At 69.9% G+C, this 54,369-nt stretch carries 58 protein-coding genes (2 of these 58 cut by a window edge); 35 read left to right on the forward strand and 23 right to left on the reverse strand.

What is annotated here, in order from left to right:
- Nucleotides 1-1,375: the 5' portion of an alpha/beta hydrolase gene (locus J5226_RS21620; RefSeq protein WP_255322882.1), read on the reverse strand. Its footprint begins 8 nt before the window's first position; the window shows 1,375 of its 1,383 coding nt (coding positions 1-1,375); its start codon is at nucleotides 1,373-1,375; its stop codon lies beyond the left edge, outside the window.
- Between the two features lie 236 nt (nucleotides 1,376-1,611).
- Between J5226_RS21620 and J5226_RS21625 the strand changes: the two genes are divergently transcribed.
- The 5 genes from J5226_RS21625 to aqpZ all read left to right on the forward strand — a co-directional run bounded on the left by J5226_RS21625 (nucleotide 1,612) and on the right by aqpZ (nucleotide 5,515).
- A complete protein-coding gene (locus J5226_RS21625) occupies nucleotides 1,612-2,136 on the forward strand; it encodes a phosphoglycerate mutase family protein (RefSeq protein WP_215836936.1) in 525 nt (174 codons plus the stop codon).
- A gap of 223 nt (nucleotides 2,137-2,359) precedes the next feature.
- Nucleotides 2,360-2,743, forward strand: a complete 384-nt coding sequence (locus J5226_RS21630) for a hypothetical protein (RefSeq protein WP_215836937.1) — start codon at nucleotides 2,360-2,362, stop codon at nucleotides 2,741-2,743.
- A gap of 355 nt (nucleotides 2,744-3,098) precedes the next feature.
- A complete protein-coding gene (locus J5226_RS21635) occupies nucleotides 3,099-3,959 on the forward strand; it encodes a pirin family protein (protein ID WP_215836938.1) in 861 nt (286 codons plus the stop codon).
- Between the two features lie 127 nt (nucleotides 3,960-4,086).
- Nucleotides 4,087-4,557: a hypothetical protein gene (locus J5226_RS21640; protein WP_215836939.1), complete on the forward strand. Its 471-nt coding sequence runs from the start codon at nucleotides 4,087-4,089 to the stop codon at nucleotides 4,555-4,557.
- A 244-nt stretch (nucleotides 4,558-4,801) separates the two neighbouring features.
- The gene (gene aqpZ / locus J5226_RS21645) at nucleotides 4,802-5,515 is read left to right on the forward strand and encodes an aquaporin Z (RefSeq protein ID WP_215836940.1); all 714 of its coding nucleotides are present in this window, start codon (nucleotides 4,802-4,804) and stop codon (nucleotides 5,513-5,515) included.
- A 236-nt stretch (nucleotides 5,516-5,751) separates the two neighbouring features.
- Here the strand turns inward: aqpZ and J5226_RS21650 are convergent, their stop codons facing one another.
- Entirely contained in the window at nucleotides 5,752-6,012 is a 261-nt protein-coding gene (locus J5226_RS21650) for a hypothetical protein (protein ID WP_215836941.1), read from the reverse strand.
- On the opposite strand from J5226_RS21650, the gene J5226_RS21655 reads away from it, so the two are divergent.
- The gene (locus J5226_RS21655) at nucleotides 6,011-6,346 is read left to right on the forward strand and encodes a hypothetical protein (RefSeq protein ID WP_215836942.1); all 336 of its coding nucleotides are present in this window, start codon (nucleotides 6,011-6,013) and stop codon (nucleotides 6,344-6,346) included. The two genes, J5226_RS21650 and J5226_RS21655, sit on opposite strands and share 2 nt — an antisense overlap.
- Here J5226_RS21655 and J5226_RS21660 read toward each other — a convergent pair.
- The 6 genes from J5226_RS21660 to J5226_RS21685 all read right to left on the reverse strand — a co-directional run bounded on the left by J5226_RS21660 (nucleotide 6,271) and on the right by J5226_RS21685 (nucleotide 12,188).
- The gene (locus J5226_RS21660; protein WP_215836943.1) at nucleotides 6,271-7,128 is read right to left on the reverse strand and encodes a pirin family protein; all 858 of its coding nucleotides are present in this window, start codon (nucleotides 7,126-7,128) and stop codon (nucleotides 6,271-6,273) included. The two genes, J5226_RS21655 and J5226_RS21660, sit on opposite strands and share 76 nt — an antisense overlap.
- A gap of 321 nt (nucleotides 7,129-7,449) precedes the next feature.
- On the reverse strand, nucleotides 7,450-7,851 hold the full coding sequence (locus J5226_RS21665) for an NTF2 fold immunity protein (RefSeq protein WP_215836944.1): 402 nt from the start codon (nucleotides 7,849-7,851) through the stop codon (nucleotides 7,450-7,452).
- Nucleotides 7,852-7,933: 82 nt separating this feature from the next.
- Complete coding sequence (locus J5226_RS21670; protein WP_215836945.1) at nucleotides 7,934-8,527, reverse strand: methyltransferase domain-containing protein; 594 nt, start codon at nucleotides 8,525-8,527, stop codon at nucleotides 7,934-7,936.
- 49 nt (nucleotides 8,528-8,576) lie between these two features.
- Nucleotides 8,577-10,922: a bifunctional 23S rRNA (guanine(2069)-N(7))-methyltransferase RlmK/23S rRNA (guanine(2445)-N(2))-methyltransferase RlmL gene (gene rlmKL / locus J5226_RS21675; RefSeq protein ID WP_215836946.1), complete on the reverse strand. Its 2,346-nt coding sequence runs from the start codon at nucleotides 10,920-10,922 to the stop codon at nucleotides 8,577-8,579.
- A 6-nt stretch (nucleotides 10,923-10,928) separates the two neighbouring features.
- A complete protein-coding gene (locus tag J5226_RS21680) occupies nucleotides 10,929-11,456 on the reverse strand; it encodes a hypothetical protein (protein WP_215840530.1) in 528 nt (175 codons plus the stop codon).
- Between the two features lie 219 nt (nucleotides 11,457-11,675).
- Nucleotides 11,676-12,188, reverse strand: coding sequence for an MOSC domain-containing protein (locus tag J5226_RS21685; protein ID WP_215836947.1), 513 nt, complete (start codon nucleotides 12,186-12,188; stop codon nucleotides 11,676-11,678).
- Nucleotides 12,189-12,229: 41 nt separating this feature from the next.
- Between J5226_RS21685 and J5226_RS21690 the strand changes: the two genes are divergently transcribed.
- From J5226_RS21690 to J5226_RS21705, 4 genes are all read left to right on the forward strand, one after another.
- Nucleotides 12,230-12,793: an N-acetylmuramoyl-L-alanine amidase gene (locus J5226_RS21690; protein ID WP_215836948.1), complete on the forward strand. Its 564-nt coding sequence runs from the start codon at nucleotides 12,230-12,232 to the stop codon at nucleotides 12,791-12,793.
- Between the two features lie 123 nt (nucleotides 12,794-12,916).
- Nucleotides 12,917-13,816 (forward strand): acyl-CoA thioesterase II, encoded by a 900-nt coding sequence (gene tesB, locus J5226_RS21695; protein WP_215836949.1) that lies wholly within the window; start codon nucleotides 12,917-12,919, stop codon nucleotides 13,814-13,816.
- 1 nt (nucleotide 13,817) lies between these two features.
- A complete protein-coding gene (locus tag J5226_RS21700; protein WP_215836950.1) occupies nucleotides 13,818-14,672 on the forward strand; it encodes a hypothetical protein in 855 nt (284 codons plus the stop codon).
- Nucleotides 14,673-14,959: 287 nt separating this feature from the next.
- Nucleotides 14,960-16,213, forward strand: coding sequence for an RNA polymerase sigma factor (locus tag J5226_RS21705; RefSeq protein ID WP_215836951.1), 1,254 nt, complete (start codon nucleotides 14,960-14,962; stop codon nucleotides 16,211-16,213).
- A 145-nt stretch (nucleotides 16,214-16,358) separates the two neighbouring features.
- On the opposite strand, the gene J5226_RS21710 is transcribed toward J5226_RS21705, so the two are convergent.
- Nucleotides 16,359-17,012, reverse strand: coding sequence for a hypothetical protein (locus J5226_RS21710; protein WP_215836952.1), 654 nt, complete (start codon nucleotides 17,010-17,012; stop codon nucleotides 16,359-16,361).
- Between the two features lie 206 nt (nucleotides 17,013-17,218).
- Between J5226_RS21710 and J5226_RS21715 the strand changes: the two genes are divergently transcribed.
- The 6 genes from J5226_RS21715 (at nucleotide 17,219) to J5226_RS21740 (ending at nucleotide 21,914) form a co-directional block, all read left to right on the forward strand.
- The gene (locus J5226_RS21715; RefSeq protein ID WP_215836953.1) at nucleotides 17,219-17,953 is read left to right on the forward strand and encodes an arginyltransferase; all 735 of its coding nucleotides are present in this window, start codon (nucleotides 17,219-17,221) and stop codon (nucleotides 17,951-17,953) included.
- A gap of 125 nt (nucleotides 17,954-18,078) precedes the next feature.
- Nucleotides 18,079-18,531 (forward strand): hypothetical protein, encoded by a 453-nt coding sequence (locus J5226_RS21720; RefSeq protein WP_215836954.1) that lies wholly within the window; start codon nucleotides 18,079-18,081, stop codon nucleotides 18,529-18,531.
- Nucleotides 18,532-18,849: 318 nt separating this feature from the next.
- A complete protein-coding gene (locus J5226_RS21725; RefSeq protein WP_215836955.1) occupies nucleotides 18,850-20,085 on the forward strand; it encodes an endonuclease/exonuclease/phosphatase family protein in 1,236 nt (411 codons plus the stop codon).
- Nucleotides 20,086-20,099: 14 nt separating this feature from the next.
- Nucleotides 20,100-20,651 (forward strand): hypothetical protein, encoded by a 552-nt coding sequence (locus J5226_RS21730; RefSeq protein ID WP_215836956.1) that lies wholly within the window; start codon nucleotides 20,100-20,102, stop codon nucleotides 20,649-20,651.
- Nucleotides 20,652-20,769: 118 nt separating this feature from the next.
- Nucleotides 20,770-21,570, forward strand: coding sequence for an ATP-grasp domain-containing protein (locus J5226_RS21735; RefSeq protein WP_215836957.1), 801 nt, complete (start codon nucleotides 20,770-20,772; stop codon nucleotides 21,568-21,570).
- Nucleotides 21,567-21,914: a hypothetical protein gene (locus J5226_RS21740; RefSeq protein WP_215836958.1), complete on the forward strand. Its 348-nt coding sequence runs from the start codon at nucleotides 21,567-21,569 to the stop codon at nucleotides 21,912-21,914. Before J5226_RS21735 ends, J5226_RS21740 begins: the two co-directional genes overlap by 4 nt.
- A gap of 37 nt (nucleotides 21,915-21,951) precedes the next feature.
- Here J5226_RS21740 and J5226_RS21745 read toward each other — a convergent pair whose 3' ends face one another.
- From J5226_RS21745 to purT, 3 genes are all read right to left on the reverse strand, one after another.
- Nucleotides 21,952-22,305: a hypothetical protein gene (locus J5226_RS21745; RefSeq protein ID WP_215836959.1), complete on the reverse strand. Its 354-nt coding sequence runs from the start codon at nucleotides 22,303-22,305 to the stop codon at nucleotides 21,952-21,954.
- Nucleotides 22,306-22,470: 165 nt separating this feature from the next.
- The gene (locus J5226_RS21750) at nucleotides 22,471-22,902 is read right to left on the reverse strand and encodes a hypothetical protein (RefSeq protein ID WP_215836960.1); all 432 of its coding nucleotides are present in this window, start codon (nucleotides 22,900-22,902) and stop codon (nucleotides 22,471-22,473) included.
- A gap of 85 nt (nucleotides 22,903-22,987) precedes the next feature.
- Complete coding sequence (gene purT, locus J5226_RS21755; protein WP_215836961.1) at nucleotides 22,988-24,187, reverse strand: formate-dependent phosphoribosylglycinamide formyltransferase; 1,200 nt, start codon at nucleotides 24,185-24,187, stop codon at nucleotides 22,988-22,990.
- A gap of 111 nt (nucleotides 24,188-24,298) precedes the next feature.
- Here purT and J5226_RS21760 point away from each other — a divergent pair, with 111 nt between their 5' ends.
- From J5226_RS21760 to J5226_RS21785, 6 genes are all read left to right on the forward strand, one after another.
- Nucleotides 24,299-25,303, forward strand: coding sequence for a hypothetical protein (locus tag J5226_RS21760; RefSeq protein ID WP_215836962.1), 1,005 nt, complete (start codon nucleotides 24,299-24,301; stop codon nucleotides 25,301-25,303).
- Nucleotides 25,304-25,601: 298 nt separating this feature from the next.
- Nucleotides 25,602-26,465: an SPFH domain-containing protein gene (locus J5226_RS21765; RefSeq protein WP_215836963.1), complete on the forward strand. Its 864-nt coding sequence runs from the start codon at nucleotides 25,602-25,604 to the stop codon at nucleotides 26,463-26,465.
- A gap of 10 nt (nucleotides 26,466-26,475) precedes the next feature.
- Nucleotides 26,476-26,847: a hypothetical protein gene (locus J5226_RS21770; protein ID WP_215836964.1), complete on the forward strand. Its 372-nt coding sequence runs from the start codon at nucleotides 26,476-26,478 to the stop codon at nucleotides 26,845-26,847.
- Nucleotides 26,844-27,044, forward strand: a complete 201-nt coding sequence (locus J5226_RS21775) for an Arc family DNA binding domain-containing protein (protein WP_215836965.1) — start codon at nucleotides 26,844-26,846, stop codon at nucleotides 27,042-27,044. The genes J5226_RS21770 and J5226_RS21775 overlap by 4 nt, the downstream gene beginning before the upstream one ends.
- Nucleotides 27,041-27,220 carry a DUF4177 domain-containing protein gene (locus tag J5226_RS21780; protein WP_215836966.1) on the forward strand — a complete coding sequence of 60 codons (180 nt, stop codon included), beginning with the start codon at nucleotides 27,041-27,043 and terminating at the stop codon, nucleotides 27,218-27,220. The genes J5226_RS21775 and J5226_RS21780 overlap by 4 nt, the downstream gene beginning before the upstream one ends.
- A 53-nt stretch (nucleotides 27,221-27,273) precedes the next feature.
- The gene (locus J5226_RS21785; RefSeq protein ID WP_215836967.1) at nucleotides 27,274-28,077 is read left to right on the forward strand and encodes a M15 family metallopeptidase; all 804 of its coding nucleotides are present in this window, start codon (nucleotides 27,274-27,276) and stop codon (nucleotides 28,075-28,077) included.
- Nucleotides 28,078-28,615: 538 nt separating this feature from the next.
- Here the strand turns inward: J5226_RS21785 and J5226_RS21790 are convergent.
- From J5226_RS21790 to J5226_RS21810, 5 genes are all read right to left on the reverse strand, one after another.
- Nucleotides 28,616-29,305: a DNA-3-methyladenine glycosylase 2 family protein gene (locus J5226_RS21790; RefSeq protein WP_215836968.1), complete on the reverse strand. Its 690-nt coding sequence runs from the start codon at nucleotides 29,303-29,305 to the stop codon at nucleotides 28,616-28,618.
- A gap of 1 nt (nucleotide 29,306) precedes the next feature.
- Nucleotides 29,307-29,690, reverse strand: coding sequence for a DUF423 domain-containing protein (locus J5226_RS21795; RefSeq protein WP_215836969.1), 384 nt, complete (start codon nucleotides 29,688-29,690; stop codon nucleotides 29,307-29,309).
- Nucleotides 29,691-30,206: 516 nt separating this feature from the next.
- Nucleotides 30,207-31,292 (reverse strand): SRPBCC family protein, encoded by a 1,086-nt coding sequence (locus J5226_RS21800; protein ID WP_215836970.1) that lies wholly within the window; start codon nucleotides 31,290-31,292, stop codon nucleotides 30,207-30,209.
- 523 nt (nucleotides 31,293-31,815) lie between these two features.
- Nucleotides 31,816-32,469, reverse strand: a complete 654-nt coding sequence (locus J5226_RS21805) for a response regulator transcription factor (protein WP_215836971.1) — start codon at nucleotides 32,467-32,469, stop codon at nucleotides 31,816-31,818.
- Nucleotides 32,466-33,668, reverse strand: coding sequence for a sensor histidine kinase (locus J5226_RS21810; protein ID WP_215836972.1), 1,203 nt, complete (start codon nucleotides 33,666-33,668; stop codon nucleotides 32,466-32,468). The genes J5226_RS21805 and J5226_RS21810 overlap by 4 nt, the downstream gene beginning before the upstream one ends.
- Nucleotides 33,669-33,812: 144 nt before the next feature.
- Between J5226_RS21810 and J5226_RS21815 the strand changes: the two genes are divergently transcribed.
- From J5226_RS21815 to J5226_RS21835, 5 genes are all read left to right on the forward strand, one after another.
- Nucleotides 33,813-34,427: a GNAT family N-acetyltransferase gene (locus J5226_RS21815; protein ID WP_215836973.1), complete on the forward strand. Its 615-nt coding sequence runs from the start codon at nucleotides 33,813-33,815 to the stop codon at nucleotides 34,425-34,427.
- Nucleotides 34,424-35,230, forward strand: a complete 807-nt coding sequence (minC, locus tag J5226_RS21820) for a septum site-determining protein MinC (RefSeq protein WP_255322884.1) — start codon at nucleotides 34,424-34,426, stop codon at nucleotides 35,228-35,230. The genes J5226_RS21815 and minC overlap by 4 nt, the downstream gene beginning before the upstream one ends.
- 25 nt (nucleotides 35,231-35,255) lie before the next feature.
- Entirely contained in the window at nucleotides 35,256-36,065 is an 810-nt protein-coding gene (minD, locus tag J5226_RS21825; protein ID WP_215836975.1) for a septum site-determining protein MinD, read from the forward strand.
- Nucleotides 36,066-36,069: 4 nt separating this feature from the next.
- Nucleotides 36,070-36,336 (forward strand): cell division topological specificity factor MinE, encoded by a 267-nt coding sequence (gene minE, locus J5226_RS21830; protein ID WP_057946887.1) that lies wholly within the window; start codon nucleotides 36,070-36,072, stop codon nucleotides 36,334-36,336.
- 281 nt (nucleotides 36,337-36,617) lie between these two features.
- Entirely contained in the window at nucleotides 36,618-37,085 is a 468-nt protein-coding gene (locus tag J5226_RS21835; protein ID WP_215836976.1) for a hypothetical protein, read from the forward strand.
- A 316-nt stretch (nucleotides 37,086-37,401) separates the two neighbouring features.
- Here J5226_RS21835 and J5226_RS21840 read toward each other — a convergent pair whose 3' ends face one another.
- Nucleotides 37,402-37,782, reverse strand: coding sequence for a hypothetical protein (locus tag J5226_RS21840; RefSeq protein ID WP_215836977.1), 381 nt, complete (start codon nucleotides 37,780-37,782; stop codon nucleotides 37,402-37,404).
- A 517-nt stretch (nucleotides 37,783-38,299) separates the two neighbouring features.
- Between J5226_RS21840 and J5226_RS21845 the strand changes: the two genes are divergently transcribed.
- The gene (locus J5226_RS21845) at nucleotides 38,300-40,333 is read left to right on the forward strand and encodes a M2 family metallopeptidase (protein WP_215836978.1); all 2,034 of its coding nucleotides are present in this window, start codon (nucleotides 38,300-38,302) and stop codon (nucleotides 40,331-40,333) included.
- 312 nt (nucleotides 40,334-40,645) lie between these two features.
- Nucleotides 40,646-42,154 carry an amidohydrolase family protein gene (locus J5226_RS21850; protein ID WP_215836979.1) on the forward strand — a complete coding sequence of 503 codons (1,509 nt, stop codon included), beginning with the start codon at nucleotides 40,646-40,648 and terminating at the stop codon, nucleotides 42,152-42,154.
- A 208-nt stretch (nucleotides 42,155-42,362) separates the two neighbouring features.
- Here the strand turns inward: J5226_RS21850 and J5226_RS21855 are convergent, their stop codons facing one another.
- Nucleotides 42,363-43,145, reverse strand: coding sequence for a helix-turn-helix transcriptional regulator (locus J5226_RS21855; protein WP_215836980.1), 783 nt, complete (start codon nucleotides 43,143-43,145; stop codon nucleotides 42,363-42,365).
- A 108-nt stretch (nucleotides 43,146-43,253) separates the two neighbouring features.
- Here J5226_RS21855 and J5226_RS21860 point away from each other — a divergent pair, with 108 nt between their 5' ends.
- The 5 genes from J5226_RS21860 (at nucleotide 43,254) to J5226_RS21880 (ending at nucleotide 49,978) form a co-directional block, all read left to right on the forward strand.
- Nucleotides 43,254-44,153 (forward strand): DMT family transporter, encoded by a 900-nt coding sequence (locus J5226_RS21860; RefSeq protein WP_215836981.1) that lies wholly within the window; start codon nucleotides 43,254-43,256, stop codon nucleotides 44,151-44,153.
- Between the two features lie 501 nt (nucleotides 44,154-44,654).
- Nucleotides 44,655-45,293 carry a TlpA disulfide reductase family protein gene (locus J5226_RS21865; RefSeq protein WP_215836982.1) on the forward strand — a complete coding sequence of 213 codons (639 nt, stop codon included), beginning with the start codon at nucleotides 44,655-44,657 and terminating at the stop codon, nucleotides 45,291-45,293.
- Nucleotides 45,294-45,467: 174 nt separating this feature from the next.
- Entirely contained in the window at nucleotides 45,468-45,689 is a 222-nt protein-coding gene (locus J5226_RS21870; RefSeq protein ID WP_215836983.1) for a hypothetical protein, read from the forward strand.
- Between the two features lie 439 nt (nucleotides 45,690-46,128).
- On the forward strand, nucleotides 46,129-49,449 hold the full coding sequence (locus tag J5226_RS21875) for a winged helix-turn-helix domain-containing protein (protein ID WP_215836984.1): 3,321 nt from the start codon (nucleotides 46,129-46,131) through the stop codon (nucleotides 49,447-49,449).
- A gap of 16 nt (nucleotides 49,450-49,465) precedes the next feature.
- Nucleotides 49,466-49,978 (forward strand): hypothetical protein, encoded by a 513-nt coding sequence (locus tag J5226_RS21880; protein ID WP_255322885.1) that lies wholly within the window; start codon nucleotides 49,466-49,468, stop codon nucleotides 49,976-49,978.
- A 175-nt stretch (nucleotides 49,979-50,153) separates the two neighbouring features.
- Here J5226_RS21880 and J5226_RS21885 read toward each other — a convergent pair whose 3' ends face one another.
- On the reverse strand, nucleotides 50,154-50,537 hold the full coding sequence (locus J5226_RS21885; RefSeq protein WP_215836985.1) for a ribonuclease domain-containing protein: 384 nt from the start codon (nucleotides 50,535-50,537) through the stop codon (nucleotides 50,154-50,156).
- Nucleotides 50,538-50,620: 83 nt separating this feature from the next.
- Nucleotides 50,621-51,004 carry a hypothetical protein gene (locus tag J5226_RS21890; RefSeq protein ID WP_215836986.1) on the reverse strand — a complete coding sequence of 128 codons (384 nt, stop codon included), beginning with the start codon at nucleotides 51,002-51,004 and terminating at the stop codon, nucleotides 50,621-50,623.
- 455 nt (nucleotides 51,005-51,459) lie between these two features.
- On the opposite strand from J5226_RS21890, the gene J5226_RS21895 reads away from it, so the two are divergent.
- Nucleotides 51,460-52,890, forward strand: a complete 1,431-nt coding sequence (locus J5226_RS21895; protein ID WP_215836987.1) for a hypothetical protein — start codon at nucleotides 51,460-51,462, stop codon at nucleotides 52,888-52,890.
- 429 nt (nucleotides 52,891-53,319) lie between these two features.
- Here the strand turns inward: J5226_RS21895 and J5226_RS21900 are convergent, their stop codons facing one another.
- Together J5226_RS21900 and J5226_RS21905 are read right to left on the reverse strand one after the other, a co-directional pair.
- Nucleotides 53,320-53,667, reverse strand: coding sequence for a hypothetical protein (locus J5226_RS21900; RefSeq protein ID WP_215836988.1), 348 nt, complete (start codon nucleotides 53,665-53,667; stop codon nucleotides 53,320-53,322).
- Nucleotides 53,664-54,369, reverse strand: partial view of a hypothetical protein gene (locus J5226_RS21905; RefSeq protein ID WP_215836989.1) — the 3' portion only. 797 nt of this gene lie beyond the right edge of the window; the window shows 706 of its 1,503 coding nt (coding positions 798-1,503); its start codon lies beyond the right edge, outside the window — the gene reads right to left on this strand; it ends in the stop codon at nucleotides 53,664-53,666. The genes J5226_RS21900 and J5226_RS21905 overlap by 4 nt, the downstream gene beginning before the upstream one ends.

A 54,369-nucleotide genomic window follows, 5' to 3' on the forward strand; every position in this document is an offset into this window, starting at 1 on the left:
CGGGCGGCAACGAGCGCTCGCTGCACGCCGCCGTCGCGCACGGCGCGGCCTGGCCGTAGCGCGGCAGCAGCTCGTTGCCGCGGATGAAATCCGCCATCAAGCGGAAGTAACCCTCCGGCTGGCGCGTCGACGCGCGTTCGCCGTCGGCGCCGGTCTCGAACTCGTACAGGCCGTGATCGGCGCGCGCGAACACCGCGCTGACGATGGGCCGCCCGGCGGTTTGCAGCGCGCCGAGCCGGCGCAGGGTTTCGCCCGGCGGCGCGTCGCGGTCCTCGCCGCCGAGCAGCCACAGCTGCGGCGTATCCAGCGCTTGCAACAGCGGCATCGGGTCGTACTGCGCGGGAATGCCGCGCACCAGGGCGCGCGCGTCGCGGCGGATGACGTCGGGTTCGCTGGCGAGCAGATACCAAGTGAAATTGCCGCGCACCGAGCGATACCACGGCGCATCGGCGTATTGGGCCTTGACCGCAGCCAGCCGTTCGTAGCCTTCGCTGAAATCGCTGTCGATCAGCTCGGCGGTGGCGTCGGCGATCTCCATCGCGCCGGCCAGCGCGTCGGCGCCGAAACCGGCGCGGGCGATGTCGGCGGCGATGGCTTCGCGGTCTTCCTCCAGCGGCGACACCGCCAAGCCGAAGCTCACCACGACGAAATCCACCGGCGCCAACCGCGCCGCCAACGGCGCGACCCAACCGCCCTGGCTGCCGCCTTGGTAGCCGACGCGTCCGACGCGGTCGCCGGCCAGCCGCCGCGCTTCGCGCATCGCGCGCACCGCGTCGACGGCGAGGGTCAGATAGTCCTGGGTGTAGCGCCCGCCCGAGGCGCCGGTGCCGCGCTTGTCGTAGACGAAGGTGCCGATGCCGGCGGCGGCGAATTCGCGCTGCAGCGAATAGTCCTGCACGGCCGAATCGTGTTCGGCGCCGTGGATCAGGACCACCAACGGCACGCGGCCTTCGCCCGGCGGCAAGGTCAGGCGCCCGGCGAGTTCGACGCCGCTGCCTTGAAAGCGCGTTTCCACGATGCGCAGCGGCACGCGCCGGCCCGCCACGCCGTCGAAGACGAGGCCGGCGCGGCCGCAGTCGCGCAGCGCGACGCGGTGTCCGTCGGCGCGGTCGGTCCAACCCAAAGTGCTGATCCAGGCCGCACCGTCTCCGCGCTTCAACGCGCCGGTGCGGCCGTCGCTCAGGCGCCAGCGCAAGCGGCCTTCGCCGGCCGGGCCGATATCGAGCGCGCGGCCGTCGTCGAGGCGGTAGCTGCCGGTTTCGCAAGCGGGCGTGGACTCGGCCGCGGCCATCGCCGGCATCGGGCCCATCGCCAGCAACGCCGCGAACGTCAGCGCGGCTCGCCGCGCGCTCCACTGGTGCGATGCGCTATTCATCGGGACCGTTCTCCGCTTCGGATTCGACCGCACGCTACGCCGTCGCGCGGCCGCGCCGCCAGCGCGGTGCGACGAAGCCGCCGGAGCCGCGACGAAATCGCCGGGGCGCGGAACGAAACGCGCCAGCGCAGCGGCTCGCCGCGCGCTCGTGCGCACGGTGCGAACGCGCCGCGCGACACTCGCGCGCTCGGCGAGCGCCGCAGTAAGCTGCCGGCATCCTCGCGCCGCCGACCGCCATGAAGACTTTCGCCGCACCGCTCCTGCTCGCCGCCGCGCTGGCCACGCTCGCCGCCTGCGCCAGCGCGCCCTCCGCGCCGCCGCCGGGCGGCGCGCGCTACATCGTCGTGCGCCACGCCGAAAAAGCCAGCGACGACCCGCGCGATCCCAACCTCGCGCCCGCCGGCCGCGAGCGCGCGCAACGCTTGGCCGCGCGCCTGCGCGAGGAGCCGCTGCGCGCGGCCTACGCCACCGCGTATCGCCGCACCCAGCAGACCGCCGAGCCCGCCGCGCGCGAACACGGCCTGCAGACCATCGTTTACGACGCCAAGCTGCCCGCCGCCGAATTCGCCGCGCGCGTGCGCAACGAACAGCCCTCCGGCGCGACGCTGATCGTCGGCCACAGCAACACCGCGCCCGACATCGCCGCCGCGCTGTGCGCCTGCGCGGTCGAGCCGATGCCGGAGACCGAATACGACCGGCGCATGATCGTGGAGATCGACCCGCAAGGCCGGGCGACGCTGCGGATCGAACGCGACCGCTGATCGCGATGCGTGCCGACGCGCGAGCGCAGCCCGCCGTCGCGCGAACCGTTCGCGCCACCGGCTCGCACCGCCGCGCCACATCGACGGCACCGCCGCCGCATCGCATTCGGTGACGCCGCCCGCAGCCCCGGCCCGCGCGGCTGGACGCCGCCGCGCCGATCGCCGAGCATCGCCGCGATACCGCCCGTCCGATCCCACCGCGCACCGCGCTCAGGAGCCTTCGATGAAACCCGTCCCCTTCGCCGCCTCGCTCGCCTGCGCGCTCGCGCTGGCCGCCTGCGCCCACGCCGGCGGCGAAGGCCGCAGCCTCGCCGCCGGACAATCCGCGCAACTGCATCCCGGCGACAGCGTCGCCCTGCCCGACCGCTCGCGCCTGCGCTTCGTCCAGGTCGTCAACGATTCGCGCTGCCGCCCGAACGTGCAGTGCATCCGCGCCGGCGAAGCGGTGCTGGCGTTCGAGCTGACCGGCGGCGACGGCGCCAAGTCGGCGCTGTCGTTCGACACCTCCGCCGAGCCGCGCCAACGCGCCGGCGCGTGGGTGGTGGAATTGCAGTCGCTGGATTTCGCCGAGCCGCCGCAGGCGACGGTGAAGGTCGAGGCGAACTGAGCCGCGCCGGCCGCCGGCCGGAACCTCCGCGCCCGAAGAGGACGTTCCCGCGGATTCCGCGGGTGCTTGTTCGGGGCCGAGCTGCGAATGCGGAGAAGCGGAGAAGCGGGGAACGAGGAACGAGGAACGAGGAACGAGTAATAGCTTGACCGCTGCCGCTCGCTTCTCGCTCTTCCGCCCTCGTTGCCTAAAGTCCCCGCCCACGCAACAAACGGCCGCGAAAACGCCGGTCGCGCGGGGCCGCCCCGCTCGGACACCACCCCGCCACGCGCAACACCGAGTTGCGCTCGCGGTCGCGCGATTGCAGCCCAGACGTGCCACTCTGCCGGCATCGATCCCGCAGGAGAGCCCGTCCATGACCATCCTCGTCGCGCCGCGCGTTCACGACCTCGGCGGCTTCCAGGTGCGCCGCGCCGTGCCCAGCCTGCAGGCCCGTTCGGTCGGGCCGTTCGTGTTCGTCGATCACATGGGCCCGGCCGAATTCGCCGCCGGCCAGGGCATCGACGTGCGCCCGCATCCGCACATCGGGCTGGCCACGGTCACCTTCTTGTGGGCCGGCGCCATCGGCCACCGCGACACCCTGGGCAGCGTGCAGGACATCCATCCCGGCGACGTGAACTGGATGACCGCCGGCCGCGGCATCGCCCATTCCGAACGCACGCCCGACGCGCCGCGCGCCAGCGGCCAGGCCGTGCACGGCCTGCAGACCTGGGTGGCGCTGCCGCGCTCGTTCGAGGAAACCGCGCCGGCCTTCCATCACCATCCCGCCGCGACCCTGCCGCAGCAGCGCCGCGACGGCGCCTGGCTGCGCATCGTCGCCGGCCGCGGCTTCGGCGAGGAATCGCCGGTGCGGGTGTTCGCCGACACGCTCTACGTCGCCATCGATCTGGACCCCGACGCCGAGCTCGATATCGAGGACAGCCACGCCGAGCGCGCCCTGTACATCCTGGAAGGCCAGTCGCAGCTCGACGGCGCCGACCTGCCGGAGAAGCACCTGATCGTGCTCGACCCCGGCACCCGCCCGCGCCTGCGCGCCCAGACCCCGCTCAAGGCCATGCTGCTCGGCGGCGAGCCGCTCGACGGCCCGCGCCACCTGTGGTGGAACTTCGTGTCCAGCTCGCGCGAGCGCATCGAGCAAGCTAAACAGGACTGGGCGCAGGGCCGCTTCGGCCAGATCCCGGGCGAGCACGAATTCATCCCGCTGCCGGAGCGATAGATTTTTCCGAATCTGCCCTAAGACTTTGCATAAGCGTTTGTCAATCCCCGCAAACTCGACTAAGGTCACGGTCGAGGGCTCTCGCAACACTGCTTAAACCATCAGCCGGTTTTCAGGGGGACGTGTCGTGAAGTCATGGGGGAAGGGCCGCGCGTTGCCGTGGCTGGGATTGCTGTTCGTTCTGTGCGCCACCGCCAAGGCCCAAGAGGCCGCGCCGGCGCAGGGCAATTGCCCGATGTTGCCGGCGTCCACCGGCCTGCATTGGGAATACCGCGGCACCGCCGATACGGATTTCTGCCGCGCGCTGCGCGAGGACGGCAGCGAGGCGTTCGGCCTCTACATCGCCGCCAAGCAACCGTTCGAGCCCAAGCGCAGCAACCGCGCCGAGGACGCCACCATCGACGGCAAGCAGATCCACTGGTACCGCAGCGAAATCGCCGGCAAACCGGAAGTGCAGGCGCGCGAAACCCTGATCGAGGTCGGCAACGGCAAGATCGCCCACGTGTGGCTGCAGGCGCAGTCGCAGGATCAGCTCAAGGAGGTCCTCGGCCAGACCGAGGGCTTGCGATTTCAGTCGTCCCGACTGAGCAGCAAGTAAACCGCCTCATCACATCGCAAATGATCCGATGCCACCGTCCCTGGGCGGTGGCATTTGTTTTGCCGCTTCAGGGGTGATTTTTGTGACGCGTTGCACATTTTCCCGGGTTCGCGCAGCATGAGAATCGGCCTGGCTGAACAGGGTCCGCGTTAACGCCGCTCCCTGCTGAACAGGCGCGATCGTCGATCCCGGGGCCGCTGTCTCTCGCAAGAGAGTCGCCCATCCCTCTTTAAGGAAAGACATCATGATCAAGCGACTGGGTGCGGAGTTCATCGGTACCTTCTGGCTGGTGCTCGGCGGTTGCGGCAGCGCCGTGCTCGCGGCCAATTTCGGCGGCGCCGGCAACCCGCTCGGCATCGGCCTGCTCGGCGTGGCGCTGGCGTTCGGCCTGACCGTGCTGACCGGCGCCTACGCGCTGGGCCACATCTCCGGCGGCCACTTCAATCCGGCGGTGAGCTTCGGCTTGTGGGCCGGCGGCCGCTTCCCCGCCAAAGACTTGTTGCCCTACATCGTCGCCCAGGTGCTCGGCGCGATCCTCGCCGGCTTCATCCTGTTCCACATCGCCAGCGGCACCGGCAGCTTCAGCATCGATCCCAACGCGGCCGGCGCCTTCGCCAGCAACGGCTACGACCTGATGTCGCCGGGCGGCTATTCCGCGGCCTCGGCGTTCCTGACCGAAGTGGTGATGACCGCGATGTTCCTGGTGATCATCCTCGGCGCGACCCACAAGAACGCGCCGGCCGGCTTCGCGCCGATCGCCATCGGCCTGGGCCTGACCTTGATCCACCTCATCAGCATTCCGGTGACCAACACCTCGGTGAATCCGGCGCGCTCGACCGGCGTGGCCCTGTTCGCGGGCAGCGCAGCGCTGGGGCAGCTGTGGATGTTCTGGGTGGCGCCGATCCTGGGCGGCCTGATCGGCGGCGCGGTGTATCGGTGGTTGGGCAAGGACGACTGAGGGCGGTGGGTCGGTAACGGAAAAGCCGCGCGGTTGCGCGGCTTTTTCGTTTGGGGGGCGGTTCCGTCGTTGTTGGGTTGGCGCGGTCGCAGCTTGCGCAGCTCCTACAGGGGCTCCGGCGGGTTTCGTTTCCGACTGTAGGAGCTGCGCAAGCTGCGACCGCGCCACCTCGGTTACGGCGAAACCCGCATCGCAGCCGCGCATCCGCGGTCGCGGCTTACGCCGCCCCTATACGACTAGCGCGCGGTTTTCTGGCCTACGGCGATGCCGGCGAGATCGATCGCGGTTTTCTGCAGCTGCGCGGCGATGGCCGCGTCGCCGACGCCTTCGGCGGCGTCGAGCATCTGGTACACCGCTTGCAACTGGCGCAGGCCGCGCGGCGGCACTTTCTTGATCTTGCCGCCGACGATGACGAAGCCGCCGGCGCCCGAGGCGACTCCGGCCGAGACGTAGCTGGCGACGATGACGAACTGGCGCGGATCGATGCGGGTGGCCATGACGGTGCTCCTGAAGAAAGCCGCGATTCGCGCGGCGCGTACGCCGTGTGCGCGCACGCGCAAGCGCGCGGCGCGGCGGCACACTCAGGACAACGCGCGCGTTCGCGGCGCCCGGCCAAGCGCTGCATCGTTCGCGGCGTTCGCGCGCGACTCGCCGCGCGGCGCCGACGACGCGATGCGCAAACGCGGCGCGAACAAGAAAAAGGCCACGCCGGAGCGTGGCCTTTCTTCATCGCATCGGCGTCGTCGCGGCGCCGCTCAGAACTTGCCTTCCTGGAAATCGACGAACGCCTGCATGATTTCCTGCTTGGTGTTCATCACGAACGGACCGTAACGCGCCACCGGCTCGCGCAGCGGCCGGCCGGCGACCACGATCAGGCGGCTGCCGCGGCCGGCATCGCCGAGCTTCAGCGTCGAACCGCCCGCCAACACCACCATTTCCTGCGCGTCGACCGCGCGCGCATCCTCGCCGTCGCCGAGCGACACACCGCCTTCGTACACGTAGACGAACGCGTTGTGGCCTTCGGGCAGTTCGTACTCCCAGGCCGCGCCGGACTGCAGCTCGACGTCGATGTAGACCGGGTCGGTCGCCGGCTGGCGGATCGGCCCGCGCACGTCGCCGATCTGGCCGGCGATCAGCTTCACCCGCACGCCGTCGGCCGGCGTCAGCTGGACGATGCGCTCGGGCGCGAACTCCTGATACTTGGGCTCGGTCATCTTCTCGCGCGCCGGCAGATTCACCCACAGTTGGAAGCCGCGCATGCGGCCTTCCTCCTGCTCGGGCATCTCCGAATGCACCAGGCCGCGGCCGGCGGTCATCCACTGCACGCTGCCGGGCACCAGCACGCCTTCGTTGCCGTGGTTGTCGCGATGGCGCATGCGGCCGTCGAGCATGTAGGTGACGGTCTCGAAGCCGCGGTGCGGGTGCTCGGGGAAACCGGCGAGGTAGTCCTCGGGCTGGTCGGTGCCGAACTCGTCGAGCAGCAGGAACGGATCGAGGTCGGGCAACTGCGGCCCGCCGATGACGCGGGTCAGGCGGACGCCCGCACCGTCGGACGTGGCCTGGCCGCGCAGCTTGCGGCCGACGCGGGCGTAAGTGGTGGCGGTGGTGGCCATGGGCCTTGCTCCTAAGGGATCGCCGGATTGGCGCTGGAGCTAGGATGCCACTGCATTTTCAGAACGATACGACCAAAACTGCAATCATCCGTAACAAAAACGGAACGAAAGCCCCCGGAGCCCCTGTAGGAGCGGCGCGAGCCGCGACCGCGACAACCCAACTACGCCGAAACCTCCGCCGCGAGCGGAACCCCCGCAGTCGCGGCTCGCGCCGCTCCTACCGGGAGCCTTCGGCGGTTACGGCGCGGACCACGGCTACCGCGCCTTAACCGAGCCAGCGACGCTTCCCGTCGGATCGCGTTCGAGAACCTCAAGGCCCGATCACAAAACCTGATTCGTCCATTTGCCCTTCACCGCGCTGAAGGTTTCTTTCTTGTCGATCCACCAGCGGTCGTGGGCGAACATCAGCGTGTAGCGCCGACGTTGCGTGTAATGCCGCATCGTCGGATGCGTCCACAGCGTTTCCAACATGCACTTCCTGCCGAGATCCTCCGCGCCGACGACGCTTTCGTTGGCCGGGTCGTATTCGGGCGGGAAGCCGACATCGGGGCCGGCCAGGCGGCCGGTCTTGCGCTCTTTCGCGGTCAGGAAGCGAGCGTAGATCGCGTTCAACCCGGTCCGGATGCGCTCCAGGTGCGGCTCCAGCCCGCCGTTTTCGGGGCGGCTGAGCGCGTAGGCCTCGACCTCCCATGCGTTCATCGCCGCGGCGAAATCGGCGAACAACGCCTGCGCATCCTGAGTCCGTTGATCGTCCATGCATCGACCTCGTTTGCGTCTGCGTCGGGAGATGACCGGCGCTCGCGCCTCAGCCCGCCGCGCGGGTGTAGACGTACACCGTCGCCGGCGGCACGTTGCGCAGCACGAACTCGCCGCGGCGCACGCGCAGCGACAGTTGCCGCGCCACCGCATCGGCAACCGGCGCGGCCGGGCCGTAGGTGAACTGCACGAACACGCCGCCGGGGCGCAGGCACTGGAACGCGGCGGCGATGATGTCGCGCTGCAAGGGATGCGGCATCGCCAGCAAGCCGAGCCCGGACACCACCGCGTCGGCCGGGCCGTCGCTCAGATAGCCCTGCTCGCGCGCCAGCGCCGGCAGCATGCGCGCGTCGCCGAGCAGCACCGGCACGCGCGGGAAGCGCACCTGCAGGTGCGCGTGCAGCTCTTCGTTGAGCTCCAGCACCAGCAGGTCCTGATCGCGGATGCCGGCGTCGAGCAAGGCGCGGGTGATCGCGCCGGTGCCGCCGCCGAGTTCGATCACGCGCGCCGCGTCGTCGGGCAGTTCGGCGATCATCGCCGCGGCCAGTTCCGCGCTCGACGGCGCCACCGCGGCCACCCGCAGCGGGTTCTTGAGCCACTGGCGGAAGAACGTCCAGGCGCCGGGTTTGCGCTGCGGCTTCATGCGCGGCTCCGCGGCGCGGCGACGAGGCAAGCGATGGTCGAGGCGATCATCAGCGCGGCTCCAGTCGCCAGCAGCGGTGGATGCGCGCATCGCGCTCGAAGTCCGGCGGAATCGTCGCGGCGGTGATGTCCTCGCAGCGCGCGAACTGGGCGATGGCGTCCTCGTCCAGGCGGAAGCGGCGGAAGTTGTTGGAGAAATACAGCACGCCGTTGTCGGCCAGACGCGCCACCGCCGCGCGCAGCAAGCGCACGTGTTCGCGCTGGATGTCGAAATCGTCGGCGCGCGCGGAGTTGGAGAACGTCGGCGGGTCGCAGAAGATCAGGTCGAAGCGGCCGCGGTCGGCCTCCAGCCAGGCGATCGCGTCGGCGTGGATCAAGCGGTGCTGGGCGCCGCCGATGCCGTTCTCGCGCAGGTTGTCGGCGCACCATTGCAGGTAGGTCGCCGACAGATCGACCGTGGTGGTTTCCGCCGCGCCGCCGACCGCCGCGTGCACGCTGGCCGCGCCGGTGTAGGCGAACAGGTTGAGGAAGCGCTTGTTGCGTGCCTCCTCGGCGATGCGCAGGCGGATCGGGCGGTGGTCGAGGAACAGGCCGGTGTCGAGATAATCGAACAGGTTCACGCGCAGGCGCGCGGCGCCCTCGCGCACCGGCACGAACTCGCCGCGCTGGTCGAACTGGCCGTACTTGCTGCCGCCCTTGCCGCGCGCGCGGGTCTTCAGCGCGATGCGGTCGCGCGGCACCTCGAACACTTCGCGCGCGGCCGCCAGCAGTTCGTTGCGGCGGCGGCGCTGGTCGGCTTCGGGGATGTCGGCCGGCGCGGCGTATTCCTGCACGTGCAGATAGACCCGCGGCGCGGCTTCGTCGCTGGCGTAGACGTCGATGGCCGCGGCGTATTCGGGCAGATCGGCGTCGTAGGCGCGGAAGCAGCTCACGCCCTCGCGCTGGCGCCAGGACTTGAGCTTGCGCAGGTTCTTGCGCAGCCGGTTGGCGACCATCTGCGCGCCTTCGCTGAGCGGCTGCGGCGCGGCGTCTTGTTCCTTGGCGCGCTGCTCGGCGTGGCCGACGCGGGCGATGGGATCGCAGACGATCAGCGCGCATTCGATCGCGCCGTTGAACAGCTGGTATTTCTTGCTCGCACGCAGGCCGGTGGCCTGGGCCAGCGCGGGATCGCCGCACAGCAGGCTGGCGCGCCACGACGGCACCAAGCGCTTGAGCGCGTCGCCGAGGCCGCGGTAAAGCGCGGGATCGGCGGCGAGGCGGGCGTCGTAGGGAGGGTTGCAGACGGCCAGTCCAACTGGGGTAGCCGAATCGCCAACCGCCGGAGAACCGTCGGCGGAGCCGCGCGGCTGCCCGGCTTCGCTGTTGTTGTTCGCGCTGGCGGATTCGTCGCGGTGAAGCCCTGGATCACCGCTTTCGCGGGGATCACGGTCGGAGGAGGACGTGGCGTCGTTCGCGACGTCGGCTCGCGCCGTCGCGCGCAACGGCTCCGGCACGACCCGCAACGACTCCACCGCCGCCACGTCCCAGCGGATCAATCCCGCCAAACCCGCCATCGCCTCGTTCTCGCGCGCCGCGCGGATCGCCTGCGGGTCGATATCGCTGCCGGCGAACACCGGCCGCAGCGCGGTCAAACCGGCGGTTTCGCGCGCGCGCGCTTCGTCGCACAGCGCGCGCCAGCCGGCGAAATCGAAGCCGCGCCAGCGCGTCGGCGGCAGCAGGCCGTGGCGCAGCAAGCCCGGCGCGACGTCGGCGGCCATCAGCGCGCCTTCGATCAGCAGCGTGCCGCTGCCGCACATCGGGTCGAACAGCGCGCCGCCCTGCGCGTAGAGCTTCGGCCATTGGCCGCGCAGCAGCACCGCCGCGGCCAGATTCTCCTTCAGCGGCGCCTCGCCCTGATGCTGGCGCCAGCCGCGGCGATGCAACGGGCCGCCGCCCAGATCGATCGACAACACTGCGCGGCCCTTGCGCACCACCAGATTCAAGCGCAGGTCCGGCGCTTCGGTGTCCACGTCCGGACGCGCGCCGGTCTGCGCGCGCATGACGTCGACGACCGCGTCCTTGACCCGCTGCGCGGCGTAGCGCGCGTGGGTGATGGCTTCGCCGGACACGTGCGCGTCCACCGCCAGGGTGTGCACCGCTTCCAGGTGCTCGGGCCACGGCAGCGCGGCGACGCCGGCGTACAGCGCGTGTTCGTCGGGGCAATCGAATTCGGCGATCGGCCACAGCACGCGGCTGGCCAGCCGCGACCACAGCACCGCGCGCTGGGCGTCGGCCAGGGTGCCTTCGACATTGGCGCCGGCGGTGGCGGCGGTGGCGCGCGCGCAACCCAGCGCGGCCAGTTCGTCGGCCAACAGGTATTCCAAACCCTTGCCGCAGCTTGCGTAGAACTTGCTCATGCGTGTTTACAGACTCTGCAGCAGACGGGCGAAAGCGTCGGCGCTGGCGTCGACGTTGCGTTCCAAACGGTGGTTGTCGTCGACCAGCAACAGACGCGCGCGGCGCGGCTGGGTCCAGGCTACGACCTCGGCGGCGGGGATCAGTTCATCGTCCCAGCCGTGCAGCACGCTGATCGGCACGTCGGCGGCCTGCAAGCGTGGCGCCGGGCCCATCTGGATCGGCGGCGCCATCAGGAACAGCGCGGCCGGCCGCACGTGCAGCGACACCGCGCCGGAAATGTAGGCGCCCAGGCTCGATCCGGCCAACACCACCGGCCCGCGCTCGGCGGCCGCGCGCGCCAGACCGAGCAGACGGTCGATGCGCGCATAGACGTCGCCCAGGTCGCTGACCTCGCGCTTGGCGTCCAGATCGGTGTAGTCGGGGCGTTCATGGGTCCAGCCCAGGCGTTGCGCGGCGTCGGCCAAGGCTTTCACCTTGGTGGCGTTGGGGCCGCTTTCGAAGCCATGAGACAGGATGCAATGTCCGGAAGTGATCATCTTGGAGCCGAGGTGAAGGAGTAGCGGATCGCTTCGCGAAAAAATCGAAACTCAAAAACAATCATCTGAAAACAGAAACGCAACAGCCGCGGATCGTCCGCAAGCCCAGCGTCGGGCGCGACGTCGTCATGCCGATGCGCGAACGCGGCAACGACGCCTCACCGCATCGATCGCGATCGAAACCCGCCGCGCGCGATCCGGACCGCAAGCGAAAACTCACGCCGCCGCATCGCCCGCCGGCACCAACGCGTCGCCGCGGCGGATGATCCCGCCCTCGACGATGCGCGCGCACCAGCCGCCGTGCCCGCGCATCGCGTTGTAGCCGCCCGGGCCGAGCGCGGCTTCCATCATCGAACACGGATCGCAGGATTCGGTGGTCTCCAGCAGCGCCTCGCCGAGACGGAAGCGGCGGCCCTTGAGCGCCATCAGCGGCAGACCCGACACCACGATATTGCGGCGCAGGGTCGCCGGCGCGACCGCGTCGAGCCCGGCCAGGGCCGCGATCGCCGGCAGGTGTTCGGCCTGGATCAGGGTGATGCCGCGCTTGCCGCTGCCGCCTTGGTAGCGGTCGCCGTCCAGGCCCATGCCCGCCTGCGCCACCACCTCGTCGACCTCGCGCATCGCGACCCCGCGCGCCGGCCGCACGCCGATCCACTCGACCCGGCCCGGCCGCGGCAGCGTGGCCATGAGTTTTCCTAGCGCGGAATCGGCGGGCGGCAGGGTGGTCATGGGGGGCTCCGAAGCAGGGGCGAATGGTAGCATCCGGCCCCATGCCGCCCCTGAATTTCGCGCTCGCGCCCCTGCCCTACGAAGCCCGCCTGGAGCCGCGCGATCCGGCCGCGATCGATCTGGCGGTGATCCACTGCACCGAGTTGCCGGATCTGGCGACCGCGCGCGAATACGGCGAGCGCGTGCTCTATCCGGCCTCCGGCACCGGCAACAGCGGCCATTACTACATCGACCGCGACGGCGCGACGCTGCGCTACGTCGCCGACGAGCGCGTCGCCCACCACGTGCGCGGCTACAACCCGCGTTCGGTCGGGATCGAACTGGTCAACACCGGGCGTTATCCGCATTGGCTGGATTCGCGCCATCAGGCGATGGACGAGGCCTATCCGCCGGCGCAGATCCAGGCGCTGCTGGCCCTGCTCGCCGACCTGCGCGCGCGCTTGCCGGCGCTGCGCTGGATCGCCGGGCACGAGGATCTGGACACCGCTCTGACCGAAGCCAGCGACGATCCGGCCGTGCAAGTGCCGCGCAAGCGCGATCCCGGCCCGCTGTTCCCGTGGCCGCGGGTGCTCGCCGGCTGCGGCCTGGAACGTCTGCGGCCCTGACGCTCGGCGGGCGCCGCACGGGCGCCCCGCCCCGCCGCGCGAGCCGCGCCGGCCGCCGCGGTCGCGCCCGGAGCGTGTCCGCCGTCCCGCTATACTCCCCGCGACTCCTCTCCCGGCCGGCCGATGACCTCCTCTCCCGTCTCCGAACTGATCGAACTGCTGTCGCTGGAACGGCTCGAAGACAACCTGTTCCGCGGCCAGAGCCGCGACATCGGCACCAAGTACGTGTTCGGCGGTCAGGTGCTCGGACAGGCGCTGTCGGCGGCGCAGGCGACCTTGGATTCGGCGCGCTCGGCGCATTCGCTGCACGCGTATTTCCTCAAGGCCGGCGACATCGAGGCGCCGATCGTCTATCAGGCCGACCGCACCCGCGACGGCGGCAGTTTCTCGGTGCGCCGGGTCACCGCGATCCAGCACGGCCAGCCGATCTTCTTCCTCGCCGCCTCGTTCCAGGTCGACCAAGAAGGCGGCGAGCATCAGCTGTCGATGCCGGAAGTGCCCAAGCCCGAGGACATCGCGCCCGCGCCGCCGGTGCCGCCGGAGGTGATGGCGACGCTGCCGAACAAAGTGCAGCGCTGGCTCTCGCGGCAGGGGCCGTTCGAGTTCCGCCACGTGTATCCGCGCGACGAACTCAACCCGCCCAAGCGTCCGCCGTATCAGCAAGTGTGGTTCCGCCTGAGCGAACGCGTCGGCGACGCGCCGGAGCTGCATCGCGCGCTGCTGGCCTACGCGTCCGACTTCCATCTGCTCGGCACCGCCACGTTTCCGCACGGCATCAGCTACTACCAGCCGAACGTGCAGATGGCCTCGCTCGATCACGCGCTGTGGTTCCATCGCCCGTTCCGCGCCGACGAGTGGCTGCTGTATTCGATCGACAGCCCCAGCGCGCAGGGCGCGCGCGGTTTGGCGCGCGGGCAAATCTACGACCGCGACGGCCACCTGGTGGCCAGCACCGCGCAGGAAGGCTTGATCCGCGTCGTGACCGATCAGGCCGCGGCCGCGCACGTACCGGCGAAGGAATGAAATGAGGCAGGTTTTCACCAGTTCGCGCCTGGAAAACGTCGAAGGCGTCGCGCAGTTGCTGCGCGAGGCCGGGATCGAGGTGCGGGTCACCAACGACCGCTCCTACAAGGGCAATCGCCGCTCCAGCTTCAGCTATCGCGAGGACGCCGGCGAGCGGCCGACGGTGTGGGTGATCCGTTCGGAAGATCAGCTGCGCGCGCGCGATCTGCTGCGCGAGGCCGGTTTGATCGACAGCACCCGCGGCGAGCAGGTCAATCAAGCGCCGTACCGCTTCCGTTCCGACGCCGAACTGGCGCGCCAGCCGCGCGACAAGCGCATGCTGCGGATCAAGGTCGGGCTGTTGGTGTGCATCGCGGTGGCGATGGGTTTGGCGCTGTTCCAGGGCGTGCGCACGCTGCCGGCGACGAAAGCGCCGGTCGATCCGGCCGAGGCCGCGCTGGCGACGCACGCCTTCGACGGCAGCGTCGCGGCCACGCCGCGCGCGTTGGCGCAGGCGGTGTTCGCCGCGCAACTGGCCGAAGCCGACCAAGCCACCCAATGCCTGCGCGTGGACCGCCGCGACGCCCCGCGCCCGCTGCTGACCGCGCTGGCGCGGCCGAACCTGCGCCTGCTGCCGGCCAGCCAATGCGAAGAAATCGCCGACGAGGCCGGCGGCAGCCGCGCGCGCGACGGCCAGCCGGCCGAGGTGATCGAAGTGCACGCGTTCCGGCCGACCTCGAAGGACGGCGGCACGGTCGAGTACAGCGCGTACTACAACCGCTCGGTGGCGGTGTACAAGACCTTGGAGGTCAAGCGCGCCGGCGGGCAGTGGAGCGTGGCGAAGACGGTCAAGACCGTGCGGGCGATGGGGGGCTGACGCGCCCCCGCCCACCCGTCATTCCGGCGAACGCCGGAACCCATTTTGATCTTGCTCCGCAGGCCGCCGCGGAACCGCTCGTGCCGCTCGCGCCGCTCCCGCCGATCCGCGAACGGCCCAACCTCAGCCGCCGCAACGCCCCCGGTCCCGCAAGATTTCCTGCGCCGAGCGGTCACATTCTCCCGGCCGCGCCGTCCAGGACTGCAACGCATCGCCCGATGCCGCCGCCAGGAGCCCGACCGCATGCGCCGCCCCGCCGCCCGCCACGCCCTCGCGCACCGCCCGCGATGAACGCCGACGCCCTGCACTCGCTGATCGGCCACGACCTGCCGCTGGCCTCGCGCGGCGACACCGCCGCCTATTCGCGCATCGTCGGCGCCTGCCAGAACTCGATCACCGCCATCGCCCTGGCGATGGTGCGCGACGTCCACGCCAGCGAGGACATCGCCCAAGAGGCCTTCCTCAGCGCGTGGCAGAACATCCGCAAGCTGCACAATCCGTCCAGCTTCCTGCCGTGGCTGCGCCAGATCACCCGCAACCTCGCCCGCGACCACCTGCGCGGGCGCGGACGCCAGCCGCGCGAGGTCGAGGACGCCGAACTGGCGATCGAACTGGCCGCCGATCCCGAACCCGGCGCGATCGAGCGCCTGCTCGAAGCCGAACGCACCCGCGTCGCCGCCGAGCTGATCTCGGCGCTGCCCGACGAAAGTCGCGAAGTGCTGTTGCTGTACTACCGCGAAGGCCAGAGTTCGCAGCAAGTCGCCGCCCTGCTCGGTCTCAGCGACGCGGCGGTGCGCAAGCGCCTGTCGCGCGCGCGCGGCGCGGTGCGCGAGGAATTGATGGACCGCTTCGCGGCCTTCGCCCGCGCCAGCGCGCCGTCGGTCGGCTTCACCACGCTGGTGGCTTCGGCGCTGGGCGTGCTGGCGCCGCCGACGATCGCCACCGCGGCGCTGGTCGGCGGCGCCGCCGGTTCCGGCCTGGCCGGCAAATTCGGGCTCGGCGCGGCCAGCGCCAGCGGCGGCGCGGCCGGCGGCGGCGCGCTCGCGCTGTTGCAGCAGGCCGCCGCGCCGCACGGCGCGCACGCCGCGTTGCAGGTGTTCCTGCGCGAAGGCGGACTGGGCGGCATCCTCGGCGGCGTCGCCGGCGGCGCCATCGTCGGCTATGTCATGACGCGTTACTTGTTCGCGTACGCCGCCGACGGCGACGAGCGCCGCGACATCGTGCGCGTGGTGATCTGGCTGTGCATGAGCGCCGCGGCGGGGTGCCTGGGGTTTCTCGCGGTCATGGCGGCCACCCCGGGCTGGATCGCCTCCGGCGCGTACACCTTGTTGTTCGTGGCGCTCGCGACCTGGCAAAGCCTGGTGTGGATGCCGCGCCGCCTCGCGCCGATGTTCGAGCGCGTGCATCGCGAAACCGGCCGCGACCCGCGCCGAAGCCGCTGTTATCGCTGGCTGATGAGCGTGCCGGCGATGGTGTGGAGCAACGCCTTGCTGCTGTTGACGATGGCCTGGGTGCTGTATCGCGAAGGCCGCTTCGGCTGAGCCGCGCGTCGCTGCGAGCCGCGCACGCGGCGGCGCGAACCTAGCGGCGCAGAAGCAGCCGCCGCCGCGGATAAAAACAGGGCGCCTCGCGGCGCCCTGAACTACAGCCAGGGAGGGGTCCGCGGCCGCATCCGGCCGCCGGGATTCAGCGCGGGCGATCCGGCTTGAGTTCGTCCTTGCTCAAGAACCCGTCGCGGTTCTCGTCGAGGAAGGCGAACTGCTCGGCCAGCCGCGGCATCTTTTCCTGCACTTCGATCTTGCTCAGCTTGCCGTCGTGGTTGAGGTCGGCTTCGGCGAATTTCGCGTCGAAGCGCTTGGCCCGTTCGGCTTCCCACTTCGGACGCTCGCGCTGGAAGTAGGCGCGCAGCTCGCCGCGCACGAGGTAACCGTCCTTGTTCGCGTCGATCTGGGCGAAGTTCTGCGCCAGCCGCGGCGACTTGGCCGCTTCGGCGCTGCTGATTCGGCCGTCGCCGTCGGTGTCGAGCTTGGCCGCGCCGCCCGGCCCGCCGTGGCGGCCGCCGTGCTCGCGCCCGCCGCGGCGCTGCGGACGCTCGCTGGCGTCGAGCTTGCCGTCGTGGTTCTTGTCGAGTTCGTCGAAACGCTCGGCCAGACGCGGGAACTTGGCGGCTTCCTCACGCGAGATCACGCCGTCGCCGTTGGCGTCGATCTTCATGCGCGGACGTTGGCCGGCATCCGCGCCGGCGCCGGCGGCCGGCGGTTGAGCGAACACGGCGGTCGCCGCGCCGGCGAACATGGCCGCCGCGGCGATCGCGGCGAGATACAGCGGGAAACGGGTCATCGTCGGACTCCTGCGGGGGCGCCACCGCGGCGCCGATGACCGGATCAACGCCCCGGCCGCGTGGCGGTTGACAAGGGGGCGCGCCGACGCGTTTTCGCGCCGGCGCCGTCCAGCACCGATTCAGCGCCGCGCCGGCCCCGGGCGCGGTCGCGCAAACCGGGAGCCATTGCATGCGCAACTCACCGACCCGGCGCTATGCTGAGCCCATGGGCACGCAACCGCAGCCGGACAGCGACGACCTCCGCCTGTTCCACACCGGCGAGCACGCTTGCGGCTATTGGCCCGAGCGCATCGCCCGCGATCTGGTGCTCGACCCGCGCGATCCGCGCCTGCGCGACTGGTATCCGCACGCGCTGGGCTGGGGCTTCCGCCGCTCCGGTGACATCGTCTACCGCCCGCATTGCAGCGGCTGCCGCGCCTGCGTCGCGGTGCGCATTCCGGTGGATCGCTTCCAGCCCGACCGCAGCCAGCGCCGCTGCCTCGCGCGCAACGCGCAGGTGGAGATGCGCGTGCACCGCGCCGAGCGCACGCCCGAGCAACTGGCGCTGTACCGGCGCTATCTCGCCTCGCGCCACGCCGGCGGCGGCATGGACGGCCACGGCGCGATCGAGTTCGATCAATTCCTGATCGGCAGTTGGAGCGAGAACCGCTTCCTGGAACTGCGCGAAGCCGGTCACGGCCGCTTGCTCGCGGTCGCGGTCACCGATGTGGTCGAGGACGCGCTGTCGGCGGTCTACACCTTCTACGACCCCGACCTCGCCGACCGCAGCCTGGGCACGCTGGCGATCCTGCGCCAGATCGAATGGGCGCGGCGCGAGCGGCGCAAGCATCTGTACCTGGGTTACTGGATCGCCGGCCATCCGAAGATGGACTACAAGCGCCGTTTTCGACCGTTGGAGGCCTTCGATGGCCGCGACTGGCGGGTTTTTACACATTCGTAACACGCGTCACGTTCAGGTCGTGTATCTCGTAGCCGCGTCGTGAACACGACGAGCGGGATGGCGCCACTCGCTGGCCTGGCAATGGAGCCGCCGCCCTCATCACTTACCGCCACATGGAGTCCGCAATGAAATTGAAGGTCCTGTTCCTGGCCGCCGCCGTCACCCTGGCGCTGGCCGCCTGCAACAAGCCCGCCGACAAGCCGGCCGACGCCGCTCCGGCCGACGCCGCCGCTCCGGCCGCCACGGCCCCGGCCGACGCTGCCCCGGCCGCCACCCCGGCTCCGACCGACGCCGCTCCGGCCGCCCCGGCCGACGCCGCTGCCGCTCCGGCCGCCGCGCCGACCGCCAGCGTCGGCGTGCCCGAGTGCGACGACTACCTGAGCAAGGTCCGCGCCTGCCTCACCGACAAGGTCCCGGCCGACCAGCGCGCCGGCCTGCAGGCCGCGCTCGACCAGAGCCAGAGCTCGTGGGCGCAGATGGCCGCCACCCCGCAGGGCAAGACCGCCCTGGCCGGCGCCTGCAAGACCGCGCTGGAGCAGAGCAAGGCGCAGTACTCGGCGCTGGGTTGCACGCTGTAATTCGTTCGCTTCGTTCCGCGACGACGCCCCGGCTTGCCGGGGCGTCGTTTTTTGGGGCGAGTGAATGAAGGGAGTCAGGGGAAAAAGGGAAAGAGGGGAAAGAGGGAAAGAAGGGAATGGGGGAATGGCGGCCTCCATCGGAATCGGGCTTGGCCGGCGATCCAACCATTCCCTTCTTTCCCTTCTTTCCCTTCTTTCCCTTCTTTCCCTTCTTTCCCTTCTTTCCCTTCTTTCCCTTCTTTCCCTTCTTTCCCTTCTTTCCCTTTCCCCCTGCCTCCCTTCATTCGCCTGCCTCATCCCCATGCCATCATCCCCGCCATGTCCAGACTCCTCCTCCCCTGCGCCGCGCTCGCCGCGGCCCTGCTCGCGGGCTGCACGCAAGTGAACGTCCACGGCGATCCCAAGGCCTACGCCGACGCCCAGACCCCGGCCGGCGCGCCGGCGCGGCTGCGCGTGGCGACCTACAACACCTCGCTCTACGACGAAGCCGACGGCGGCCTGATCCGCCGCTTCCAGGCCGGCGACGACAACGCGCGCAAGATCGCCGCGGTGCTGCAGCGCGTGCGTCCGGATCTGGTCCTGCTCAACGAATTCGACTACGACCCGCAACAGCGCGCGGCCGACCTGTTCCAACACGACTACCTCGAAGTCGCCCAACCCGGCGGCGGCGAAGCGCTGCGCTATCCGTACCGCTACCTCGCGCCGGTCAACACCGGCGTGCCCAGCGGCCTGGACCTCGACGGCGACGGAAAATCCGGCGACGCCGCGCGCGGCGACCGCGCGCGCGGCAACGACGCCTGGGGCTACGGCCTGCACCCCGGCCAATACGGCATGCTGGTGCTGTCGAAGTACCCCATCGACGCCGCCGCGGTGCGCAGCTTCCAAACCTTCAAGTGGGCGAACCTGCCGAACGCGCGGCAACCGCGCGACCCGTCCACCGGCAAGCCGTGGTACTCGGCGAGCGTGTGGCCGCAGATGCGCCTGTCGTCGAAATCGCATTGGGACGTACCGGTGCGCACCCCGCTCGGCGTGCTGCACTTCCTCGCCGCGCACCCCACCCCGCCGGTGTTCGACGGCCCCGAAGACCGCAACGGCGCGCGCAATCACGATGAAATCGCGCTATGGGCGCGCTACCTCGACGGCGGCCGCCCCGCATGGCTGTGCGACGACCAAGGCCGTTGCGGCGGCCTGGCCGACGACGCGCGCTTCGTCATCGTCGGCGACATGAACGCCGACCCCGTCGACGGCGACGGCGTGCCCGGCGCGATCAAGCAACTGCTCGACCACCCGCGCGTGGATTCGACCCACGTCCCGCGCAGCGAAGGCGCGAGCGAACGCGCGCAAGGCTACGGCTTCCCGCGCAAGGGCGACATCGCCACCCACACCGGCGACTTCGGCCCGAAGGCGGGGACGCTGCGGCTCGACTATGTATTGCCGTCGCGCGGTTGGAAGGTCGAGGGCACGGGGGTGTTTTGGCCTAAGGCCGGCAGCGAGGAGTCGAAGATTTCCGAGGCGAGCGATCATCATTTGGTGTGGGTGGATTTGGCGCAGTAAGTCGCCGCTCCACGATGGACGACACGCATCGGCAATCGCTGCGCACGCGAATCCGCGCCATCGAGATCGGGCCCCCGCCCGATCCATGGCACGAAGTCGCTCGGATCGCAATCGGCGGATTGGAATGGGTTGGCTTCGAACCAGACGGCGATCTGCTGCTGGTCGCATCGAGCCGGGGACGCGGCGTGTTCGACATGCGCAGCGGAGAAAAACTCGCGCGCGATTACCACGACATCGGATTGGATGATCGCCGCATGGAGACTGAAGGCATCGGCCCCCTACAAGGCCAAACCGTACGCATGGCCGGCATAGGCGGCGGCGGTTTGAACCGCGGCGCCCACGACGGTTGGCATTTGGAAATCGCCGCTCCCGACTGGCCGCAACAGGATGTCTTCCTGATCGAACCTTTTTCGATGCTGTTCGATCCGCGCCCCGCGCATGCGGGCAAGGCGCATAAGCTGCTCTCGACATGGCCCCTCGTCGCTTACGGTTTTTCGCCCACCGGCCAAAGTTTTATCGTGGCCACCAGCAGCGACATCGTGCTGTTCGCGCGGGATTCGACCTGAACTTCGGCGACGCCCTTCGTCGCCGCCGAACGGTCGGCGCCGTTCGCTTCGCCGCAAGCGCGCTAGCATGGCGCGCGGCCGCAGGACCGGCCGCGACGTTCGACGCCAAGGATTCGTCATGAACACGCCCGTTACCTGGGCCATCCAGACCAACTTCATCGCCGACGATCAAATACGCCGGGTCTGGCGCGCCGCCGAGAATGCCGGCGCGCGCGTGCAGGAAATCCAGGTGATCCCGTTCTCAGACGATCTCGGCAACGAAGTGCCGGAGCTCGGCGGCGTGGTGATTCCCTACGGCGCGACCAAGCTCACCCGGCTGGCGCAAAAGCGCGGCTGGCGCGGACTGTGCTTCGACGAAGGCTTGTTCCGCGTCGACGCCTGGAACCGCCATCGCGACGACATGCTCAACCAGCGCGTGCGGCAGATGAGCGTGCGCGAATGCATGGCGGCGATGCTGGACGAGGACGAGGACAGCCGCTGGTTCGTGCGGCCGGTGCAGGACCTCAAGCACTTCGACGGCACCGTGACCGTGGCCAAGGAGATCCGCCGCTGGATGAGCAGCGTGGATTCGGGCAACTACAGCTTCGACGCCGAAACCGAAGTCATCGTGGCACCGGTGCAGACGCTGCACGGCGAGTGGCGTTTCTTCGTGGTCGGCGGGAAAGTCGTGGACGGCTCGTCCTACCGCATCGCCGGCCAGCGCATGGCCAATGCGGTGGCCCGGCCGGAGCTGTACGAAATCGCGCAATCGCTGGCCGACGGCTGGCTGCCGCACCCGGTCTGTGCGATGGACGTGGCGCTGACCGACGAGGGCTACAAGGTGATCGAGTTCAATACCTTCAATTCGTCGGGGTTCTACTCGCACGACATCGAAAAGATCGTCGCCGCGGTGACCGCGCATTTCGCCCACGCCGCATGAGCGCAATCGAGACGCTCGCGCAAGTCGAACACTGGCACGGCGCCCCGCTCGCCGCCGCGCTGCGCGCGTTCCTGCTCGCTCGCGCGGACTGCGAGAACGGCGCGGTGCGGCTGTACGCGCTCGACGAAATCGTCGAGCGCAATCTGACTTACGAAATCCGCGAATACTGCCCCGGCTTCGTGACCATCGGCGACGACGGCGGCGGACGCGCGGTCGTGGTGCACGGCGCGCTGACGCCGCCGACGGTGTTCGTGGTCGGCCACGGCAGCATGAGCGAAGCGGATTTCGTCGCGGTGGGCGCCGATCCGCACGAATGGTTCGACCGGGCTTGCCCGGTCGATTGAGATCGCCCGGCGTCTCGCCGCGAGCGAAATCCGAGGCTCACTCCGCGCGAAACTCGCGCACCACCTCGATCACCCCGACGATGTGGTCGTTGAGCGCCTCCAACTCCTCGGCCGGCACCCACCACTCGGTGTGGTGCGCGCCGCCGACTTTCTGGATCGGGTAGCGGGCCATGAAACCGGCGTCGACTTCGAAGCGGGTCACCGCGCCGTAGCCGCTGTCCTTGACGTTCCAGCGCTCGGCGATTTCGGCGGCGTAGCGCTCGTTGGTCACCGGATAGAAGATCGGTTGTTCCGGCAGGCGCGGCGGCCAGCGCTTGAATGCGTTCTCGCGCAGACGTTCGAGTTCGTTGGGGCCGACGGGGCGGTAGAGCGTAACGGTGTCGCCTTGCATGACACGAATCCTTGTGAACGAAAAACGGCCGCGTCGCTCGCGGCCGTGCGCAGGGTAAACCAAGGCGCCGTGCGCAACCAGCGCACGCAGAACGTCAGATTCGACGCGCCGCGCTCGGATCGTCGCGATCCGAGCGCGAAGCCGCGGAGCCGAAGGCCGCGTGCATCACTTCGGTTTGTCTTCGCTCGCGATCACCGGCGACGGCGCGTCCGGCACCGCCGGCGCGGGCGTTTCCGGCGCAGGCACCGCCGGCGGCGATGGCGGTTGCGCGGGCGCCGCGACCGGCGCGGGCGCGCTCGCCGGCTTCGCCGCGGGTTTCGCCGCGTTGCGCGGGCCGAAGCCGAACGAGCCCTCGCCGTGCGCGGACACGATCATCCGCAGCATGCTGCCGGGCACCATCAGTTCCAAGGTGAGGTCGCGCCCGTCGGCGGTGCGGCCTTCCAAGGTCATTTCGGTGAACGCGCCGCCGGTGTCGATCTCCTTGCACAGCACGTGCGGCCCGGCCGGTCCGTCGAGCAAATAAGGACGGATCGCCTCGCCCAGCGCTTCCAGCGCCTGCGGGAAGAAGAACACGGCGTAGCCTTGGGTTTCGTTCATCGTCGTTCCGCTCTCGAAGGTCGCGCGGTGGAAGATCGCGTCCGCGCGAAGCGCGTGCGCAGGAGTCGTAAGGCTTGGACCGCGCTCAGCGCAATTCGATCCGCAGCTGCGCCGCGGCTTCGCGCGCCTTGGCGCGGGCCTCGTCGATGTCGGTGCCGAGCGCCAGGGTCACCGCGACGCGGCGGTGGCCTTCCACGCGCGGCTTGCCGAACAATCGCAGTTGCGTGTCGATCTGCCCCAGCGCAGCATCGACGCCGGAGAACACCGGCACGCCATGGCCCTGCGCCAGCACCGCGCAGGACGCGGACGGGCCGTGTTCGCGGATGGTCGGGATCGGCAGGCCGAGGATCGCGCGCGCGTGCAGCGCGAACTCGCTCAGGTCCTGCGAGATCAGCGTGACCAGCCCGGTGTCGTGCGGCCGCGGCGAGACTTCGCTGAACCACACCTCGTCGCCCTTGACGAACAACTCGACGCCGAACACGCCGAAGCCGCCGAGATCGTCGGTGATGGCGCGGGCGATGTCCTGCGCGCGCGCCAGCGCCACCGGGTTCATCGGCTGCGGCTGCCAGCTTTCGCGGTAATCGCCGTCGCGCTGCAGGTGGCCGATCGGCGCGCAGAACGTGGTGCCGGCAGCGTGGCGCACGGTCAGCAGGGTGATTTCGTAATCGAAGTCGATGAAGCCCTCGACGATGACCCGGCCGGCGCCGGCGCGGCCGCCGGTCTGGGCGTAGTCCCAAGCCGCGTCGATGTCGGCGTCGCCGCGCACCAGGCTCTGGCCCTTGCCCGAGGACGACATCACCGGCTTGACCACGCACGGCAGGCCGACGTCGGCCACGGCCGCGCGGTAGTCCTCGCGCGTGTCGACGAAGCGGTACGGCGAGGTCGGCAGTTTCAGCGTTTCAGCGGCGAGGCGGCGGATGCCTTCGCGGTCCATGGTCAGGCGCGCGGCGCGTGCGGTCGGGATGACGCGGGTGTCGCTGCCGCGGCGGGCGAACTCGTCTTCCAGCTCGACCAGGGTCTGGGTGTGGATCGCCTCGATCTCCGGCACGATCAGGTTCGGCCGCTCGGCCGCGATCAGCGCGCGCACGGCCTGGCCGTCGAGCATGTCCAGCACGTGGCTGCGGTGGGCCACCTGCATCGCCGGGGCGTCGGCGTAGCGGTCGGCGGCGATCACTTCCACGCCGAAGCGCTGCAGCTCGATCGCCACTTCCTTGCCCAGCTCGCCCGAACCGAGCAGAAGCACGCGGAAAGCGTGTGGGGACAGCGGCGTGCCGAGCGTGGTCATGGCGTGCAACCTCAGAAACAGTGGGGAGGGATGAGCCTAGTCTAACTTTCCGCGTCCGCCGCGGCCTTGCCGGGCTATGGCGCCGCCGGGGCGCATGCGATGCTTTAGGCCATGTCCTCTGCGTCCCAACGGCACGCCGACCGTGCCGCCGCCCCTCGCCTCGCCGACGCGCCGCCCGCGCCGCGCGGCGCGCGCCGCTGGCGTTGGCTGGCCGCCGGCGCGCTGCTCGCGGCCGCGCTGGCGAGCGCGCTGGCGCTGTGGCGCGCGCACCGCGCGCAGCCGCCCGCACCGGGCACCAGCGAGCTGGCCGGCATGCTGCTGGACCCGCAGTTGTCGGAAATCAGCGGGCTGGCCGCTTCGCGCCGGCATCCCGGCGTGCTGTGGATGCACGACGACGGCGGCAACCCCGAGCGGTTGTTCGCCGTGGCCGAAAACGGCGACCGCCTCGCCACCGCGCGGATCGAAGGCGCGATCAAGACCGATTGGGAAGACATGGCGGCCTTCGAACTCGACGGCCGCCATTACCTGCTGATCGCCGACACCGGCGACAACGGCGGCCTGCGCCGCAGCCTGCAGCTGCACATCATCGAAGAACCCGAGCGGATCGAGAACGCGCGGCTCAAGCCGGCGTGGTCGATCGCCTTCCGCTGGCCCGACGGCGCGCGCGATTGCGAGGCGGTGGCGGTGGACGTGGCGCGCAAGCAGATCCTGCTGATCTCCAAGAAGCGCCAGCCGCCGGAACTGTTCTCGCTGCCGCTGATGCCGGCCGGCAACGCGCTGCAGACCGCGACCAAGCTCGGCGAGCTGGCCGGCGTGCCCGAACCCGACGCGCAACTGCGCCAGTCCAACCCGTTCCGGGCCAAGATCCAGGGCCAGGTCACCGCCGCCGACGTCTCGCCGGACGGCCGCACCCTGGCGGTGATGACCTACCGCTACCTGCTGCTGTACCCGCGCCAGCCGCAACAGGATTGGGCGCAGGCCGTGGCCGGCCCGCCGCGGGTCAGCGAACTGCCGTGGCTGCCGCAGGCCGAAGCGCTGGGCTGGTCGGCCGACGGCCGCTTCCTCTACGCGACCGGCGAATTCATCCCGGCGCCGTTGTACCGGATCGCCCCGTAAAGCCGGTTTCCTCCCTGTAGGAGCGGCGTAAGCCGCGACCGCGACACCACGCCTACGCCGGAACCCCCTGCCCGACCGGCCCCACCGCAAATCGGCCCGCCCCCTGTAGGAGCGGCGCGAGCCGCGACCGCGACATCGCACCTACGCCGAAAGCCCCGCCGCGAGCGGCCACCCCGCAGTCGCGGCTCACGCCGCTCCTACAGGATTCCGGCCCGTCGAACCTCATCCCGACCAACGGCAGCTGACGATCTGATATCAATCTGATATCAAACCACCAGAACCCCAAGGACGAGCCGCCATGAAAGAGAACCCCACCCAGTCCCTCCCCGGTATCCCGGCCCTGCTCGGCCTGCTGCTGATCCTGGCCGGCTGCGGCTACGTCTTCGTCTCCAGCGCCGCCGCCGGCCCCAGCGCGGTCACCGTGATCGCGGTGCTGCTCGGTTTGGTCACCGGCTTCTGCCTGTTCGGCCTGTACATGGTCGAGCCCAATCAGGCCGCGGTGCTGAGCCTGTTCGGCAAATACGTCGGCACGGTCAAGGACAACGGCCTGCGCTGGAACAACCCGCTCTACGCCAAGCGCAAGGTCAGCCAGCGCGTGCGCAACTTCGAGAGCGGCAAGCTCAAGGTCAACGAACTCGACGGCAGCCCGATCGAAATCGCCGCGGTGATCGTCTGGCAGGTGGTCGACTCGGCCGAGGCGGTCTACAACGTCGACGACTACGAAACCTTCGTCCACATCCAGTCCGAATCGGCGCTGCGGGCGATGGCCACCAGCTATCCCTACGACCAGCACGAGGACGGCCAGCTCTCGCTGCGCAGCCACGCCACCGAGATCTCCCAGCACCTCAAGGAAGAACTGCAGGAACGCCTCGCCGACGCCGGCGTCAACGTCTCCGACGCGCGCATCAGCCATCTGGCCTATGCGCCGGAAATCGCTCAGGCGATGCTGCAGCGCCAGCAGGCCAACGCGGTGATCGCCGCGCGCACGCGCATCGTCGCCGGCGCGGTCGGCATGGTCGAAATGGCGCTCGCCGAATTGCAGAAGAACGGCGTGGTCCAACTCGACGAAGAGCGCAAGGCGCAGATGGTCAGCAACCTGCTAGTGGTGCTGTGCGGCGAGCGCGGCACCCAGCCCATCGTCAACACCGGCAGCCTGTACTGAGGAGCGCGCCATGAACCTGCCCGACAACGCGCTCGCGCTGCCGCTGATCCTGGCGATCAGCGGCGTGCCGGTCCTGGTCGCCGCGGTGCTGGTCGCGCGCGGCAATCTGCATCTGATCAACGGCCTCGACGCCTCGCGCCTGCGCGACCCCGCCGCCGCGGCCGCGCGCTTCGGCCGCCTGCTGGCGCTGGTGGCGATCTCGATGTTCCTGGCCGCGCTCGGTTTCTACTGGGCCCACGGCGACTACAACCGCATCCTCGTCGTCACCGTGTTGCTGTTGGTCTCGGTCAACGGCCTGGCGGTGGTGATGCTGGTGGCGCTGTCGCGGCTCAAGCGCGACTACCGCGCCCCGCGCGACGACCAGCGGGCCGGCCGGCGGTGAGCGAGAAGAAGGCCTACCCGCTGCGGATCAGCGCCGAGGTGCTCGCCGCCGCGCAGCGCTGGGCCGACGACGAGTTGCGCTCGCTCAACGCCCAGATCGAATATGTGCTGCGCGACGCGCTGCGCCGTAACGGCCGCTTGCCGCGCCAGGAACCGCCCCCGTCCCCGCCGCCCCCCTCCCCCGAGGAAGACGCATGAGCCAGCTGTGGAAGCACCTCGTCATCGAACTGACCTACAAACTGTTCGAGGCGCCGATGCGCGAACGCATTCAGGACGAACTCGACCGCCAGGGCGCGCTGGGGTGGGAACTGGTCGCGGTCGAACACGACCCGGGTGTGCTCGGCACGCGTTTGTACTTCAAGCGTCCCGCCTGAACTGCACGCGCGTCGCCTTGGCGATGCGCGCGCCCGCGCGCTACCCTGCCCGCATGCGCACTCCCGGCCGCGTCCTGATCAACACCCCGGACATCGAACTCTGGCCCGGCGGCCTGCTGCGCGCGCGCAGCAACGCCGACGCCCGCGCCCTGGCGCGCGCGCGCCACGTGCTGCGGCGCAAGCGCGACGGCCGCTTCCTCGCCGCCGACCTGCCCGAAGGCCTGCTGCCGCTGGTGCACCGGCTGATGCGCGAGGACGGCATCGACGCCGCGCTGGACGCGCTCGAACGCGTCGTCGACTACCGGCGCGAAGGATTGCAACGGGTCGGCGAACTGCCGCTGGACCGCTTGGAAGAACGCCTCGACGCGCTCGGTCTGGACGCCGACGGATACGAAGCGCGCACGGGCTTGGCGCTGATCGCCGAACCCGACCGCCTCGCCCTCGCCGGCTTCGACCGCTACCGTCGCCCGCTGTGGCTGCATCCGGCCGCCGCGCGCGCCTGGACGCATCTGCGCGACGCCGCGCTGCGCGAAGGCGTGGTGCTCGAAGCGATCTCCGGCTACCGCAGCCACGATTACCAACTCGGGATTTTCGAGCGCAAGCTCGCGCGCGGGCAACGCGTCGAGGAGATCCTCACCGTCAACGCCGCGCCCGGCTACAGCGAACACCACAGCGGGCTGGCGATCGACATCGGCGCGCCGGGCGAGCCGCCGGCGGAAGAATCCTTCGAGCGGACGCCCGCGTTCGCTTGGCTGCGCGGGAACGCCGGCGGCCATGGCTTCGTGATGAGCTATCCGCGCGACAACCCGCACGGGATCGTTTACGAGCCTTGGCATTGGCGGTATTCGCCGGCGTGAGCCTTGGGGCACGGCAGCCGGCGAGCAAGCCGCCCGATCCTCGGTCGCCGGACGCGCGATACCTCAGCCCGTAATAAACCGGCCGGAGCCACTGTAGGAGCGGCGCAAGTCGCGACCGCCACAACCGGCCTGCGGCGAAAGCTCCGCCGTAGTTGCGGATTCGCGGTCGCAGCTCGCGCAGTTCCTACAGTCGGAAACGAACCGGCCGAAGTCCCTTGTAGGAGCGACGCAAGTCGCGACTGCGACAACCGGCCTGCCGCGAAAGCTCCGCCGTAGTTGCGAATTCGCGGTCGCAGCTCACGCAGCTCCTACAGTCGGAAACGAACCGGTCGAAGCCCTTGTAGGAGCGACGCAAGTCGCGACCGCGACCATCGGCCTGCGGCGAAAGCTGCGTCGTAGTTGCGGATTCGCGGTCGCGACTCGCGTCGCTCCTACAGTCGCAAACGAACCCGGCCGGAGCGCCTGTAGGAGCGACGCAAGTCGCGACCGCACAACGGCGGATCGCCTCGCAGGCCCGATGCCGCGGCCACGCCAACGCTCACCCTTGCGACCGATTCACCGGCTTAGCCGCCCCTTCGGCGACATCCGCGATCCGCCATAAATACAAACTCGCGTACGTCCGATACGGTCCCCAACGCTCGCCGATTTCGGCCAACGCCTTCGGCGCCGGCATCGCCTCGAGCCGGTCGACGTATTGCGCGCCCTTGCGGATGCCCAGATCGTCCACCGGCAGGATGTCGGGGCGGCCGAGGCGGAACATCAGCATCATCTCCACCGTCCAGCGGCCGATGCCGCGGATCGGCACCAGCGCGGCGACGATGGCGTCGTTGTCCATGTGCGCCATCGCGCGCAGGTCGGGAATCTCGCCGCGCGCCTCGCGCGCGGCCAAGTCGCGCAGCGCCAGCAATTTGTTGCCCGATACGCCGCAAGCGCGCAGCGTGGCGTCGTCGCAGCGGCCCAGCGTGTCGTGATGCAAGCGCGCGCTGCCGATGGCGGTTTCGACCCGGCCCACGATGGTCGAAGCGGCCTTGCCGCTGAGCTGTTGGAACAAGATCGCGCGCGCCAAGGCATCGACCGGATCGAAGCGCTGGCGCCAACGCGGGTCGTTGGGAATCGGCCCGTTCTCCAGCGTGTCGACTTTCTTGATCCACGCGCCGAGCCGCCGGCACGCGCGGCTCAGGTGCGCGTGCGCGGCCTGCGCGTCGAACCCGCGGACGTGGCGCGGCATGTCAGCGCCGCACCGCGTCGGCGGCGTAGCCGAGCCACGCCAGGATCATCAGGCTGCCGCCGAACGGCACCAGCCGGGTCGAGGCATCGAAGAAATGCGCCGCGGCCAAGCCGCCGGCGAACACGATCACGCCGAGCAACAACGCGCCCAACACCCCGCGCGTCGACGCTCTCCGTGCCGGCGGCGCCAGCGCGGCCAGAGCGATGCCGTGGCCGAAGGCGAACACCGCGGCGGTCTGCAGCCGGGTCTGCGCATGCGGATCGGCCGCCGCGTGCGCGGCGTACGCCGACAGCGCGACCGCCAACGCGGCGAGCACGGCGCCGCTGGCGGCGAGCAAGCGCGCGGACAGCGGCGCGCGGTGAGTCTCGGGAACGGTTGCGCTCATGCGGGCAACACGGGAAGTGGAAGGCGTCCAACGATAGCAGCGTTGGCGCGGGGCGCGAGCGGCGATGCGTCGCGTGTGCGCCCCCCTCGCGATCTTCGCGTTGCGACGGGCTCGCCCTGTAGGAGCGGCGTAAGCCGCGACCGCGGCAATCGGCTTGCCGGCGGAAGTTTCGTCGTAGCCGCGGTTTCGCGGTCGCAGCTCGGGCAGCTCCTACCGTCTGAAACGCGGCTTGCCGGGGGCGTTCGGCTTGCCGGCGGAAGTTTCGTCGTAGCTGCGGTTTCGCGGTCGCAGCTCGCGCAGCTCCTACCGTCTGAAACGGGACTTGCCGGAGGCGTTTGGCCGGACCGCGAAACCCATTGCGCGGCGCGAGACCGGCACAGTGCGGTCGCGGCTCACGCCGCTCCTACGAAGGGCCAGCCGGCCGACGCGATGGCATCGCGCAAACAAAAACGCGCCGCGGAATCCGCGGCGCGTTCGTGTTTCGCATCCGACCCGCGCGTCGCGCGGGCGGCGGTCTTACTTGACCGGCCAGTAGACGTCGAACTGGCCCAGGGCCGGGTCGAAGCTCTGGTCGATGCCGGCCTTCCACGACTCGTACGGACGGTCGGCGGTGGCGTAGCCGCGGGTCATGGCCCACGCGCGCACGGCGTCGCGCACCGGCGGCAGCGCGGCGAAGTTGTGGCCGCCGCTGGAGGCGACGACGACCTTCGAGGCCGGCAGCAGCGAGGCCTTGACCGGGCCTTCGATCTTCACGTCGATCGCGGCGGCGTCGCCGGTGGCGGTGTCGCCCTTCTTGCGCACGACCTGCACGGTGTCGAAGTCGTAGGTTTCGGTGCCGAACTCGTTGGTCACGATGCGCACCGGACCGACCGCTTCCAGGCCGTTGGCGGCGATGACCTTGTTGATCCATTCCATGTTGGAGTGGATCTGCGCCTTGATCTTGTCGTTGTTGCGCTCGACCGCGGCGTTGACGCTGAGGATGTTCTCGGCCGGACGGTCGACGACCTTCGGCGCGTTGTTCGGATCGGTTTCCGACAGCTTGGCGTAGTCGTAGTTCGGGACCGTCGCCAGCAGGTTGCTCAGGCGCTGCAGACCCATCTTGATGTCTTCGCCGACGCTGCTGCTGACGTACAGGCCGGAGTAGCGGCCGAGCAGGTTGAAGCCGTAGTCGACGTCGTAGGTCTGGGTGATCTCGACGTTGCGGTTGTTCTTGCCGGTCGGCTTGAAGGTGAACTCGGAACGCTTGTTGTCGCCGCGCTCCGGGTTGGTGATCTTGTAGCCGACCAGCTTGCCCGGCTCGCTCTTGACGATTTCCCAGCTGCCGTTGCCCAGGCCGCGTTCCTTCGACGAGTACTCCAGGCGGGCGCCCACGCCCTCGTCCTTGCCGACCAGCTTGATCTCCATGGCGGGGTCGCGCAGCGCCAACGGGTTCCACTCCTTGAAGCGACGCAGGCTGTTCAAGGTGTCGAACACGATGGTCATCTTGCGGTTGGTCTCCACCGAATGCGACAGGTGGCGGCTCGACGGCAGAATGATGCCGACGACCAGGAACAGCACGGCGACGATCGCCAGGGAAATCAGAATCTCGATCAGACGGGTCATTCAGGGTTCTCCAGGGCCGGGCCCAGGTGCGGGCCAGGGGCGCAGACCCGCAATCGTAGCAAGATAAATCCCGGCAAGGGCAGCCGTCACAAGCAAGAAACCCCATCGGAACGCACCGCGACGGGCCAGGGCGGCGAAAAGCGCGCAATTGGCCGGCTTTGTGCCGTCTCGATGCCGCATTCGCCCTGGTATGCAGGCGCGGCGGGAGCGCGGAAGCGCAAATCAAGTCAAGTCGGAATGCCGCCGCGGCGCCCGCTCGGGCGGGTTCGCGCGCCGCGGGATGCGTTCGCGCGCGGGCGCATGCGACGAAAGTAGAACGCGGGGCGGAAACGCCGGACGGCGGCGAGCTTCGTGCCCATCGCGATCCGAAAGTCCGGCGTCGTGCCCGGGCGCGGCCGCGCAGCCGGGCTTGGGCGAGCGGCGCCGCCCGGATGCGGTCGCGCAAACCGAGCTTGGACCGGCGAGCCGACGGCCCGCGCGCCCGCGAACGCCCGACGCAACGCGCCGGGCCGGTACGACGGCCTCAGACCAATTGCAGCTCGAACGCCTTGAGCACCGCCCGGGTGCGGTCGCGCACGCCGAGCTTGGACAGGATGTTGGACACGTGGTTCTTGATCGTGCCCTCCGCCACGCCCAGCGAATTGGCGATTTCCTTATTGGAAAAACCGCCGGCCATCAGCCGCAGGATCTCGGTCTCGCGCTCGGTCAGCGGGTCGGGCCGGTCCAGGCTGACGAAGTCGTTGCGCATGTGCTCCAGGCCCGAGAGCAGGCGCTGGGTCATCGCCGGCTGCACCAGCGAGCCGCCGTCGGCCACGGTCTGGATCGCGCCGACCAGTTGCTCCAGCGACACGTCCTTGAGCAGGTAGCCCTTGGCCCCGGCCTTGAGCCCAGCCAGGACCAGTTGGTCGTCGTCGAAGGTGGTGAGAATGATGGTCGGCGGCAGGTAGCCGCTGCGGGCCAGGGCCTGCAGCGCCTCCAGGCCGGACATCACCGGCATGCGCATGTCCATCAGCACCACGTCCGGGCGCAGGTTCGGGATCATGTCGACCGCCTGGCGGCCGTCGCCGGCCTCGGCCACGACCTCGATGCCGTCGGCCAGGGCGAGCAGCGAGCGCACGCCTTGCCGGACCAGGGTCTGGTCGTCGACGAGCAGCACGCGGATGGGGTTTGGGATCATGTCGGAGCTCCTTCGCGGCCCATCGCGGCCGCGGTGGCGGGCAGAGTCAGGCGCAGGCTGAAGCCGGCCTCGGCCCGGGTTTCGATTCGTAGCTGGCCACCGTACTGCATCAGCCGCTCGCGCATGCCGCGCAGGCCGTTGCCGGCGATCAGATGGTCGGCGCCGCGGCCGTCGTCGCGCGCGCTCATGACGATGCGGCCGTCGTCGCGGCGCACGTCGATCCACAGATGCTGGGCGCCGGCGTGGCGCACCGCATTGGTGATGATTTCCTGGGTGCAGCGCAGCAGCACGTGGGCGCGCTCGGGGTCGTCCAGGGTCAGCGGGGTTTCGATGTCCATGCGGATGTCCAGCGCGGGCACGTTCTCGGCCAGCGGGCGCAGCGCCAGCGACAGGTCGATGGCGCCGTTCTCGCGCAGCTGGCTGACCGCCTCGCGCACGTCGGTGAGCAGCAATCGCGCCAGAGTATGCGCCTGCTGCACGTGTTCCTTGACCCGCCCTTCCGACAGGTGCCCGGCCACTTCCAGGTTGAGGCTGAGCGCGGTGAGGTGGTGGCCGAGCAGGTCGTGCAGTTCGCGCGAAATGCGCGTGCGCTCGTTGATGCGCGCGCTTTCGGCCAGCAGCGCGCGGGTCGCGCGCAGCTCGGCGTTGAGCCGGCGCTGGTCCTCGCGCGCCTGGGCCTGCTGCATCGCCACCAGCGAGCTGACGAACACCAGGCTGGAGAACCCGGCGTAGGCCACCGATTGCACGATCGCCACCACCAGCGGCTGGCCGATCGCGATCACGAACACCGGGATGATCGACAGATTGCTCAGGATCAGCCACGCCACCCCGACCCGCAGCGGCAGCAGCCACGGCAGCAGCCCGGCCACGACCATCAGCAGGATGCTGCCGATGCCGGAGTTGGAGTAATAGCCCACGCCGATGGCGCAGGCGGTCAGCACCAGCAGCAAGGCGTGGTCGGCCGGCCCCGGCCGGCGCTGGCCGAGCCCGCGGCTGGCCCACCAATAGACCGCGCCGAACGCCAGGTGGATCGCCACCCAGCGCAGGATCAGCAGGAAAAAGGTGTGCTCGCCGCCGCCGGGCAGCGACGCCGCCGCCTCCGGTTCCAGCCACATGATCACCAGCCAGCACCCGGCCACCCCCCAGGTGAACAGCCCGGCGAATCGCATCAGTTGGGTGGGGGTAAGGCGGGCCAGCATGAATGCATGCTAACGGTAGCGGCCGTCGGCCGGAGCCGTCCGAAAGTCATGGACCCCGGCGTTCGCCCCCCGGCCTCCCCCCGTGCGATAATCGCGGCCGCCGGCACGGATTGCGCGCCGGCTTGTAAATATCTGGAGCCTGGAATGTCGATCGTCGTCCGCGACGTGCGCGAGCACGAGCTGGATTCCGTCCTTGCCCTCAACAACGCCGCCGGGCCTGCGATCCTGCCGCTGGATGCGGCGCGTCTGCGTCACTTCTTCGATACCGCCGAATATTTCCGCGTCGCCGAACGCGACGGCACCCTGGCCGGTTTCCTGATCGGCGTGGGTTCGGCCGCCGGCCACGACAGCAGCAATTTCAGCTGGTTCCGCGAGCGCTACCCGGACTTTTTCTATATCGACCGCATCGTCGTCGCCAGCCGCCGCCGCGGCGGCGGCGTCGGCCGCGCGTTCTACGCCGACGCGCAGAGCTACGCCGAGCTGCGTTACCCGCAGCTGGCCTGCGAAGTGTTCCTGGAAGGCGGCAACGACCCGGCGCTGCTGTTCCACGGCAGCTTCGGTTTCCGCGAGGTCGGCCAGCACGTGATGGAAGAATCCGGCCTGCGCGCGGCGATGCTGATGAAATCCCTGTGCAGCTACGAATGGGTGCGCCAGACCTACGGCGACGCCCTGCCCGAAGCCTCGTGGCTGACCCGCCCGCGCGTGCCGGCCGCGCGCCTGCACGCCGACGCGCCGCGTCCCACCGGGACCTGCCCGTGAGCGTGGCCGTGGATTACGAACAGGCCGGCGAACTCAAAATCGGCCAGGTCGGCATCGCCAACCTGCGCATCCGCACCCTCGACGTACCGCGTCTGGTCGAGGAAATGCGCAGCCGCGTGCAGCGCGCGCCGAACATGTTCGGCCGCGCCGCGGTGGTGATCGATTTCGGCGGACTCACCCACACGCCCGACGCGGCCACCGCGCAAGCCTTGCTCGACGGATTGCGCGCCGCCGGCGTGCTGCCGGTGGCGCTGGCCTACGGCACCAGCGAGATCGAAAAGCTCTCACAGGCCTTGGGGCTGCCGTTGCTGGCCAAGTTCCGCGCGGGTTACGAGCGCGGCGAAGGCGCGGTGGCGGAAGCGGCTCCGGCCGCGGCGCCGCGGCGCGAGGCGCCGGCGCCGGCGCCTGTCGCCGCCGAGCCGGCCAAGGCGCCGCGGCCTCTCGGAAACGCAGCGGCGGTCGCGCCGGCCTCTTCGGTGGGCATGATCCAATCCGCCCCGGTGCGCTCGGGCCAGCAGATCTACGCCGACAACCGCGACCTGACCGTGCTGACCACCGTCGGCGCCGGCGCGGAAGTCATCGCCGACGGCTCGGTGCACATCTACGGCCCGCTGCGCGGCCGCGCCCTCGCCGGCGCGCAAGGCAACGCCCGCGCGCGAATTTTCTGCCGCGAGTTCTATGCCGAACTCGTGGCGATCGCCGGGCACTACAAAGTGCTCGAAGACATCCCCAAGGACCTGCGCGGCAAGCCGGTGCAGGTCTGGCTGGAAGACGAACAAATCAAGATTGCGGCGCTGGACTGACGCCGCACGAACGGAGGAACGTATTTTGACCGAGATCATTGTTGTCACTTCGGGCAAGGGCGGCGTCGGCAAGACCACGACCAGCGCCAGCCTGTCCTGCGGCCTCGCCCGACGCGGCCACAAAGTCGCGGTCATCGACTTCGACGTCGGCCTGCGCAACCTCGACCTGATCATGGGCTGCGAACGCCGCGTCGTGTACGACTTCGTCAACGTCGTCAACGGCGAAGCCACGCTCAAGCAAGCGCTGATCAAGGACAAGCGTTTCGAAACGCTGTTCATCCTGGCCGCGTCGCAGACCCGCGACAAGGACGCGCTGACCAAGGAAGGCGTGCAGAAGGTGCTGGAAGACCTCACCGCCGACGGCTTCGACTACATCGTCTGCGATTCGCCGGCCGGCATCGAAAAGGGCGCGTTCCTGGCCATGTACTTCGCCGACCAGGCGGTCGTGGTGGTGAACCCGGAAGTGTCCTCGGTGCGCGACTCCGACCGCATCCTCGGCCTGCTCTCGTCCAAGACCCGCCGCGCCGAGAACGGCGAGCGCGTCAAGGAACACTTGCTGCTGACCCGCTACAGCCCCAAGCGGGTGGAAACCGGCGAGATGCTCAGCATCGGCGACGTCGAGGAAATCCTCGGCCTCAAGACCGTCGGCGTGATCCCCGAGTCCGGCGACGTGCTCAACGCCTCCAACAAGGGCGAGCCGGTGATCCTGGAAACCGAATCCGACGCTGCCCAGGCTTACGACGATGCCGTCGCCCGCCTGCTCGGCGACACCCGTCCGATGCGCTTCACCCAAGTGGAAAAGAAGGGCTTCTTCAGCAAGATCTTCGGAGGCTGAGCTCATGGGTCTGTTCGACTTCCTGCTGGCCAAGAAGCAAACCGCCGCGGTCGCCAAGGACCGCCTGCGGATCATCGTCGCGCACGAGCGCGCCGGCCGCGGCGGCCCGGACTATCTGCCGATGCTGCAGCGCGAACTGTTGGAAGTGATCCGCAAGTACGTCAACGTCGATGTCGAAGCGGTCAAGGTCGATGTGGTCAAGGAAGGCCAGCACGACGTGCTCGACATCTCGGTGGCGCTGCCCGATGCGCCGGGGTCGACGCCGGCGTAAGGCCGAGGATGCGACGGCGGCCGGGGTCCGGCCGCTTTTGCCGCGTTGCGACGATCGCCGCGCGGCTTCGCGATCCGCCTGTAGGAGCGGCGTGAGCCGCGACGCGCGCAATCTGCGCGCGAGCGTCGTCTTCGTGTTCGCGGCGGTTCGCGCCGTTGCGCTTTGAATGCATGGGCCGGGCGTTTTTCGCTTCGGTCGGTGCGTGGTATTGAACTTCTTCGGTTGGTCGCGGCTCACGCCGCTCCTACAAAGACCGATCCGCAACTCCGGCTCCACTCGCCATGCTCACCCTCGCCGACATCGCCTTCGACGACGCCTCCGCCCTGCTCGCCCGCTACGGGCTGAGCCTGGTGCATGTGGCCGACGGCGAAGCCATTCCCGGCAGCTATTGGGGCGACAGCGAGGCCGGCATCATCGCCAGCACCGTCTACGTGCGCGACGACACCCCGGTGCATTCGATGCTGCACGAGGCCTGCCATCTGATCGTGTTGCCGCCGCAGCGGCGCGCGGCGGTGCACACCGACGCCACCGATTCGATCGAGGAAGAGGACGCGGTGCTGGTGCTGCAGACCGTGCTCGCCGAAGCCATTCCCGGCGCCGGGCGCGAGCGCATGTTCGCGGACATGGATGCGTGGGGCTACACCTTCCGCCTGGGCTCGGCCAAGGCTTACGTCGAGCAGGACGCGGAGACGTCGTGGCGATGGCTGGCCGAACGCGGCCTGGTGAAGCTGCCCGAACGCACGCTGTGACTCGCGCAGGGGCCGTCAGGCCCGGCACGCGGTGATTTGCGGGAGGGCCGTCAGGCCCGATGCGCTGCGACTCGCGCAATGGCCGTCGGGCCCGATGCGCTTCGCTGGGAACGTCGCGCCGCTTTAAGTAAGCCGCAAGCGAACCGTCCGACTCCATCGTTCCGAGCGGCCACCGACGCCCTCCCTGGCGCCGACGCCATTCGAACCGTGCGGAGCGGCTATCCCCATAACCGGCCCCGGCTTGCACTACTGGTGCTTCCCTTCCCCTGAAGCGCCATCCAAGGCGCCACTCTCCCCGAGTTCCTGCGCGGCGCGCTCAGTGCGCGGCCAGATGCTCGCGCGGCTCGCGCACGACCGGCGCGGCCAAATCTGGCAGCGCCACGGCGCGGTCGACTTCGACCTCCGCCTCGGCGACCGGATCGGGCAAGGCGCGCGCGGCGCTGCGGTTGGGGCCGGCGTCGGCCGGCCCGTTGATCATGACCACGCCCACCGCGGCCATCGCCAGCAGGGCGAACAAGACGATGCGGACGGCGCGGCGGGCGAACGAACGGCGGCTGCGGACCGGCGCGTCGGGCGCCTGGGCCCAGCTCAAGTCCGCGCTGAACAAACGGGCGCCGCCGTCGCGTCCGCTCAGCGGCAAGGCCGTCAGCGTGGCGGTGTGCAACTTGCCGTTGGCGGAACCCAAGCTCTGTTTCATGCCTTATCCGTTGCAGCCTATACACGGTGCCGGAGTCCCCACCCCGGCGCGGCCAGCCGATGAACGGCTGCCCTTGGACGTCACTTTTTCCGTTTTCGCGTCACAAATCAAATCGATTTTCGTGACAAGGGCCCGATTCGTTCCATCACGCGCTGTTTCCCAGGCTGAACGAAAACGCGATTCAGGTCGCGTCCGTTGCGCGGGGACCGCGTGAATACCGAATATTTAACAATCTAACCGATTACACGAAACGAAATTTTTACATTATTTCGCGAACCTGTCAGCAGTTTGTCATGAACGAAACGACCGACTCAGCCAAAAACGGCCGTCGGGCCACATTCCGGTAATCGTTTTCACGGGCCCGACTGTGCCGGATTTGCGCAAACCCGTCTCAGCGCATGTCGCGCCGGCGCCTGGCTTCGAGACGCGTCGCACTGCGGCTTGCGCCATCCCGACCCGCCCTCTAGCCTTCCGGTTCGCGCGCCAGGCGCGACACTTTTTTCTGGAGAGAGCACACATGAAACCTGTCCGCGCCCTTTTGGCGCTCGGCGTCGCCGCGGCCGTGTTCGGCCTGGCCGGCTGCAAGAAGGAACCCGCCCCCGCCCCGAGCGCCAACGCCCCGGCCGCCGCGCCGGCCGGCGAAACCGCGGACCAGTTCATCGCTCGGGTCAACGACGAATACAAGAAGATGTATCCGGAGATGACCGCCGCGCAGTGGCTGTCGTCGACCTACATCAACGACGACAGCCAGCTGCTCTCGGCCAAGGCCAACGAGCGCTATCTGACCCAGCTCAACAGCTGGATCGAGCAGTCCAAGAAGTTCGAAGGCCAGCCGATGTCGCCGGCCACCGCGCGCGCGATCCAACTGCTGAAGATCGGCACCGCGATGCCGGCGCCGAAGGATCCGGCCAAGCTCGCCGAACTCACCCAGATCGCCACGCGCATGGAAGGCATGTACGGCTCGGGCAGCTATTGCAGCGGCCCTGGCGACACCGATTGCCGCCAGCTCGGCGAACTCGAGGACGTGCTGCGCAACAGCCGCGACTACGACGCTCAGCTCGACGCCTGGAAGGGCTGGCACACCATCTCCAAGCCGATGCGCAAGGACTACACGCGCTTCGTCGAACTGGTCAACGAAGGCGCGCGCAACCTCGGCTACGCCGACACCGGCGAGCTGTGGCGCTCGGGCTACGACATGAGCCCGGCGGAACTGTCGGCCGAGACCGACCGCCTGTGGGGCCAGGTCAAGCCGCTGTACGAACAGCTGCACTGCTACACCCGCTCGCGCCTGGAAACCAAGTACGGCAACGACAAGGGCCAGGTCGGCGGCGGCATGCTGCCGGCGCATCTGCTCGGCAATATGTGGCAGCAGGATTGGGGCAACTTGTGGGACGTGCTGGCGCCGTACAGCGAGCAGCAGGCCGGCAGCCTCGACATCAACGGCGCGCTGGCGCGCCAGTACCAGCAAGTGCTCGACGCGCAGCGCAACAAGGCCGGCGGCGAAGGCGACACCGCGCAGCAGGCGCAGGTCGAAGTCGACGCCGCGCTCGCCAACGCCAAGCGCATGACCGAACGCGCGCAGGACTTCTACGTCTCGCTCGGCATGCCCAAGCTGCCCGACAGCTATTGGAACAAGACCCAGTTCGTGAAGCCGCGCGACCGCGACGTGGTCTGCCACGCCAGCGCCTGGGACATGAACATGAGCGGCGACGTGCGCACCAAGATGTGCATCAAGCCGAACGAAGAAGACTTCACCACGATCTATCACGAGCTCGGCCACGTCTATTACTACCTGGCCTACAACAAGCAGCCGCCGCTGTTCCAGACCGGCGCGCACGACGGCTTCCACGAAGCCATCGGCGACACCATCGTGCTGGCGATGACGCCGAAGTACCTGTCCTCGATCGGCATGGTCGGCAGCCCGCAGCAGAGCCAGGAAGCGCTGATCAATGCGCAGATGCGCATGGCCCTGGCCAAGGTGTCGTTCCTGCCGTTCGGCCTGATGATCGACCGCTGGCGCTGGGGCGTGTTCGACGGTTCGATCAAGCCCGACCAGTACAACAAGGCGTGGTGGGAACTGAAGGCCAAGTACCAGGGCGTCGCGCCGACGCAGGCGCGCGGCGAAGAGTTCTTCGACGCCGGCGCCAAGTACCACGTGCCGGGCAACACGCCGTACACGCGCTACTTCCTCTCGCACATCCTGCAGTTCCAGTTCTACAAGTCGCTGTGCGACGCGGCCGGCTACAAGGGCCCGCTGTACGAGTGCAGCTTCTACGGCAACAAGGCCGCCGGCGCCAAGTTCGAGGCGATGCTGAGCAAGGGCGCGAGCCAGCCGTGGCAGCAGACGATGAAGGAACTGACCGGCGGCGAGAAGATGGACGCCTCGGCGGTGCTGGAATACTTCGCGCCGCTGCAGACCTGGCTCAAGCAGCAGAACGAAGGCAAGAGCTGCGGCTGGCAGGCCTCGGCCGCGGGCGCTCCGGCGCCGGTGTCGCCGGCCGCCAAGCCGGCGGCGAAGACCGAGGCGCCGGCCAAGCCCGCCAAGGGCTGAGCGGCGTTCTCAGCGCGAAACCGACGGGCCGGCTCATGCCGGCCCGTTTTTTTTGGGCGGCGGCGCCGCAGCCGCAAATGCGCGCGCGGATGCTGCGACGCTCATCGCCCCCGCCATTTCGCAGCGACCTGCATTCCCCGTTTCTCTTCTCTCGTTCCTCGATCCTCATCTCTCGTTCCCAGTTTCCCGTCCCCAACCGCCCGATCCGATCAATCCCCCCCGCCCGACCCGGTACTGGCGCCCGGCCCGGCGCCGGCCGATGATCCGGGCCTGACCGGCGACCTCCCGCCGCTTCCGACGAGCCCGACCCGCATGACCGCTTCCCGCCGCACCGCCCCCCGCCGCACCGCCCTCGCTCTGCTCGCGGCCGTCTTCGCCGCCGGCGGCGCCCACGCCGCCGAACGCGCCGCCGAGCCGGTGGATCTGCTGATCCGCCACGCCAACGTCGTCGACGTGATCGCCGGCCAGCTGCGCGCCGACCGCCTGATCGCGGTGCGCGGCGACCGCATCGTCGCGGTCGAACCCGACGCCCGCGCCGCGCGCTTCGCCGCGCAGCGCAGCATCGACGCCCACGGCAAGTACGCGATTCCCGGCCTGTGGGACATGCACGTGCACTTCGGCGGCGGCGACCAACTGATCGAAGAGAACAAGAACTTGCTGCCGCTGTACGTCGCCCACGGCATCGCCGCGGTGCGCGACGCCGCCGGCGACCTGAGCCCGAGCGTGTTCGAATGGCGCGACGCGGTCGCCGCCGGCCGCCTCGACGGCCCGACGATCTTCACTTCGGGCCCGAAGCTGGAAGGCTACAAATCGATTTGGCCGGGCGACATCGAAGTCGGCAGCAGCGCCGAAATCGCCAAGGCGCTGGATCAGCTGCAGGGCTGGAAGGTCGACTTCGTCAAGATCACCGACAACACCTTGTCGCCGGAATTGTTCATGGACGCGCTCAAGCAGGCGCGCGCGCGCGGGCTGCGGGTGTCGGCGCACGTGCCGTTCGTGTTGCCCATCGACGAAGTCAGCCAGGCCGGTTTGAGTTCGATCGAACACGTCGAATACGCGTACAAGGCCGGCTCGTCGAAGGAAGCCGAGATCAGCGCGATGGTCCGTCGCGGCGAGATCGACAGCCGCGAAGGTTGGAACCGCATCCAAGCGACGTTCGACCGCAAGACCGCGCTCGCCGCCTACCGCCGCCTCGCCCAGCGCGGCACGGCGGTGACGCCGACGCTCAACGGCAGCTTCGTCACCACGTATCTGGATCGCGACGACCACAAGAACGATCCCTACCTGCAGTACATCGGGCCGGGGTTGCAGGCGACGTACGCGTGGCGGGTCGAGCGCGCGGCCAAGGACGACGCCGCGGCGATCGTGCGCCGGCACGAGCGCTACGAGCGCAACGCTTCGATCCTGCCGCTGTTGCAGCAGGCCGGCGTCAACATCCTCGCCGGTACCGACGCAGGCTTCCTCAATTCGTTCAACTACCCGGGCGTCGGGCTGCACGATGAGATGCAGCGCTTCGTCGAGAACGGCCTGACCCCGCTGCAGACGCTGCGCGCGGCGACGATCAACGGCGCGCGCTTCCTCGGCCAGGACAAGGAACATGGGTCGCTGGCGGCGGGCAAGGCGGCCGACATCGTGTTGCTCGATGCCGACCCGCTGCGCGATATCGGAGCGACGCGGAAGATCGATACGTTCGTGCTGCGCGGCAAGGTGCACGACCGCGCGGCGCTGGATGCGATGTTGGCGCAGGTGCGCGGGGAAGTGGCGGCGCAGCGGGCGGCGGCGGATGCGGCGAAGGCGAAGCAGGACGGCGCTAAGCGTTGAGGTTCGCTGGGCTGCGGGTTTCGCGGGGATAGTCGGGTATCGCCGTAGTCGCGTTGTCGCGGTCGCAGCTCGCGCAGCTCCTACAGGGGGCTATGTAGGAGCTGCGCGAGCTGCGACCGCGAAAATTCGGCGACGGCGCGGCTTCCATCGCGCCGGAACGTTCGCGGTCGCGGCTCACGCCGCTCCTACACGCGCATCGCGCCGCCGCTCATCCTTTCTTCGCCTGCCGGAACTTCTGCGGCGTCGTCCCGCTGAACTGCTGGAACATCGCGATGAACGCCGACGCGCTCGCGTACCCCATGTCGGCCGCCACTTGCTGCACGCTGCGGCCCTGCTCCAACAACGGCACCGATTGCTGGAAGCGCAGGCGCTGCCGCCATTGCGCGAACGACATCCCCAACTCGTCGCGGCAACGCCGGCTCAAGGTGCGCTCGGTGGTGTGCACGCGCTGCGCCCATTCCTCCAGCGTGGTGTTGTCGCCCGGCGCGTGCTGCAGCGCGTCCAGGATCGGCCCGAGCAGGCGGTCGTCGCTGTGCGGGACGAAGCTGAGCAGCATCGGCGTGGCCAGCAACTTATCGATCAGCACCCGCGCCAGCCGCCGGTCGGCGGGCGAGTCGGGAATCTCGACGCCGCGGTCGAACAAATCCTCGACGCCGGCCAGGAACAACGGATGCAGGCGCACGATGCCGGGCGTGGCCGGCAGCGCCGGGGTGTAGCGCTCGGCGATGTTGATCAACCGGCATTTCACCTCGCGCCGGTTGTGCGAGGTGTGGTCCATGCCGGCCGGAATCCAGGCCGCGTAGCCCGGCGGCGCGAACAGCGGCTGGCCCTCGACCACGAACGACATGCTGCCGGATTCGACGAACGCCAGCTGGCCCCAGGGATGGCGGTGCAGCGCGCTCTCGGTGTCCACCGCCAGCGCCTCGTAGCGCAGCAGCAGCGGGCCGGGCAATGAACGGTAGGGGTAATGGAACTGGCGGCTGCGGCGCATTTGTCCGGGGCTCGCTACGGCGTGTCGGGTTATCGGCATTTGCCGGCTACCCGACATTCTAAAATAAGCGGCCCCCACGTTGTACCCGTTGTACGAAGGATGTCCGCGATGCACCTGTTACTGCCGATCCTGGCCACCTTGATCTGGGCCGGAAACACGATCGTCAGCAAGCTCTCGGCCGGCGCGATCGAGCCGGCGGCGATCTCGTTCTACCGCTGGCTGGTCGCGCTGCTGGCGCTGACCCCGTTCCTGCTGCCGCGGGTGTGGGCGCTGCGCGCGCAGGTGCGGCCGTACTGGCGCAAGCTGGTGGTGCTGGCCGCGCTGGGCATGGTCATGTACCAGTCGCTAGCTTATTTCGCCGCGCACAGCGTCAGCGCGATGACGATGGGCCTGGTGGTGGCGGCGATTCCACCGATGACGATGGTCATCGGCATGGTCGTGCTCAAGACCCGTCCCTCGCCCGGGATGTTGATCGGCGCGGCGGTGTCGTTCGTCGGCCTGACCTGGCTGCTCAGCGGCGGCCACCCGGCGCTGCTGGTCCAGCAAGGCCTCGGCCGCGGCGAACTGATGATGCTGCTGGCCGCGTTCTCCTACGCGCTGTACGGCGTGCTGGTGAAGCGCTGGGCGCTGCCGATCCCGAACGGCGAATCGCTGTACCTGCAGATCCTGTGCGGCACCGTGCTGTTGCTGCCGGGCTTCCTGCTCGCGCCGTCGGTGGCGCTGACCGCGCACAACCTGCCGCTGGTGCTGTACGCCGGCATCCTCGCCTCGACCCTGGCGCCGTGGTTCTGGATGCACGGTCTGCTGCGCTTGGGCACGGACAAGACCGCGGTGCTGATGAACCTCACCCCGGTGTTCACCGCGGCGCTGGCGGTGATGCTGCTGGGCGAACCCTTGCAGCTGTATCACTGGATCGGCGGCGGATTGACCCTGCTCGGCGTGGCGGTGGCGCAGGCGTTGAAGCAGAAGCCGGCGCCGGTGTTGCGGGTGCAAGAGTGCGCGGGCTGAGTTTCGGGTTGCGCCGTAGGCCGGTTGTCGCGGTCGCAGCTTGCGCGGCTCCTACAGCCCGAAACGAGACTCGGCGGAGATCTTGTAGGAGCGGCGTGAGCCGCGACCGTGAAACCGCGCCTGCGTCGTCGGCCGCCTAGCGCGGTCGCAGCTTACGCAGCTCCTACCGTCTGAAACGCAACTCGCCGGAGCCCTTGTAGGAGCGGCGTGAGCCGCGACCGCGAAACCGCGCTTGCCTCGTCGGCCGCCTAACGCGGTCGCAGCTTACGCAGCTCCTACCGTCTGAAACGCAACTCGCCGAAGCCCCCTGTAGGAGCGGCGCGAGCCGCGACCGCGCAACCGCGCTTGCGTCGTAAGCCGCCTATCGCCGTCGCCGCTCACGCCGCATCTCCACGCGAACGACCGCCGACATTCCTCGCCCCACGCGCACCCCGCGCCGCCGCATCCGCCCTGTGAGCCGCGTCAAGTTCGCCGTCTGCGCGCGCTGTTAGGGTCGCAGACATGTCGTCGCCACCCGACAGCGTTTCCGCCGCCAACCCGCGTCCGCCCTACGTCTTGTGGGCGGCGCTGGCCTTGGCGAGCGCGCTGGTGGTGGCGCTGGGTTGGCAGCTCATGCGCTTGCGCGAGGATCAGCGTTGGCTGGTCGATCGGGTCAACCTTCCTTATGTCGGCATGTTCGTGCCGCAGGTCGCGGCGACCGCGCTCGACGGGCGCGCGGTGGCGCTGGGCCAGCCGCACGGGCAGCGGCAGGTGCTGTTCTTCTTCAACACCACCTGCCCGCACTGCCGCGCCTCGCTGCCGCAACTCAAGCTGGCCGCGCGCGAGCTGCGCAAGCACGCCGGCGTCGAATTGGTCGGCGTGGCCTTCGCCACGCCCGCGCAGACCGCCGCCTACGCGCGCGAGCACGCGCTGGACTTTCCGCTGATCGCCGTCGACGACGACCGCCGCACCCAGGCGCTGTTCCGCGCGCGCCGGGTGCCGTCGCTGTTGGTGATCGGCGGCGACGGCCGGGTGCGCTATCAGCGCGTCGGCGAGCTCAACGGCAAAACCCCGTTGCACGAATTGCTGCGCGCGGCGACGGCGGCGGAACCGCCGGCGGCGACGCGCGAGGTTTCACCCAAAGCGCTCGCGGCGCGTTGACCGGCGCGCCCGGCGGCGCGGCGACGCGCGCGGCACGGGGCGGCGAAACGCGACGCGGGCTTGCAAGCGCTAGGCGCGCGCCGCGGCACCGCGGGCGCGCCGAACGTCGCGGCGACGACGACGCCGCACCGCCGCCGCGCGGGGAACGCGGCGACCGACGACAGGAGCAAGACCATGACCGAACGCAAGCGTGGTGTCCGGATCGCCCTCGCGGCGCTGTTGTTCTGCGCAGCGATGGGATTCGGCGCGTTCCAGGTGGTCGCCGGCAACGGCGCCGCACCGTCCCAATCCGATTACTGCGACAACATCGCCTGCCGCGCCGAATGTCCCGGCTTCGGCGGCGACCTCGGCCCCGGCGGGCCGGGCCGTCCGGATGTTTGCTATTGCTGCGGCTGATCCCCCTCGGCCGCACGCCTGTGCCGGCCGCGGGGGGTGGCCCCCGGCCGGCTTTTTTTTGATCGATCCGCGCACCGCGCCCACCCCAGCCCCCTCGATCCGCGCCCGCGCCCCGCTTCCGAAACGCCGCCCGCGACGACCGTCCGTCGCGCGCCCGCGCGCGTTACGCAAAACGCGACCGCCAGCGGACAAGCGTGGCGGCGAGTTTGCCCATACTGCACGCGCGCGCTTCGCTTGCAGATTCGATACAGACGCAAGCCACAAGGTTTGTTAGTTTGCGCACGGCAACACACCCCGCCCGACGTCGCGAAGGGGCGCGACGTCCACGGCGGCCTCTCGCCCGTCGCGCCGGCCTTGGCCGCGGATGCGGGGCGCGCATGAGGCCTCATGCGACACCGGCCCCGACGTAGACCAGACACGAACGCGAGCGGACGCTGCGATGCCCCAACGCATCGAACGGATCAAGAACCTGGCCAGCGTGTCGCAGTTCCGCATCGGCGCGTCGCTGGTGCAGCCCGACCGTCTGGCGATCGTGCGCGAGGGCCAGTCCACGGCGCTGGAACCGCGCATGATGGAAGTGCTGATCGCGCTGGCCGAACGCGCCGGCGAAGTGGTCAGCGCCGAGCAGTTGCTGATCGAGATCTGGCGCGGCACGTTCTACGGCGACAACCCGGTGCACAAGACCATCGCCCAGCTGCGCCGGCGTTTGGGCGATAGCAGCCGCGAACCGGAATACATCGAGACCATCCGCAAGCGCGGCTATCGCTTGGTCGCGCCGGTGACCTTCCCCGACGACTACCGCAGCGGCCTGCCGCGCGCGGCGGCGTGGACCCAGGGCAGCCCGTACGTCGGCCTGCGTTCGTTCGACCAAGACCACGCCGGCGTGTTCTTCGGCCGCAGCCGCGCCACCGCCGAGTTGCTGGCGACGCTGCGCGAGCAGATCGACAACCAGCGCCGCTTCGTCCTGGTGTCCGGCGCCAGCGGCTGCGGCAAGACCTCGCTGCTGCGCGCCGGCGTGCTGCCGCTGCTGCGCCAGGACGGCGGTTTCGACGGGCTGCACGCGCTCGCCAGCGCCTACTTCGACCTCGGCGCCTGCCGCGGCGGCGACCTGCTCGCGCGGCTGGCGCAGTCGCTGTGCGCGTGGTCGCTGGACGGCCGGCCGGTGTTCCTGGACAGCGAAGCGCCGTGGCTCGAGCAACAACTGCGCGCCGCGCCCGAGGCGGTGCGCGCGCGCATCGACGACGCGTTCGCGCGCCGCACCGCGCCGCTGGCCGAGCGCGCGCATCTGCTGCTGGTGGTCGATCACGCCGAAGCCGCGGTCGCCGCGCCCGGCATCGGCGAGGCCGACCGCCGCGACTTCGGCGCCGCGCTCGACGCGCTGTGCGCGAGCGCGCGGGTCGCCGCCATCGCCATCACCCGCAGCGATTTCTATCCGGCGCTGGTGGAGAAAGTGCCGGGGCTGGCCGAACTCAAGGCCGGCGACGGCCACATCGATCTGCTGACCCCGCGCATCGGCGAGATCGGCCAGATCATCCGCGCGCCGGCGGCGCTGGCCGGATTGAGCTTCGAGGAAGACCCCGACAGCTCGCTGCGCCTGGACGACTTGCTGCGCGACGCCGCCGCCGAGCATCCCGATTCGCTGCCGCTGCTGCAGCACACCTTGCAGGCGCTGTACGAACGCCAGGGCGACGGCGGCCTGCTGCGGCTGGCGACCTACCGCGAACTCGGCGGCCTGGAGGGCGCGCTGGCGCACCGCGCCGAGCAAGTGTTCGGCGAACTGCCGGCGACGGCGCAGGCCAGTCTGGAACGGGTGCTGGCGGCGCTGATCGTGATCCGCCCCGACAGCGACGCGGTCACCGGCCGGCGGGTGCCGTGGTCGAGCCTGGACGACGCGGCCGCGCGCGAACTGGCCGAAGCCTTCGTGCGCGCGCGCCTGTTCGTCGGCGAACTCAGCGGCGGCGAACCCGGTTTCGGCGTCGCCCACGAAGCGCTGCTGCGGCAATGGCCGCGCGCGCGCGAGTGGACGCGCGAGAACCGGCAACTGCTGCAAGCGCGCGAGCGCCTGCAACGCGCGGCGCGGCGCTGGGCCGCGGAAGGCCGGCGCAACGATCACTTGCTCAATCCCGGCCGGCCGCTGGCCGAAGCGCGCGAGGCCGCGCGCCGCCTGCCCGATCAGCTCGACGGCGACGACCGCGAATTCCTGCACGCCTGCGAACGCCAGCAGCGGCGCAAGCAATGGCTGCGCGCGGGCGCGATCGGCGCGCTGTGCGCGCTGGCCCTGGTCGCCACCGGCCTGGGCCTGCAGGCGTGGCAGGCGCGGCGCGAGGCCGAGCAGCGGCGCGATCAGGCGCAGAAGCTGGTCGCCTTCATGCTCGACGACTTGGCCGAACAGCTGCGCCCGCTCGGCAACCTCAAGCTGCTGCGCAGCATCGGCAATCAATCCTTGTCCTATCTGGAGCGCATGCCGGAAACCGACATGCAGCCGCGCGAATTGGTCAGCCACGCGCGCGCGCTGCGCACGGTCGGCGAAGTGCTGCTGGACCAGGGCAAGTTCGACGACGCACGGGCCGCGTTCGAGCGCGCCCAGGCCGCCTCGGCGCGCGCGCTCGAGCAAGAACCGCAATCGCTGGAAGCGCTGGCCGAGACCGGCACGACCGCTTACTGGCTGGGCTACCACGACTACAAGCAGAAGAAGTACGACACCACGCGCACCCACTGGCAGGCGTATCTGCGCGCCTCCGAACGTCTGGTCCAGCGCGCGCCGGGCGATCCGCGCTGGCGCCTGGAGCTGTCCTACGCGCTCAACAATCTCGGCACCTTGGCTTACAGCAGCCAGCGCCTGGACGAGGCCGGCGACCTGTTCGCGCGCTCGGTGGCGATCAAGCGGCAATTGCTCGCCGACAAGCCCGACGACAGTTCGCTGCGCTACGAACTGGTCGACAGCCTGTCGTGGCTGAGCAGCGCGCAGGACGCGCGCGGCTTGTTGGCCGAAGCCGCGCAAGGCTATGCCGCGCAAACCCGGATGCTGCGCGAACTGGTCGACAGCGAGCCCAACGCCGACGAATGGCGGCGCAAGCTGGCGACCTCGCTGCTGCGCAGCTCGGTGTTGGCGCTGGACCGCGGCGAACTCGATCAGGCCGAGCGCGAGAGCGCCGAATCGGTGCGCATGCTGCGAAGCCTCGCCGAGCAGCAGCCCGACAACCAAACCTGGCAGCGCAACCTCGGCCACGCCTACGCGCACGCCGGCTGGGTCGCGGCGATGGCCGGTTCGCGCGAGCGCGCGCTCGAACGCCTGCGCGCGGCGCAGCGCACGCTGGCGCCGATCATGCAGGCCAGCGACCGGCCGCCGGAGTGGCGCTTGCTCGACGCGACGGTGCGGCTGCGATTGGTCCAGGCCGATCCGCTGGCCGCGGCCGAGGACGCCGACGCGGTCATCGCCGACCTGCAGAAATTGCAGGAAAGCGCGCCGACCGATCTGCCCAACCGCTCCAGCCTCGCGCGCGCGCTGGTCTGGCGCGGCGAGCGCTACGCCGCGGCCGGCGACGCGGCGCGCGCGCGCCAGGATTTCGTCCGCGTCGATCAACTGCTGACCGCGTTCGCGCCCGACACCCGCGAACGCGTCGCGCTCGACGCCTGGACCCGCGCGCTGGTGCGCCTGGGCGCGCGCGCGCGCGCCGCGCGCCAGATCGCCTGGCTGCAACACGCCGGCTACCGCCATCCCGGTTTCGTAGCGCTTTACGAAACCGCTCCCCAGCCCTGACCGATAGGAATCGCTCATGCCCAAGAAAGAATCCGCCAAGCCGGCGACCGCGTCCGACAAAAGGAAGAAGCCCACGCCGTGGGACGGCCAATACCCGGTCCACCCGATCGAGCTGACCGTCGCCCACGTCGGTTTCGGCGGCAACGCCGGCAAGGGCCATTACTTCTACAGCTTCGCCCCGGACGTGGTGACCTTCCAGCAGCCCGGCGGGCTGTGGATCGAATACGTGTTCGAGATCCAGGTGCCGGAGCGCTTCGAGATCATCAACGTGCTGACCTCCGACGCCAAGGGCCAGATCGAGCCGCCGGTGTTCGATCCGCCGCAGGAGAAGGACGTCTACCGCCGCCGCGTGTACCTGTTCAACCACAACACCGAATCGACGCTGATCTTCTTCACCGTGCTGGTGCGCGACAAGTTCAGCAACTACAACGACGTGCAGGTGATTTCCTGCGATCCGCAGGTCGGCAACGATCCGCAGATCGTGCCGGGCACGGGCAAGGGCGGCGGCAAGAAGGGCAAGAAGGGCTGAGCCCACGGGCCACGGGCGGCGCGCGCGCCGCTCGTGGTCGCCGCGGCTCGGTTCGGAACGAAGGCATCGGGCCCGCAGCGCTCGCGCGAGCCGTTGGACCCGATGCTGCACGCGCGACGGCGACGGCGGCGCTTCGGCCGACGTTCTTCGCCGCCGCGGCCTCATCGCGCGACGATCAAGTGATCTCGCAGAAATTCGCGTAATGATCCGGCGTGTAGTAGCGCATCGCGATCGTTTTCTTGGTCCCGTCGTTGACCAGATACACCAGCCGGCGCAGCCCGGCGTCGCCGTTGTCCTTGCGGATCTTGCCTTCCCAATACACCTGCCCGCGGCCGGCATTGGGCAGCTTGCCTTCGTTGTTGGAGAAGATCTGCACGTCCATGCCGGCGCGGCCGCATTCGGCCACCGGGTCGACCGCGGTGATGCAGAACGACATGGTGCGCATGGCTTCGCGGATGTCCGGCGGCAAGCTGGTGCAGGCGCGCGGCTTGGCCGCGGCCGGGGCGGCGGCGAGCAGGCACAGACTCAGCGCCAGGGCGGCGCGGGTGAACGGATTCATGGCGATGCTCCTCGATAGGGACGGATCGGCGATGCGGGACAACGCGGCGGCGGCGCCCCCGCGCCGCCGCCGCATCCGGGCCCTTAGGTGCCCGCGACCTGACAGAAGCTCTTGAAGTTGTCCTGGGTGAAATAGCGCTTGGCGATCGGCTTGCCCTTGGCGCCGACGGCGACGTTGTAGACCAGCCCCTGCGGCGAACCCAGCAGCGCCGGCGAGGCGCGCCAGTACTGGGCGCCGATCCCGCCCAGCGGCGGCAGCAGGCCCTGGGCGTTGTCGTAGACGCGGGCGTTGAGGCGGAACTTGAGGCAGCCCTTGACCGGGTCGGCGCCGCGCACGCAGATGTCGAAGTCGCGGACCATCGCGGCCGGCGGCGGGGTCTTGCAGGCCGGCGGCTCGGCGGCCAGGGCCGGCGCGGCGGCGGCGAGCAGGACGGCCGACAGCGACCACTTCACAAGTTTGGCGTTCATGAGTTCTCTCTCTCCGGAAGAAGGTGGGCCCGCGCCGGCCCGGCCCGGAGGCCGCCTGCGCGTGGCTGCGGCTGAAACCGCGCCGCCACCTTGGGCGCGCCGCCGCGCCCGCGCCTTCCGGCAACCTTACGGTCGCGGCCGGAGGCGGCGGCGCCGGTGAGGCTCGGTGGGGACGCCGTAGACCGGCGGTGAGCGGGCCGCGAACCACGGTGAGGCAGGCGCCCGGACCCGCCCTCCTGCGCCGGCGGACACCGTCCCAGCGCCCACACGCACGCGCCAACCCATTGAAAGAAAAGCGCTTCGCGCTCCGTAAGGTTGCCGTAAGGCGCGAAAGCGGGCGCCGCGCGCAGCCTGCGCGGCAACGGATCGCCGCCCGCCGCGTTCCGCCGCCGACGCGCCGCCAGGCGCGCGGCCACCGGCGCGCACGCCGCCCCGCGGCGAGGCAGGAGCGCGACATGACCGCATACGAGCCCCCCTATTCCCATGTCGGCGAAGCGTCGGCGCCGACGCTGGAGTCGCCGGACGAAGAGGTCGGGCCCTTGTCGCAGTTCCGCCACGGCGCCCAGGACCGGCGCCTGCTGGAGCTCGCCCGGCTCGACGCCGGGCTGGCCGCCAACGCCGACTTCGACGACAAGCCCTGGGGGCTGCTGTACCGCGCCCTGGTCGATTCGATCGGGCTGTCGCCGGACGACTTCCAGCTCTCCTACCCCGCCACGCCCTGGGACTGGCCCTGCCCGCAGGAAGGTTTCATCCACGCCGCCCAGTACGACTTCTGCGCCACGGCGCCGCAGTGGAGCGCGATCGGCGCCTACGTCTCCAGCGGCGACACCGTGCACCAGGGCTATCAGCAGTTCCTCAACGTCGCCCTGGCCCAGACCGACTACCGCACCCTGCGCCAGCACCTCAACGACGCCGACGACGCGCTGACCACGGCCACCAACCAGTACACCCTGGCCACCACCTCGGCCGCCTCGGCCTACGCCGCCCAGGTCGAGGACAACCAGCCCAGCTTCACCCACTGGCTCGGCGGCGCGCGCGGGCGCAGCTACCAAGGCCGCATCGTCGCCGCGCAGGTGGCGATGAATCAGGCCCAGGCGCATTACGCCGCGCTGGTCGCGCAGTGCCAGTCGCCGGAACTCGGCCACGCCCAGCGCCGCTGCGGCGACGAGCGTTTCCACGTGCGCCTGTCCGATCTCAACCTGATCCGCATGCCGAAGGTGCCGGACTGGCGCTTGGCCCAGAGCAGCGACGACTGGGTCGCGCAGGTCGAAGCCGGACGCGGCCCGGCCGGGGTCACGCTCGGTTTCAGCAACCGCGAGGCGCCTTACGACTTCGCCCAGACCTGGGCCGGCCGCCGCGGCCGCATCCGCCAGTTGTTCTGGCAGGCGCGCATCAACGGCCGCTGGGAGCGCATCGACGAATTCGAGTTCGACAACAAGCTGGAGCTGTCGCTGGACTTCCAGGCGGTGGACACCATCGCGATCCGTCCGGGCGAATGGTTCGACGGCGAGTTCGCGCGCTCGATGATCGACGGACCGTTCATGCCCGGCTACAGCGCCTTCGGCGGCGACACCGTGGAAACCCGCGGCCAGCCGGTGTTCGGCGAGCGCGGCTTCTTCGGGTTGGTGAAGAGCGGTTTGTGCGTGGGCTACCGGCCCTCGTTCGCGATCCGCACCAACACCTCGACCTTCCGCCGCTTCGCCGATCCGTTCAAGGCCGCCACCGCGCTGCGGATCGGGCCGTTCGTGTTCGAAGCCGACGGCGGCAGCGTCGCGGCCGGCTGGAAGGCCGACGCGGCGACCCAAACCTTCACCGGCGCCAGCACCTCGCGCAGCCCGCTGATCCTCGGCGCGACCGTGGCGGAGTTGCCGAACGCCGGCGGCTGAAGCGCGCTACCGAACAAAACCGCCGGCGCGCGCAGCGCCGGCGGCAGCAGCAAGCATCGGCTCGCCGCGGCAGCGACCCCAGCGCGGTCGCGGCACAGCATCCGCGGGGATCGTCCAGCGACGGCGATCCCCGTCCGGGCCGATGGGGAACCGGCTTGCAGGAGCCGGTTCCGGCAATCCGGCCGGTGCGCGTCCGTCAGGGGGCGGGCGCGCACCGGCCGGAGCTTGCACATCCGTGCGGTGCGAGGCGTTGGCGATGCGCGTGAATCGACGGCGGACGGCGAGGCTCGATGAGCGCCGATCCGTATGCAGCGATCTGTGCGATCGCTCTCGCGCAACGAAGCACGCCGAACCGTCGGGCGCAAGATCGTCAAGGGAATCGCAGCGCGGCATCGGACCCAGCGCGCCGTCGGCCGCCGCATCGCCTGCTCAACGCAACTGCGTCACCACGGTCACCAGCCAAATCACCGCCGCCACGCCGGCCATCACGCCCGCGTCCAGATCGCGTTCGCGCCACGCGCGCCAGCCGACCACGGCCAGACACGGCACGCCGGCGGCGACCATGCCCGCGCCGAACCAACGCGCGCCGGGTTCGCGCTGGCCCGAACCGAGCAGGAAACCCAGCACGTCCATCGCCCACATCGGCAGCGAAAACAGCCACGCGGTGACCGGCGCCAACACCAGGATGGTGAAGAACACCATCACCAGGATCTTGATCCCGGCGAAGCGCGTGGGCACGCGCATGTTCCAGCGGTGGGTCGGCGGACGCCAGCTCATGAGCGCGCCAGCCTGCGCGGGATCGCGACCAAAAACACGTAGCAGGCGATCGCGAAGCCCATGCCGAGAAAGGTCAGCAGGATCGAATTGGTCCAGCGGTCCAGCGGCGTCGCCGCGGCCGCGCGCAGGCTTTCGTAATAGCCCTGCACGAATTTCATCAACCAGCCGAACGCCAGCGGCGCGGCGAGCGCGCCCAGCGCGCGCAGGCGTCCGGGCAAGCGCGCGCGCCAGCCGCTGCGCGGCGGCGCCGGCGCGACCGGAGCGCTTTGCGGCGGCGCGTAATACGGATTCCACTGCAACGGCGGCGGCCGCGCCAAGCGTTGCCGCGGCTGCGCGGTCGGCGCCGGCGCCGGCGGTGCGGTGCGCGCGGTCCACCACCAACGCTGCGGCTGCGCTTGCGCCGGCGCGCGCGCGGCGGCGGCGCGCGGCGACGGCGGCGGGCGCGAGGCGGCCTTGCGCGCGGTGGCGTTGAGCAGATCGTGGCGCACGCAGGCCGCGCAGGGTTCGCCGTTGTAGTGCTGATGTTCGCGGTTCTTCGCGCAGATCACGATCAGCCCGCGCGACGGCTGCGCGTAGGCGCGCAAGGTCTCGCTCCACTCCGACGAACTCGGCCGCTTGCCCGCGTCCTCGCCGAAAGCGCGGTCGAACAGATCGCGCAGGCCGCGCGGCATCAGCGCGTGGCCGCTGACCGGATTGGGCGCC

The organism is Lysobacter sp. K5869, from assembly GCF_018847975.1.
In the GTDB taxonomy this organism is placed as follows: Bacteria; Pseudomonadota; Gammaproteobacteria; order Xanthomonadales; family Xanthomonadaceae; genus Lysobacter.

Bases quoted from the DNA above. Each gene is read 5' to 3' on its own strand.
- J5226_RS21740 (WP_215836958.1), top strand. From the start codon at position 21,567: ATGAGCGCAATCGAGACGCTCGCGCAAGTCGAACACTGGCACGGCGCC.
- J5226_RS21855 (WP_215836980.1), bottom strand. From the start codon at position 43,145: ATGCGCCGCAGCCGCCAGTTCCATTACCCCTACCGTTCATTGCCCGGC.
- J5226_RS21835 (WP_215836976.1), top strand. From the start codon at position 36,618: ATGCTCACCCTCGCCGACATCGCCTTCGACGACGCCTCCGCCCTGCTC.
- J5226_RS21845 (WP_215836978.1), top strand. From the start codon at position 38,300: ATGAAACCTGTCCGCGCCCTTTTGGCGCTCGGCGTCGCCGCGGCCGTG.
- J5226_RS21630 (WP_215836937.1), top strand. From the start codon at position 2,360: ATGAAACCCGTCCCCTTCGCCGCCTCGCTCGCCTGCGCGCTCGCGCTG.
- J5226_RS21690 (WP_215836948.1), top strand. From the start codon at position 12,230: ATGCCGCCCCTGAATTTCGCGCTCGCGCCCCTGCCCTACGAAGCCCGC.
- J5226_RS21900 (WP_215836988.1), bottom strand. From the start codon at position 53,667: ATGAGCTGGCGTCCGCCGACCCACCGCTGGAACATGCGCGTGCCCACG.
- J5226_RS21785 (WP_215836967.1), top strand. From the start codon at position 27,274: ATGCGCACTCCCGGCCGCGTCCTGATCAACACCCCGGACATCGAACTC.
- J5226_RS21735 (WP_215836957.1), top strand. From the start codon at position 20,770: ATGAACACGCCCGTTACCTGGGCCATCCAGACCAACTTCATCGCCGAC.
- J5226_RS21850 (WP_215836979.1), top strand. From the start codon at position 40,646: ATGACCGCTTCCCGCCGCACCGCCCCCCGCCGCACCGCCCTCGCTCTG.
- J5226_RS21650 (WP_215836941.1), bottom strand. From the start codon at position 6,012: ATGGCCACCCGCATCGATCCGCGCCAGTTCGTCATCGTCGCCAGCTAC.
- J5226_RS21860 (WP_215836981.1), top strand. From the start codon at position 43,254: ATGCACCTGTTACTGCCGATCCTGGCCACCTTGATCTGGGCCGGAAAC.
- tesB (WP_215836949.1), top strand. From the start codon at position 12,917: ATGACCTCCTCTCCCGTCTCCGAACTGATCGAACTGCTGTCGCTGGAA.
- J5226_RS21765 (WP_215836963.1), top strand. From the start codon at position 25,602: ATGAAAGAGAACCCCACCCAGTCCCTCCCCGGTATCCCGGCCCTGCTC.
- J5226_RS21875 (WP_215836984.1), top strand. From the start codon at position 46,129: ATGCCCCAACGCATCGAACGGATCAAGAACCTGGCCAGCGTGTCGCAG.
- J5226_RS21720 (WP_215836954.1), top strand. From the start codon at position 18,079: ATGAAATTGAAGGTCCTGTTCCTGGCCGCCGCCGTCACCCTGGCGCTG.
- J5226_RS21800 (WP_215836970.1), bottom strand. From the start codon at position 31,292: ATGACCCGTCTGATCGAGATTCTGATTTCCCTGGCGATCGTCGCCGTG.
- J5226_RS21880 (WP_255322885.1), top strand. From the start codon at position 49,466: ATGCCCAAGAAAGAATCCGCCAAGCCGGCGACCGCGTCCGACAAAAGG.
- J5226_RS21635 (WP_215836938.1), top strand. From the start codon at position 3,099: ATGACCATCCTCGTCGCGCCGCGCGTTCACGACCTCGGCGGCTTCCAG.
- J5226_RS21760 (WP_215836962.1), top strand. From the start codon at position 24,299: ATGTCCTCTGCGTCCCAACGGCACGCCGACCGTGCCGCCGCCCCTCGC.
- J5226_RS21895 (WP_215836987.1), top strand. From the start codon at position 51,460: ATGACCGCATACGAGCCCCCCTATTCCCATGTCGGCGAAGCGTCGGCG.
- J5226_RS21795 (WP_215836969.1), bottom strand. From the start codon at position 29,690: ATGAGCGCAACCGTTCCCGAGACTCACCGCGCGCCGCTGTCCGCGCGC.
- J5226_RS21885 (WP_215836985.1), bottom strand. From the start codon at position 50,537: ATGAATCCGTTCACCCGCGCCGCCCTGGCGCTGAGTCTGTGCCTGCTC.
- purT (WP_215836961.1), bottom strand. From the start codon at position 24,187: ATGACCACGCTCGGCACGCCGCTGTCCCCACACGCTTTCCGCGTGCTT.
- J5226_RS21670 (WP_215836945.1), bottom strand. From the start codon at position 8,527: ATGAAGCCGCAGCGCAAACCCGGCGCCTGGACGTTCTTCCGCCAGTGG.
- J5226_RS21815 (WP_215836973.1), top strand. From the start codon at position 33,813: ATGTCGATCGTCGTCCGCGACGTGCGCGAGCACGAGCTGGATTCCGTC.
- J5226_RS21660 (WP_215836943.1), bottom strand. From the start codon at position 7,128: ATGGCCACCACCGCCACCACTTACGCCCGCGTCGGCCGCAAGCTGCGC.
- rlmKL (WP_215836946.1), bottom strand. From the start codon at position 10,922: ATGAGCAAGTTCTACGCAAGCTGCGGCAAGGGTTTGGAATACCTGTTG.
- aqpZ (WP_215836940.1), top strand. From the start codon at position 4,802: ATGATCAAGCGACTGGGTGCGGAGTTCATCGGTACCTTCTGGCTGGTG.
- J5226_RS21865 (WP_215836982.1), top strand. From the start codon at position 44,655: ATGTCGTCGCCACCCGACAGCGTTTCCGCCGCCAACCCGCGTCCGCCC.
- J5226_RS21780 (WP_215836966.1), top strand. From the start codon at position 27,041: ATGAGCCAGCTGTGGAAGCACCTCGTCATCGAACTGACCTACAAACTG.
- J5226_RS21790 (WP_215836968.1), bottom strand. From the start codon at position 29,305: ATGCCGCGCCACGTCCGCGGGTTCGACGCGCAGGCCGCGCACGCGCAC.
- J5226_RS21700 (WP_215836950.1), top strand. From the start codon at position 13,818: ATGAGGCAGGTTTTCACCAGTTCGCGCCTGGAAAACGTCGAAGGCGTC.
- J5226_RS21805 (WP_215836971.1), bottom strand. From the start codon at position 32,469: ATGATCCCAAACCCCATCCGCGTGCTGCTCGTCGACGACCAGACCCTG.
- J5226_RS21730 (WP_215836956.1), top strand. From the start codon at position 20,100: ATGGACGACACGCATCGGCAATCGCTGCGCACGCGAATCCGCGCCATC.
- J5226_RS21770 (WP_215836964.1), top strand. From the start codon at position 26,476: ATGAACCTGCCCGACAACGCGCTCGCGCTGCCGCTGATCCTGGCGATC.
- J5226_RS21625 (WP_215836936.1), top strand. From the start codon at position 1,612: ATGAAGACTTTCGCCGCACCGCTCCTGCTCGCCGCCGCGCTGGCCACG.
- J5226_RS21810 (WP_215836972.1), bottom strand. From the start codon at position 33,668: ATGCTGGCCCGCCTTACCCCCACCCAACTGATGCGATTCGCCGGGCTG.
- J5226_RS21750 (WP_215836960.1), bottom strand. From the start codon at position 22,902: ATGAACGAAACCCAAGGCTACGCCGTGTTCTTCTTCCCGCAGGCGCTG.
- J5226_RS21725 (WP_215836955.1), top strand. From the start codon at position 18,850: ATGTCCAGACTCCTCCTCCCCTGCGCCGCGCTCGCCGCGGCCCTGCTC.
- J5226_RS21715 (WP_215836953.1), top strand. From the start codon at position 17,219: ATGGGCACGCAACCGCAGCCGGACAGCGACGACCTCCGCCTGTTCCAC.
- J5226_RS21710 (WP_215836952.1), bottom strand. From the start codon at position 17,012: ATGACCCGTTTCCCGCTGTATCTCGCCGCGATCGCCGCGGCGGCCATG.
- minE (WP_057946887.1), top strand. From the start codon at position 36,070: ATGGGTCTGTTCGACTTCCTGCTGGCCAAGAAGCAAACCGCCGCGGTC.
- J5226_RS21745 (WP_215836959.1), bottom strand. From the start codon at position 22,305: ATGCAAGGCGACACCGTTACGCTCTACCGCCCCGTCGGCCCCAACGAA.
- J5226_RS21705 (WP_215836951.1), top strand. From the start codon at position 14,960: ATGAACGCCGACGCCCTGCACTCGCTGATCGGCCACGACCTGCCGCTG.
- J5226_RS21685 (WP_215836947.1), bottom strand. From the start codon at position 12,188: ATGACCACCCTGCCGCCCGCCGATTCCGCGCTAGGAAAACTCATGGCC.
- J5226_RS21840 (WP_215836977.1), bottom strand. From the start codon at position 37,782: ATGAAACAGAGCTTGGGTTCCGCCAACGGCAAGTTGCACACCGCCACG.
- J5226_RS21655 (WP_215836942.1), top strand. From the start codon at position 6,011: ATGACGGTGCTCCTGAAGAAAGCCGCGATTCGCGCGGCGCGTACGCCG.
- J5226_RS21890 (WP_215836986.1), bottom strand. From the start codon at position 51,004: ATGAACGCCAAACTTGTGAAGTGGTCGCTGTCGGCCGTCCTGCTCGCC.
- J5226_RS21870 (WP_215836983.1), top strand. From the start codon at position 45,468: ATGACCGAACGCAAGCGTGGTGTCCGGATCGCCCTCGCGGCGCTGTTG.